The sequence below is a fragment of the Streptomyces sp. NPDC030814 genome (genome assembly GCF_055572155.1).
Genome location: NZ_JBVIDX010000024.1, coordinates 57,334 through 114,035 on the forward strand (window position 1 = coordinate 57,334; position 56,702 = coordinate 114,035).

At 71.7% G+C, this 56,702-nt stretch carries 50 protein-coding genes and 1 riboswitch (1 of these 51 running past the window's edge); of the genes, 10 read left to right on the forward strand and 40 right to left on the reverse strand.

Annotated features, from left to right (window positions below):
• The first annotated feature begins 130 nt into the window (after positions 1–130).
• The gene (locus tag ACZ43N_RS34090) at positions 131–367 is read left to right on the forward strand and encodes a hypothetical protein (protein ID WP_468102925.1); all 237 of its coding nucleotides are present in this window, start codon (positions 131–133) and stop codon (positions 365–367) included.
• On the opposite strand, the gene ACZ43N_RS34095 is transcribed toward ACZ43N_RS34090, so the two are convergent.
• Positions 330–1,538 carry an acyl-CoA dehydrogenase family protein gene (locus tag ACZ43N_RS34095; protein WP_468102926.1) on the reverse strand — a complete coding sequence of 403 codons (1,209 nt, stop codon included), beginning with the start codon at positions 1,536–1,538 and terminating at the stop codon, positions 330–332. The genes ACZ43N_RS34090 and ACZ43N_RS34095 overlap by 38 nt on opposite strands.
• A 390-nt stretch (positions 1,539–1,928) precedes the next feature.
• Between ACZ43N_RS34095 and ACZ43N_RS34100 the strand changes: the two genes are divergently transcribed.
• Entirely contained in the window at positions 1,929–3,173 is a 1,245-nt protein-coding gene (locus tag ACZ43N_RS34100; RefSeq protein ID WP_468102927.1) for a glycoside hydrolase family 18 protein, read from the forward strand.
• Between the two features lie 72 nt (positions 3,174–3,245).
• On the opposite strand, the gene ACZ43N_RS34105 is transcribed toward ACZ43N_RS34100, so the two are convergent.
• From ACZ43N_RS34105 to ACZ43N_RS34115, 3 genes are all read right to left on the reverse strand, one after another.
• Positions 3,246–3,905: a TetR/AcrR family transcriptional regulator gene (locus ACZ43N_RS34105; protein WP_468102928.1), complete on the reverse strand. Its 660-nt coding sequence runs from the start codon at positions 3,903–3,905 to the stop codon at positions 3,246–3,248.
• A 126-nt stretch (positions 3,906–4,031) separates the two neighbouring features.
• Positions 4,032–4,175: an SCO1431 family membrane protein gene (locus ACZ43N_RS34110; protein ID WP_468102929.1), complete on the reverse strand. Its 144-nt coding sequence runs from the start codon at positions 4,173–4,175 to the stop codon at positions 4,032–4,034.
• Between the two features lie 94 nt (positions 4,176–4,269).
• Positions 4,270–5,652 carry a peptidase C39 family protein gene (locus ACZ43N_RS34115; protein WP_468102930.1) on the reverse strand — a complete coding sequence of 461 codons (1,383 nt, stop codon included), beginning with the start codon at positions 5,650–5,652 and terminating at the stop codon, positions 4,270–4,272.
• Positions 5,653–5,825: 173 nt separating this feature from the next.
• On the opposite strand from ACZ43N_RS34115, the gene ACZ43N_RS34120 reads away from it, so the two are divergent.
• Both ACZ43N_RS34120 and ACZ43N_RS34125 read left to right on the forward strand, forming a co-directional pair.
• Entirely contained in the window at positions 5,826–6,479 is a 654-nt protein-coding gene (locus ACZ43N_RS34120; protein WP_468102931.1) for a uridine kinase family protein, read from the forward strand.
• 434 nt (positions 6,480–6,913) lie between these two features.
• A complete protein-coding gene (locus ACZ43N_RS34125; protein WP_468102932.1) occupies positions 6,914–8,782 on the forward strand; it encodes an AAA family ATPase in 1,869 nt (622 codons plus the stop codon).
• Positions 8,783–9,025: 243 nt separating this feature from the next.
• Here ACZ43N_RS34125 and ACZ43N_RS34130 read toward each other — a convergent pair whose 3' ends face one another.
• From ACZ43N_RS34130 to ACZ43N_RS34170, 9 genes are all read right to left on the reverse strand, one after another.
• The gene (locus ACZ43N_RS34130) at positions 9,026–10,114 is read right to left on the reverse strand and encodes a hemolysin family protein (protein WP_468102933.1); all 1,089 of its coding nucleotides are present in this window, start codon (positions 10,112–10,114) and stop codon (positions 9,026–9,028) included.
• Positions 10,111–11,454, reverse strand: a complete 1,344-nt coding sequence (locus ACZ43N_RS34135) for a hemolysin family protein (protein WP_468102934.1) — start codon at positions 11,452–11,454, stop codon at positions 10,111–10,113. The genes ACZ43N_RS34130 and ACZ43N_RS34135 overlap by 4 nt, the downstream gene beginning before the upstream one ends.
• Before the next feature lie 265 nt (positions 11,455–11,719).
• Positions 11,720–12,175 (reverse strand): PH domain-containing protein, encoded by a 456-nt coding sequence (locus ACZ43N_RS34140; protein ID WP_468102935.1) that lies wholly within the window; start codon positions 12,173–12,175, stop codon positions 11,720–11,722.
• Between the two features lie 20 nt (positions 12,176–12,195).
• Positions 12,196–13,053, reverse strand: coding sequence for an ATP phosphoribosyltransferase (hisG, locus tag ACZ43N_RS34145; RefSeq protein ID WP_468080021.1), 858 nt, complete (start codon positions 13,051–13,053; stop codon positions 12,196–12,198).
• A gap of 52 nt (positions 13,054–13,105) precedes the next feature.
• The gene (locus ACZ43N_RS34150; protein ID WP_468102936.1) at positions 13,106–13,378 is read right to left on the reverse strand and encodes a phosphoribosyl-ATP diphosphatase; all 273 of its coding nucleotides are present in this window, start codon (positions 13,376–13,378) and stop codon (positions 13,106–13,108) included.
• A 34-nt stretch (positions 13,379–13,412) separates the two neighbouring features.
• Positions 13,413–13,898 carry a 6,7-dimethyl-8-ribityllumazine synthase gene (gene ribH / locus ACZ43N_RS34155; RefSeq protein WP_055537205.1) on the reverse strand — a complete coding sequence of 162 codons (486 nt, stop codon included), beginning with the start codon at positions 13,896–13,898 and terminating at the stop codon, positions 13,413–13,415.
• Between the two features lie 70 nt (positions 13,899–13,968).
• The gene (locus ACZ43N_RS34160; RefSeq protein WP_468102937.1) at positions 13,969–15,258 is read right to left on the reverse strand and encodes a bifunctional 3,4-dihydroxy-2-butanone-4-phosphate synthase/GTP cyclohydrolase II; all 1,290 of its coding nucleotides are present in this window, start codon (positions 15,256–15,258) and stop codon (positions 13,969–13,971) included.
• Positions 15,255–15,887, reverse strand: coding sequence for a nicotinamide mononucleotide transporter family protein (locus ACZ43N_RS34165; RefSeq protein ID WP_468102938.1), 633 nt, complete (start codon positions 15,885–15,887; stop codon positions 15,255–15,257). Before ACZ43N_RS34165 ends, ACZ43N_RS34160 begins: the two co-directional genes overlap by 4 nt.
• On the reverse strand, positions 15,884–16,486 hold the full coding sequence (locus ACZ43N_RS34170) for a riboflavin synthase (protein WP_468102939.1): 603 nt from the start codon (positions 16,484–16,486) through the stop codon (positions 15,884–15,886). The genes ACZ43N_RS34165 and ACZ43N_RS34170 overlap by 4 nt, the downstream gene beginning before the upstream one ends.
• Before the next feature lie 156 nt (positions 16,487–16,642).
• Positions 16,643–16,773: riboswitch (FMN riboswitch) on the reverse strand.
• A gap of 443 nt (positions 16,774–17,216) precedes the next feature.
• Here ACZ43N_RS34170 and ACZ43N_RS34175 point away from each other — a divergent pair.
• On the forward strand, positions 17,217–17,975 hold the full coding sequence (locus ACZ43N_RS34175; RefSeq protein ID WP_468102940.1) for an SDR family oxidoreductase: 759 nt from the start codon (positions 17,217–17,219) through the stop codon (positions 17,973–17,975).
• Positions 17,976–18,115: 140 nt separating this feature from the next.
• On the opposite strand, the gene ACZ43N_RS34180 is transcribed toward ACZ43N_RS34175, so the two are convergent.
• A complete protein-coding gene (locus ACZ43N_RS34180; protein ID WP_468102941.1) occupies positions 18,116–19,504 on the reverse strand; it encodes an ROK family transcriptional regulator in 1,389 nt (462 codons plus the stop codon).
• A 217-nt stretch (positions 19,505–19,721) separates the two neighbouring features.
• Between ACZ43N_RS34180 and ACZ43N_RS34185 the strand changes: the two genes are divergently transcribed.
• Complete coding sequence (locus ACZ43N_RS34185; RefSeq protein WP_468102942.1) at positions 19,722–20,933, forward strand: MFS transporter; 1,212 nt, start codon at positions 19,722–19,724, stop codon at positions 20,931–20,933.
• Positions 20,934–21,027: 94 nt separating this feature from the next.
• Here ACZ43N_RS34185 and ACZ43N_RS34190 read toward each other — a convergent pair whose 3' ends face one another.
• The gene (locus ACZ43N_RS34190; RefSeq protein ID WP_468102943.1) at positions 21,028–22,170 is read right to left on the reverse strand and encodes a glycoside hydrolase family 6 protein; all 1,143 of its coding nucleotides are present in this window, start codon (positions 22,168–22,170) and stop codon (positions 21,028–21,030) included.
• A gap of 209 nt (positions 22,171–22,379) precedes the next feature.
• Here ACZ43N_RS34190 and ACZ43N_RS34195 point away from each other — a divergent pair, with 209 nt between their 5' ends.
• Positions 22,380–23,063, forward strand: coding sequence for a DUF5995 family protein (locus ACZ43N_RS34195; RefSeq protein ID WP_468102944.1), 684 nt, complete (start codon positions 22,380–22,382; stop codon positions 23,061–23,063).
• A 12-nt stretch (positions 23,064–23,075) separates the two neighbouring features.
• Here the strand turns inward: ACZ43N_RS34195 and ACZ43N_RS34200 are convergent, their stop codons facing one another.
• The 8 genes from ACZ43N_RS34200 to ACZ43N_RS34235 form a co-directional block, all read right to left on the reverse strand.
• Positions 23,076–24,788 (reverse strand): flavin monoamine oxidase family protein, encoded by a 1,713-nt coding sequence (locus tag ACZ43N_RS34200; RefSeq protein ID WP_468102945.1) that lies wholly within the window; start codon positions 24,786–24,788, stop codon positions 23,076–23,078.
• A 50-nt stretch (positions 24,789–24,838) separates the two neighbouring features.
• Complete coding sequence (locus tag ACZ43N_RS34205; protein ID WP_468102946.1) at positions 24,839–25,627, reverse strand: carbon-nitrogen hydrolase family protein; 789 nt, start codon at positions 25,625–25,627, stop codon at positions 24,839–24,841.
• Positions 25,628–25,863: 236 nt separating this feature from the next.
• On the reverse strand, positions 25,864–27,087 hold the full coding sequence (locus tag ACZ43N_RS34210; protein WP_468102947.1) for an MFS transporter: 1,224 nt from the start codon (positions 27,085–27,087) through the stop codon (positions 25,864–25,866).
• A 145-nt stretch (positions 27,088–27,232) separates the two neighbouring features.
• Positions 27,233–28,702 carry an HAD-IA family hydrolase gene (locus ACZ43N_RS34215; RefSeq protein ID WP_468102948.1) on the reverse strand — a complete coding sequence of 490 codons (1,470 nt, stop codon included), beginning with the start codon at positions 28,700–28,702 and terminating at the stop codon, positions 27,233–27,235.
• A 142-nt stretch (positions 28,703–28,844) separates the two neighbouring features.
• Positions 28,845–29,918: an ABC transporter ATP-binding protein gene (locus ACZ43N_RS34220; RefSeq protein ID WP_468102949.1), complete on the reverse strand. Its 1,074-nt coding sequence runs from the start codon at positions 29,916–29,918 to the stop codon at positions 28,845–28,847.
• Positions 29,919–29,921: 3 nt separating this feature from the next.
• Positions 29,922–30,770, reverse strand: a complete 849-nt coding sequence (locus tag ACZ43N_RS34225) for an ABC transporter permease (protein ID WP_468102950.1) — start codon at positions 30,768–30,770, stop codon at positions 29,922–29,924.
• Positions 30,758–31,660: an ABC transporter permease gene (locus tag ACZ43N_RS34230; RefSeq protein WP_468102951.1), complete on the reverse strand. Its 903-nt coding sequence runs from the start codon at positions 31,658–31,660 to the stop codon at positions 30,758–30,760. The genes ACZ43N_RS34225 and ACZ43N_RS34230 overlap by 13 nt, the downstream gene beginning before the upstream one ends.
• Positions 31,657–32,808 (reverse strand): ABC transporter substrate-binding protein, encoded by a 1,152-nt coding sequence (locus ACZ43N_RS34235; protein ID WP_468102952.1) that lies wholly within the window; start codon positions 32,806–32,808, stop codon positions 31,657–31,659. Before ACZ43N_RS34235 ends, ACZ43N_RS34230 begins: the two co-directional genes overlap by 4 nt.
• A 226-nt stretch (positions 32,809–33,034) precedes the next feature.
• Between ACZ43N_RS34235 and ACZ43N_RS34240 the strand changes: the two genes are divergently transcribed.
• Positions 33,035–33,778, forward strand: a complete 744-nt coding sequence (locus tag ACZ43N_RS34240) for a GntR family transcriptional regulator (RefSeq protein WP_468102953.1) — start codon at positions 33,035–33,037, stop codon at positions 33,776–33,778.
• 353 nt (positions 33,779–34,131) lie between these two features.
• On the opposite strand, the gene ACZ43N_RS34245 is transcribed toward ACZ43N_RS34240, so the two are convergent.
• The 6 genes from ACZ43N_RS34245 to rpe form a co-directional block, all read right to left on the reverse strand.
• On the reverse strand, positions 34,132–34,584 hold the full coding sequence (locus ACZ43N_RS34245; protein WP_099965464.1) for an Lrp/AsnC family transcriptional regulator: 453 nt from the start codon (positions 34,582–34,584) through the stop codon (positions 34,132–34,134).
• 10 nt (positions 34,585–34,594) lie between these two features.
• A complete protein-coding gene (locus tag ACZ43N_RS34250) occupies positions 34,595–36,061 on the reverse strand; it encodes an amino acid permease (protein WP_468102954.1) in 1,467 nt (488 codons plus the stop codon).
• Positions 36,062–36,437: 376 nt separating this feature from the next.
• Positions 36,438–37,880, reverse strand: a complete 1,443-nt coding sequence (locus ACZ43N_RS34255; protein ID WP_468102955.1) for a GuaB1 family IMP dehydrogenase-related protein — start codon at positions 37,878–37,880, stop codon at positions 36,438–36,440.
• Between the two features lie 130 nt (positions 37,881–38,010).
• Positions 38,011–38,364: a barstar family protein gene (locus tag ACZ43N_RS34260; protein ID WP_468102956.1), complete on the reverse strand. Its 354-nt coding sequence runs from the start codon at positions 38,362–38,364 to the stop codon at positions 38,011–38,013.
• A 247-nt stretch (positions 38,365–38,611) separates the two neighbouring features.
• Positions 38,612–39,655 (reverse strand): sugar-binding transcriptional regulator, encoded by a 1,044-nt coding sequence (locus ACZ43N_RS34265; RefSeq protein WP_468102957.1) that lies wholly within the window; start codon positions 39,653–39,655, stop codon positions 38,612–38,614.
• A 138-nt stretch (positions 39,656–39,793) separates the two neighbouring features.
• Positions 39,794–40,480 carry a ribulose-phosphate 3-epimerase gene (rpe, locus tag ACZ43N_RS34270; RefSeq protein ID WP_468102958.1) on the reverse strand — a complete coding sequence of 229 codons (687 nt, stop codon included), beginning with the start codon at positions 40,478–40,480 and terminating at the stop codon, positions 39,794–39,796.
• A gap of 131 nt (positions 40,481–40,611) precedes the next feature.
• Between rpe and ACZ43N_RS34275 the strand changes: the two genes are divergently transcribed.
• Positions 40,612–42,729, forward strand: coding sequence for an MMPL family transporter (locus ACZ43N_RS34275; protein WP_468102959.1), 2,118 nt, complete (start codon positions 40,612–40,614; stop codon positions 42,727–42,729).
• Between the two features lie 103 nt (positions 42,730–42,832).
• Here ACZ43N_RS34275 and ACZ43N_RS34280 read toward each other — a convergent pair whose 3' ends face one another.
• Both ACZ43N_RS34280 and fmt read right to left on the reverse strand, forming a co-directional pair.
• Complete coding sequence (locus ACZ43N_RS34280; RefSeq protein ID WP_468102960.1) at positions 42,833–44,263, reverse strand: RsmB/NOP family class I SAM-dependent RNA methyltransferase; 1,431 nt, start codon at positions 44,261–44,263, stop codon at positions 42,833–42,835.
• A gap of 88 nt (positions 44,264–44,351) precedes the next feature.
• Positions 44,352–45,296 (reverse strand): methionyl-tRNA formyltransferase, encoded by a 945-nt coding sequence (gene fmt, locus ACZ43N_RS34285; RefSeq protein WP_468102961.1) that lies wholly within the window; start codon positions 45,294–45,296, stop codon positions 44,352–44,354.
• A gap of 474 nt (positions 45,297–45,770) precedes the next feature.
• Between fmt and ACZ43N_RS34290 the strand changes: the two genes are divergently transcribed.
• Positions 45,771–46,346, forward strand: a complete 576-nt coding sequence (locus ACZ43N_RS34290) for a hypothetical protein (RefSeq protein ID WP_468102962.1) — start codon at positions 45,771–45,773, stop codon at positions 46,344–46,346.
• A gap of 129 nt (positions 46,347–46,475) precedes the next feature.
• Here ACZ43N_RS34290 and ACZ43N_RS34295 read toward each other — a convergent pair whose 3' ends face one another.
• The 9 genes from ACZ43N_RS34295 to carB all read right to left on the reverse strand — a co-directional run.
• Positions 46,476–48,626: a primosomal protein N' gene (locus ACZ43N_RS34295; protein WP_468102963.1), complete on the reverse strand. Its 2,151-nt coding sequence runs from the start codon at positions 48,624–48,626 to the stop codon at positions 46,476–46,478.
• A 149-nt stretch (positions 48,627–48,775) separates the two neighbouring features.
• The gene (gene metK, locus ACZ43N_RS34300; RefSeq protein ID WP_468102964.1) at positions 48,776–49,984 is read right to left on the reverse strand and encodes a methionine adenosyltransferase; all 1,209 of its coding nucleotides are present in this window, start codon (positions 49,982–49,984) and stop codon (positions 48,776–48,778) included.
• Positions 49,985–50,224: 240 nt separating this feature from the next.
• On the reverse strand, positions 50,225–51,427 hold the full coding sequence (coaBC, locus tag ACZ43N_RS34305) for a bifunctional phosphopantothenoylcysteine decarboxylase/phosphopantothenate--cysteine ligase CoaBC (protein WP_468102965.1): 1,203 nt from the start codon (positions 51,425–51,427) through the stop codon (positions 50,225–50,227).
• A 163-nt stretch (positions 51,428–51,590) separates the two neighbouring features.
• The gene (gene rpoZ, locus ACZ43N_RS34310; protein WP_055541593.1) at positions 51,591–51,860 is read right to left on the reverse strand and encodes a DNA-directed RNA polymerase subunit omega; all 270 of its coding nucleotides are present in this window, start codon (positions 51,858–51,860) and stop codon (positions 51,591–51,593) included.
• A gap of 51 nt (positions 51,861–51,911) precedes the next feature.
• On the reverse strand, positions 51,912–52,505 hold the full coding sequence (gene gmk, locus ACZ43N_RS34315; protein WP_468102966.1) for a guanylate kinase: 594 nt from the start codon (positions 52,503–52,505) through the stop codon (positions 51,912–51,914).
• Positions 52,506–52,563: 58 nt separating this feature from the next.
• Positions 52,564–52,887 (reverse strand): integration host factor, encoded by a 324-nt coding sequence (locus ACZ43N_RS34320; protein ID WP_003977346.1) that lies wholly within the window; start codon positions 52,885–52,887, stop codon positions 52,564–52,566.
• 300 nt (positions 52,888–53,187) lie between these two features.
• On the reverse strand, positions 53,188–54,036 hold the full coding sequence (pyrF, locus tag ACZ43N_RS34325; protein WP_468102967.1) for an orotidine-5'-phosphate decarboxylase: 849 nt from the start codon (positions 54,034–54,036) through the stop codon (positions 53,188–53,190).
• Entirely contained in the window at positions 54,033–55,142 is a 1,110-nt protein-coding gene (locus ACZ43N_RS34330) for a quinone-dependent dihydroorotate dehydrogenase (RefSeq protein ID WP_468102968.1), read from the reverse strand. Before ACZ43N_RS34330 ends, pyrF begins: the two co-directional genes overlap by 4 nt.
• A 95-nt stretch (positions 55,143–55,237) precedes the next feature.
• Positions 55,238–56,702 carry the 3' portion of a carbamoyl-phosphate synthase large subunit gene (carB, locus tag ACZ43N_RS34335; RefSeq protein WP_468102969.1) on the reverse strand. Its footprint extends 1,844 nt past the window's final position, so only the last 1,465 of its 3,309 coding nucleotides appear in the window; its start codon lies off the right edge, out of view; the stop codon is at positions 55,238–55,240.

Here is a 56,702-nt window from a genome sequence, read left to right on the forward strand (position 1 = left end):
GCGTTGAGCCGGTATGACCCCTACGTATTCGGTGGCCGGACGTCGCCACCACATCTTCGTCCCGGCGCCGGCAGAATCGGTTCCCCAGGGGGCGGCGTCGCATCAGGATCCGCCCATCTACCGGGCCCTGATGCGCACGTGGGCCGACGGGGGCCGCACCCTGCCGGGGTGTCACGACCCGGAGTGGGTGCAGCTGGCGAAGCTCCCGAGCGGCCTCGGTCAGTTCGGTGCCACCGGGGATCCGTTCGCCACGAGCAACTCCTTCGGCGGCTCGGCCCTCGGCTTCCACGGCCCCTTCGACGGCTCCCCCGCCGACTTCGTCAATTCCTTCAGCGTGACTCGGGGCCCGCGAGGTGCCGGGCAATGACCATGCGCTGGATCTGATTGGTGCCCTCGACGATCTGGAGCACCTTGGCCTCGCGCATGTACCGCTCGGCCGGGAAGTCCGCCGTGTAGCCGTAACCGCCCAGGATCTGGACGGCGTCCGTGGTCACCTTCATCGCGTTGTCGGTGCACAGCAGCTTCGCCATGGCCGCCTGCTTGGAGAACGGCCGGCCCGCGTCCCGCAGCCGGGCCGCGGAGAGGTACAGCGCCCGGCCCGCCTCCACCCGGGTGGCCATGTCGGCGAGCATGAAGCGCAGCCCCTGGAAGTCCGCTATCGGGCGCCCGAACTGCCGGCGCGACGTCGCGTAGGCGACCGCCTCATCCAGTGCGGCCTGGGCCACGCCGACCGCGCACGCCGCGATGCCGAGCCGTCCGGAGTCGAGCGCGGACAGGGCGATCGCGAAGCCCTGCCCCTCCTCGCCGATGCGCCGGCTGTCGGGGACGCGCACCCCGTCGAAGTGGACCTGAGCGGTGGGCGAGCCCTTCATGCCCATCTTCTTCTCGGGCACCGCCCCGCTCAGCCCGTCGGCGTCCCCCGGCACCAGGAAGGCCGTGATGCCGCGCGGGCCCTCGCCGCCCGTGCGGGCCATGACCGTGTAGAAGTCGGCGATCCCGCCGTGCGTGATCCAGGCCTTGGTGCCGGTGATCGTCCAGTCTCCCCCGCTCCCGGCCTCGTCCGAGCGGGCAGGGGCCCCGTCGTCGCGTACGGCCTTCGTCCGCAGGGAGGCGGCGTCCGAACCGGATGAGGGCTCGGAGAGGCAGTAGGCGCCGAGCAGGCCGCCGCCGAGCATCGCCGGCAGGTACTCGACCTGCTGCTCCTTGGTGCCGTAGGTGGCGAGCGCGTGGCAGGCGAGGGTGTGGACGCTCACGCCGAGACCGACGGTGAGACGGGCCGCGGCCAGCTCCTCCAGGACCTGCAGGTAGACCTCGTACGGCTGATCACCGCCGCCGTACTCGGAGTCGTACGGCAGGCCGAGCAGTCCCGCCTCCGAGAGCAGGCCGAAGAGGTCGCGCGGGAAGCGACCGGCGTCCTCCTCCTCGGCCGCGTACGGGGCGATCTCCCGCTGCGCGATCTCACGGACGAGCGAGATCAGATCCCGGGCCTCTTCCGTGGGCAGTTGACGGTCCACCGGCTGCGGGGCGCGGTCGGGCATGGCGACGCTCTCCTCCCTGTCGGGCACTGCGGCGGCGCACACCAGGGATGGGGTGGCCCCGCCGGGTCTTACGGGCCGCGGCCGATGCTGCCCCTCCGGATCTCGGAAGTGTGCTGGTCAGCGGCTGTGGCGCTTGGAGTATGCCCGATCGGCGGCATCGAGTCACCAGTTAACGACCGCTAATTAGAAGAAGGGCCCCCGGGCGACTCGCCGAAGTCAATTGGTCCAAACCATTGACCAATTGGTCTAGTCCTTCTACTGTTCCGGCAACGCGCCTCCGCGTCCATGCCAAGCGGCGGCCCCGTCGGCCGCGCGAGGCGGCGCCCCGCGCGGCATCAGCAGGTCGGCATCCCTCCCCGCTCACTCCCCGCTCCCTCACGAGGAGACCCCATGCTCGGACCGTCCCACCCCCGCACCCGCTCCCGGGCGCTCATCTCCACCGCGTGTTGCGCCGCCCTCGGCGCGGGACTCCTGGCCGGCGCGGGCCCCGCGTCCGCCGGCGGGACGACGGCCGGTGCGGCCGCGCACCAGGCCGCCCCCGGCTCCAAGGTCGTCGGTTACTTCATCGACTGGGGCATCTACGGCCGCCAGTACTACGTCAAGAACATCGAGACGTCCGGTTCCGCGGACCGGCTCACCCACATCAACTACGCCTTCGGCAACGTCGTCGACGGCAAGTGCGCGCTCGGCGACCCCTGGGCGGACGCCGACAGGCCGTTCACCGCGGAGGAGTCCGTGGACGGCGTCGCCGACTCCGCCGACCAGCCCCTGAGCGGCAGCTTCAACCAACTCCGCAAGCTCAAGAAGCTGCACCCGAACCTCAAGGTCATCTGGTCGTTCGGCGGCTGGACCTGGTCCGGCGGCTTCGGCGAGGCCGCGAAGAACCCCGCGGCCTTCGCGGACTCCTGCTACGACCTCGTGGAGAACTCCAGGTGGAAGGACGTCTTTGACGGCATCGACATCGACTGGGAGTACCCGAACGCCTGCGGCCTCACCTGTGACACCAGCGGCAGGGAGTCCTTCGAGGACCTGATGTCGGCGCTGCGCAAGCGATTCGGCCGGAAGGAGCTGGTCACCGCAGCGATCACGGCCGACGCCTCCAAGGGCGGCAAGATCGACGCGGCCGACTACGCGGGCGCCGCGAAGTACGTCGACTGGTACAACCCGATGACCTACGACTACTTCGGCGCCTGGGACGCGACCACCGCCCCGCACTCGCCGCTGTACCCCTACCCCGGCATCGCGAACCCCGTCTTCAACACCGCGTCGACCATCGCGAAGCTCAAGAGCCTCGGCATCCCGTCCTCCAAGCTGCTGCTCGGCCTGGGCTTCTACGGGCGGGGCTGGACGGGGGTCACCCAGTCGGCGCCGGGCGGCACCGCCACCGGCCCCGCCCCGGGCACGTACGAGGCGGGCTACGAGGACTACAAGGTGCTCAAGGCCAAGTGCCCGGCGAACGGCACGGTGGGCGGCACCGCCTACGCCAAGTGCGGGGACCAGTGGTGGAGCTACGACACCCCGGCGACGGTCAAGGGGAAGATGAAGTACAGGAAGGCGCAGGGCCTCGGTGGCACCTTCTTCTGGGAGCTCAGCGGTGACACCCCGGACGGCGAGCTGATCAGGGCGATCAACTGACCCCGGACGTGCGGCACGTGGGGCGGAGGGCCGACAGCGGGCCTCCGCCCCGCCCCCGGTGGGGCCGGGCGGTCAGCCGTCGCGGCGGGCGGACGCCGGGGCGGCGTACGACGGGACGATCTCCTCGATGGCGCGCAGCGCCCCGCCCAGCATCCTGACCAGCAGCTCGCCCATCGTCTCGCGGTCCAGCCCCGGGCGGTCGATCCAGTCGAGGGTGGCGCCCTCGACCCCGCAGACCCAGCCGAACAGGCCCATGCGGACCACCGGGGGTATGTCGCTCCTGCCGTAGGCCCCCTCGGCGATGGTGGCGACTATGGCCTCGCGCACGCCGTCCCGGATGGCGTGCACCTGGGCGTCGAAGCCGACACCGCCGCTGACGATCGTGCGGTAGGCGGCCTGGTTGTCCTGGGCGTAGCGCAGATAGCAGTCAATGGTGCGCTGCACCCGCTCCACCGGCGGGAGTTGGACACCACTGGCCGCATGCGTGATCAGATCGGCCACCGAGTCCTCGACGATCGCGAGGTAGTATCCGCGCTTGGACTTGAAGTAGTAGTAGATCAGTCCCTTGGCCACATGGGCCTGCCGCGCGATGTCGTCCATCGACAGCGTGTCGTACGAGGTGTCGGCGAACAACTTGCGCCCGATGGAGATGAGTTCGGCGCGGCGTGCTAGGGATCGGCCGGTGCCCCGGGCCCGCGGACGTTCGATCCCACACTGTTGACTGCTATTCAATTTCGGTCCTGGTCTCCGACTGCCAGCGGGACAACCGCAGTATGGCAGACCCGCACCACCAGCTTGTTCGACTCCGATCGACAGATCCAGCGGTGGATCAGGCTTCGGAATCAGCGGGAGGGCGGGTCACAGCAGGCCCAGCTGAACCAGCAGCATCGCGACGACCACGACGAGGGTCCAGCCCATGACGTGTTCGACGATCTTCGGACCGTCGTCCTTGGGGCCGCCCGTGCGGGTACGGACGCCGGCGGTGGCAGAGGTCGCGGTCATGGCAGCTCGCTGGTGTGATCGATGAGCGGTGGACTTCCCCCCTGCGGTCCGTCCACCTTGCCACCGGTCGGCGTGATCGCGGCCGAGAGCTTGGTCACACGCGTACCCCGACCGCCGCGAGCGCCGCGCGCTGGCGGGAGGTGGGCCGCGCCGGGAAGTAGAGGTAGCAGACGCCGCCGGTGCCGGAGACGACCTTCCCTGAGGCGTTGTACCGCTTGGTCCGCAGCCAGATGTTCTCCCACTCGCGCCGCAGGTAGACGCGGCGCACCGCCTCGTTGGTCGGGGAGTTCGGGTCGTTGGCGATGACGTCTCCGCCGGCGGTGAAGCCGATCACGGTCATCAGGTGACCGGCCGTGCCGTAGCCCGCCCCCGTCAGCTCGGCCGCGAGGAAGGACTGGGAGGTGATCACCGGGATCCCCGCCGCGATCAGCTTCTCCAGGTCGGTGAGGGAGCCCAGCCGGGTCACCACGCCCTGGAGGTCCCGGTAGGTCGCGGCGTACGCAGCGTTGAAGGGCCAGTTGCCACAGCCCTCGTACGCGTAGTCGTAGGTGAACCGGGCGGCATGGCACACCTGTGGGTCCGCGTACTCGGGATTGACCCAGGCAAGGTCTTCGGGGCTGGGCGTCCGCCCCCAGTACTCGATGATCATCTGCGAGGAGGTGGGACTGCACCAGGCCTCGCCGCCGTTGTCGTACTCCGGGTACTGACCCTTGTGGGTCTCCTGCGAGTAGCGCGGGACGACCAGCTCGCGCGCGAGTCCGGGGGTGGAGGCCGGGACGGTGAAGCGGTCGGGGATGTCGGAGCCCATTGCTCCGACCCGCCAGACCGTGGGGGTGCGGCGGGTGCCGGGCGTGCGGTACAGGGTCAGACGCAGCCGGTACGAGACGAGGCGCAGGCCCGTGGCCGGGTCGTCGATCGCGAAGGTGTCCGTCCAGACGCTGCTCCTGCCGTCCTTCTGGCCGTCGAGGGAGGTCCGCCGGATGTCACGGTCGCCGGCCGCCCAGCGGCCCATGACGTACCAGGGCGTGTCCGTGCCGTCGGAGTAGGCACCCTTCAGTTCGATCTGGAGCCATGTGCCGTCCGGGGTACGCGCGTTCCAGGAGGGGATGACCTCGGTGGCGGGCACGGCGAGCCGGTGCTCGGGAGACGTCCAGGTCGCGTACTCCCAGGTGGCCGTACGGCCGGTGTGCGGGTCGGTGTAGTCGGTGGTGCCGACCGGGGAGCCGATCACCAGCCCCGGCCGCTCCCCCGCCTTCGCCCGGGTGCCGTCGGCGCTGCCGCGACTCCAGTCGGCGTACGACGTCCAGCCGTGATGGTCGACGAGGCGTTCCGGGGCACGCTCCGGGCGCGCGGGGGCTTCGGTGCGGACCGCCGGTGCGGCGGCGGCCGGGACGGCGGCTGAGCCGGCCGCCGCGGCGGCGGTGGCGACGGCTGCGGTCAGGACGGTCCTGCGGGACGGCTCGGAAAGGCTCGACATGTGCGGGTGACCCCCAGTGGTCCGGAAAAGACAGTTCAGACGCACGGCTGTTCGCCAACTATGGACGCCGAACGCGGACTTCTGCCAGCACCTCGGGCCTCGCCACGCCCTCCAATATTGGTCGATACCACTGGCGCGTTCCGGCATCGCCCGTCCCGGTGTTCAATCGCCTCATGCGTACCTTCCCCGCCTCCGAGGACCCCGCCGTCAGCGACCTGGCCGAGCGGCTGCGGCTGCTGCCGCCGTCCTGCGGGCCGGTCCGGCTGATCGGGGTCGACGGGCACGCGGGCTCCGGGAAGACCACGTTCGCCGGGCGGCTGGCCCAGGCACTGGGGGGCGCCCCCGTGCTCCATCTGGACGACATCGCCACCCACGAGGAACTGTTCGCGTGGACCGGGCGGCTGCTGGGCCAGGTCGTCGAACCACTGCGGCTCGGCGGGACGGCGCGCTACGCCCCCTACGACTGGCGGGAGCGCGCCTTCGGCCCCCGTCGCACCCTGCCGCCGGAGCCCGTGATCGTCGTCGAGGGAGTCGGTGCGGGCCGCCGGGCGCTGCGCCCGTATCTGGCGCGGCTGGTGTGGATGGAACTGCCGGACGAGGAGGCCTGGGCCCGGGGGCGGGCGCGGGACGGCGCGGAGCAGAGCGACTTCTGGGCCGGATGGGTCCGCGCGGAACGTCAGCACTTCGCCGAGGACCCGTCCCGGCCGTTCGCCGACCTTCTGATTCGCCTGGGAACTGCGGGGTACGAGGTGCTGGCGGGACCAGGTATGACTCCGCGATCGAGTGCCCATCTCACGCAGGGTGACGACCCATCGGCAATGTGCTGAAGTTGTGAAGTACCACCTCCGTGAAGTTCCCCGAGTGCTACAACTCGGCTTGACCGGGGGGCCGTACAGGACTTACGTTCTCAATGAGCGGACTATCGGATCCGCCTCTCTACGCGAAGCCCCCGGTTGTTCCCCCGTGATCGGGGGCTTCGTCCTGTCGTCAGCCGGCAGGTCGGCCGCTCACACAGCACGATTCCTTCACCCTCGGTCACCGTGCGCAATGCGCCCCGTCTCCTCCCACCTCGCAATTCGAGCCCTGCTGCACCCTTCGATGGGCGCCCGACCCGCAGGTACGATGCCCTCGGTGCGACCTTCGGACGGTTGCGGCAACGTGACCACGCAACTCCCGTCCGCGGCACAGCGGTTCGAGAAGGCTGCCGACGGGCACCGGCCCGTTCGGTTTCCAGACGGGGGCACGGTTTGTGGGGGACGTGATGGACTTCGGCTCGCGGGGCCCCGAGGCCCCGGCCGACCTCGCCTGGCTACGAGGCGTGGACGCCTACACCATGGGCGCGTATCCGCAGGCGGAGGACGAGTTCCGCGCCGCGGTGCGGATGGATCCGGGCATGGCCGACGGCTGGCTCGGGCTGCACGCGCTGCGGGTGGACACGACGACCGCCCTCCTGCGGATGTTCCGGCACCGGGAGCGCTTCGGGGAGCAGCGCGCCCGCCATCGGCGCACGCTCAATTCCTGGTACTGGCTCGGCTGGTGGGTACAGCCGGTCCTGGAGACCCCCCGCGACCTGCTCCTCGCCCACGCCTCGCACTGGCTGGACGGGCGCCACGTCCCGGAACTGGACCGGGCGCTCGCGGGACTGCCGCCGGTGGACGCCGACCCCCAGGTGCGCTTTCTGCATGCCTGCCGCGCCTACCTCGTCAAGGACTGGGAACAGCTGGTCCGGCACACCGATCCCCTCCTCGACGATCCCCTGCTCGGTATAGAGGCGGGCCTCTTCGGCGGGATGGCCCGGGTCCGCCTGGAGACGTACGGCCAGGCCGAACCGCTGCTGTCCGCCGCGCTGATGCGCTGTCGCAGCGAGCAGCCGCAGCGCAAGGAGCTGCGGTACTGGCTGGCCCGCGCCCACGAGGGAACCGGACGCAGCGCCGCCGCGCTGCCGCTCTACCGGGCCGTGCACCGGGTCGACCCGGCCTTCATGGACACCTCCGCGCGGCTCGCGGCCATCGCCGAGGGGGACGGGTACGACGAAGCGGCCGACCTCGCGGCGATCGCGCTCGCCGGGATCGGGCAGGACACGCTCGACGGGAGCGACGGCCTCGATCCGCTCTTCGACGCCGAGGGCCGGGATCTGAAGGTCTCCGGTCCGGACCCCGTGCCGCCGGGCGCGCTGCCGCCCGAGGCGGGCGACACCTTCGTACGGGCGAAGTCCCTGGTGCGGGTGGACCCGCTGCCGGCCGGGCCGACCGATCCCGAACTGCTGGAGGAAGCGCTCGCCGAGCTGGAGCGGATGGTCGGCCTCGAGCCGGTGAAACGGCAGGTCAAGGCGTTGTCGGCGCAGCTGAACATGGCGCGGCTGCGGGCCGGGCAGGGGCTGCCCGTTCAGCCTCCGAAGCGTCACTTCGTCTTCTCCGGGCCGTCCGGGACGGGGAAGACGACCGTCGCCCGAATACTGGGCCGGGTCTTCTACGCACTCGGGCTGCTGGGCGGTGACCATCTGGTGGAGGCCCAGCGGGCGGATCTCGTCGGCGAGTACCTCGGCCAGACCGCCGTGAAGGCGAACGAGCTGATCGACTCGGCGATCGGTGGGGTGCTGTTCGTGGACGAGGCGTACTCGCTGTCCAACTCCGGGTACGGCAAGGGGGACGCGTACGGCGACGAGGCGCTCCAGGTCCTGCTGAAGCGGGCCGAGGACAACCGGGACCATCTGGTGGTGATCCTCGCGGGGTACCCGGAGGGCATGGACCGGCTGCTCGCCGCGAACCCAGGGCTGTCGTCGCGGTTCACGACACGGGTCGACTTCCCTTCCTACCGGCCGCTGGAGCTCACCGCGATCGGTGAGGTGCTCGCCGCGGAGAACGGGGACGTGTGGGACGAGGAGGCGCTGGAGGAGCTGCGGTCCATCGCGGGGCATGTCGTCGAGCAGGGGTGGATCGACGAGCTGGGCAACGGGCGGTTCCTGCGGACGCTGTACGAGAAGAGCTGTGCTTACCGGGATCTGCGACTGTCGGGGTATCCGAGCGTGCCGACGCGGGACGACCTGTCGACGCTGCGGCTGCCGGATCTGATGCAGGCGTACGGGGAGGTGTTGTCGGGGCGGGGGCCGCAGGATCCCTCGGCGCGGTGACCTCCGGTGAGGGCTGGGGCGCCCAGTAGCTCGGGGGTGCACGTGTACGGGCGGGTACGGGTGGCGTGTGGTTTCTCGCGCAGTTCCCCGCGCCCCTGAAGGGAACGGGCCTGCGGCCCGCCCTTCACACTGAAAAGCACGGGGCGCAGCCCCGGGCGCTTTTCAGGGGCGCGGGGCGGTGACATATGCGGCACCGCCGCGTGGGCGCGACCAGCCCCCACGCACCCGCACTCGCGCCCTACCTCAGCTCGCCAGGACGTTCTCCGGTGATTCCGTCGACCTCGGTTCCGCCAGGCGAACCGGCGGAGCCTGACGGTGGGCCGGGTCCCGGACCTCGCCCACCAGGAGTTCCAGGACGTCCTCCAGGGCGACCAGGCCCAGGACCTTGCCGGAGGCGTCCACGACCTGGGCGAGGTGGGTGGCCGCTCGCCGCATGACAGTGAGCGCGTCGTCGAGGGGGAGTTCCGAGCGGAGGGTGGTCATGGGGCGCCACACCTGCTGCGGGACGGCCCGGTCGGAGTCCTCCAGGTCGAGGACGTCCTTGACGTGGAGATAGCGGCCCATGAACGCGCCGTTCTCCGCGACCACCGGGAAGCGGGAGTAGCCGGTGCGGGCGGTCAGGGCCACCACCTGCGCGGGGGTGACCGAAGGGCCCACCGTCACCAGGGAGTCGCGTCCGAGCAGCACGTCGGTGACTGGGCGGGAGCCCAGCTCCAGCGCGTCCTCCAGGCGCTCCTGCTCCTCGGGCGCCAGCAGTCCCGCCTGGCCGGAGTCCTCGACCAGCCGGCCGAGCTGGACGCTGGTGAACACCGCCTCCACCTCGTCCTTGGGCTCGACGCGGAAGAGTTTGAGGACCACGCGGGCACAGGCGCCGAGGCCCACCGTGACCGGTCCGCAGACGCGCGCGAAGGCGACGAGCCCGGGGCTCAGCCACAGCGCCGTCTTCTCGGGCGCCGCCATCGCCAGGTTCTTCGGCAGCATCTCGCCGATCACGAGGTGCAGGAAGACCACCACGGCCAGCGCGATGAGATACCCCAGGGGGTGGATCATGCCGTGCGGCAGGTGAATCGCCTCGAACACCGGCTCCAGCAGCTTCGCCACCGTCGGCTCCGCCACGGCGCCGAGCGTCAGTGAGCAGACCGTGATGCCGAACTGGGCCGCCGCCATCATCCGCGGCAGGTTCTCCAGGCCGTGGAGGACCTGTCGGGCCCGTGCCGTGCCCAGTGGTTCGATCTGGCTGCGGCGGACCGAGACCAGGGCGAACTCGGCGCCGACGAAGAAACCGTTGGCGAGCACGAGGAGCAGGGCGAACAGGAGTTGGAGCACGCTCATCGGGCCGCCTCCACCACGGTGAGGGGTTCGGTGGCGGGGGCGGTGCGCACGAGGCGCACCCGCTCGGCGCGGTAGTGCCCCACCTGGCGCACCGCCAGCCGCCAGCCGGGCAGCTCCGCCTTGTCGCCCGGCGCCGGGATCCGGCCGAGCAGGTCGGCGACGAGTCCCGCGACCGTCTCGTAGGGGCCCTCGGGTACGTCGAGACCGATGCGCTGGAGCACGTCGATCCGGCAGCTGCCGTCGACGTCCCAGGCGGGGCGGCCGTCCTCGGGCGGGGCGACGGCGAGTTCGGGCAGGTCCTGCCCGTCGTGCTCGTCGCGCACCTCGCCGACCAGTTCCTCGACGATGTCCTCCAGGGTCACCACACCGGCCGTACCGCCGTACTCGTCGACGACGACGGCGATGGGCTGTTCGCTGCGCAGCCGGGCCAGGAGCGGTTGCACGGGCAGCGTCTCCGGCACGAGCAGCGGGGCCTTGGCGATATGGCCGACCGGGGTGTGCAGCCGCTCCTGGGCCGGGATCGCGAGGGCGTCCTTGAGGTGGACCATGCCGACGATCTCGTCGATCCGCTCCCGGTAGACGGGGAAGCGGGACAGTCCGGTGGCGCGGGTCAGGTTGACCACGTCCTCGGCGGTGGCCGAGGACTGCAGGGCGCTGACCTTCACCCGGGGTGTCATCACGTTCTCCGCGGTGAGCTCGCCCAGGGACAGCGTCCGCACGAAGAGGTCGGCCGTGTCCTGTTCCAGGGCGCCGGCCTGCGCGGAGTGGCGGGCCAGGGAGACCAGTTCGTCGGGGGTGCGAGCGGAGGCCAGTTCCTCGGCCGGTTCGACACCCAGGGCGCGGACCAGCCGGTTCGCGACCGCGTTGAGGCCGGCGATGACCGGGCGGAACAGGCGGGAGAAGACGTACTGGGGGCCCGCGACGAAGCGGGCGACCTGCATCGGCCTCGACACCGCCCAGTTCTTGGGCACCAGTTCGCCGATCACCATCTGCACGGCGGACGCCAGCAGCATGCCGACGACCACCGAGACACCGGAGACCGCGCCTTCGGGTATGCCGATCGCGGTGAACGGGCCGTGGAGCAGCTCGGCGAGCGCCGGTTCGGCGAGCATGCCGACGACGAGGGAGGTGATGGTGATGCCGAGCTGGGTGCCGGAGAGCTGGAAGGACAGCTCCTTGAGCGCGCCCACCACCTTGTGGGCCCGGCGGTCGCCCTCGGCGGCGGCCTTCTCGGCGTCCGGTCGTTCGACCGTCACGAGGCCGAACTCGGCGGCGACGAAGAAGCCGTTGGCGAGGATCAGGAGGAAAGCGGCTGCGAGCAGCAGCAGAGGGATGGTCATGCCGCCGCCTCGGTATCTCGGGAGGGGGCGGCGCAGGTACTACAGGACGATCCGTCCATCGCTGGAAGGAGTCACTCCTCGAAGTAGCAGGGGGCCACTGGTGTACCCGGTGGCACAACAGTGGCGGAGGCGCAACGAAAACGCCTCCGCCAACAGATTAATCAAGACATGGGCCGGTACGGCAGGGGCGGCGGCCCTGAGTCGGCCCTGATCTTGCTCGGGGTCGCCCCGGATGCGCTCGCTGTCAGTCCGGGGTCACTCGGCGTCAGCCCCGGGGCCGCTCGGGCTCGGTGACGGAACGGGCCTCCACCAGCGCCCGGAGCGTGCGGGCGTCCTCGATCGCGCGCTGCTTGGCGATGCCGGGCTGGATGCCGAGCGCGGGCAGGCTGGTGCCGTCGGTGAGGTCGAGGAAGACCCAGGGGTCGCCGACCCTCAGGTTCACCTGGACGATCTCCGCCCAGCCGAGCTGCCGCTTCCCGGCGATGTTGACGACGGTCACACCGGACTCGTCGGCGACCACCTTGGGCCGGGAGAGCAGACACAGCACCCCGGCGAGCAGGGCCGCTGTGAAGACGAAGCTGAGCCGCTCCCCCGGGCCGAGCGTCGGCAGCAGCAGCGCGACCACCGTGATGACCACGAAGATCGCGGTGGCGGCGGAGAGCAGGACCGCCCGGGTGCGCCCCGGCCGGAAGGTGACCGGCAGGGCGGGTAGATCCGACATCGCGTACGACTCCTCGGAACTCAGAGGCGGCAGGCGTGGATGGCGGTGGTCAGGATGGCCCGGGCACCGATGTCGTACAGGTCGTCCATGATCCGCTGGGCCTCCTTGGCCGGGACCATGGCGCGTACGGCGACCCAGCCCTCGTTGTGCAGCGGCGAGACGGTCGGGGACTCCAGTCCCGGGGTGAGGGCGACGGCCTTCTCCAACTGCTCGACGCGGCAGTCGTAGTCCATCATCACGTAGGTGCGGGCCACGAGGACGCCCTGGAGGCGGCGCAGGAACTGCTGCACCTTGGGTTCGTTCTCCGAGGAGGTGTCGGCGTCGACGCGGCGGATGACGACGGCCTCGGACTTCATGATCGGCTCGCCGAAGACCTCCAGGCCCGCGTTGCGCAGGGAGGTCCCGGTCTCGACGACGTCGGCGATGACCTCGGCGACACCCAGTTCGATGGCGGTCTCGACGGCGCCGTCGAGGTGGACGACGGAGGCGTCGATGCCGTGGTCGGCGAGGTGTCCCGCGACGATCCCCTCGTACGAGGTGGCGACGGTCTTGCCCTTGAGGTCCGCGATGCCGCCCGCCGTGCCGGGCTTGGCTGCGAAGCGGAAGGTGGAGCGGGCGAAGCCGAGCGGGAGGATCTCCTCGGCGTTGGCGCCGGAGTCGATCAGCAGGTCGCGTCCGGTGATGCCGATGTCGAGACGGCCGGAGGAGACGTAGATCGCGATGTCCCGGGGGCGGAGGTAGAAGAACTCGACCTCGTTCTCCGGGTCGACGATCCGCAGTTCCTTGGACTCCCGGCGCTGGAGGTAGCCGGCCTCATGCAGCATCTCCCCCGCAGGGCCGGACAGGGAACCCTTGTTGGGGACGGCGATGCGCAGCATGAGGCAGGCTTCCTTCGTTCTCGTGGGTGCTCAGGTGGGTGCGGGGGACGGCTCAGAGGTGGGCGTACACGTCGTCCAGGGAGATGCCACGGGCGACCATCATCACCTGGACGTGGTACAGCAGCTGCGAGATCTCCTCGGCAGCCGCTTCCTTGCCCTCGTACTCGGCGGCCATCCAGACCTCGGCGGCCTCTTCGACGACCTTCTTGCCGATGGCATGGACGCCCCTCCCGACCAGTTCGGCGGTGCGGGAGGTGGCGGGGTCGCCGTTGGCGGCCTTGTGCTGGAGCTCGGTGAAGAGCTCCTCGAACGTCTTCTTGGACATGGTGGGCCCCACACTACGCCGTCACGGGCATGCCTCAGCGCCAGGGTTCGGATACTGAGCGGAGCGTGGCCGCGGTCGCCACGGCCGCGGTCACCGCCTCGTGCCCCTTGTCCTCGTTGGAGCCCTCGATACCGGCGCGGTCCAGGGCCTGCTCCTCGGTGTCGCAGGTCAGTACGCCGAAGCCGACGGGGACTCCGGTGTCGACGGAGACCTGGGTGAGGCCCTGGGTGACGCCCTGGCACACGTACTCGAAGTGGGGGGTGCCGCCGCGGATGACGACGCCGAGGGCGACGATGGCGTCGTAGCCGCGGCCCGCGAGGACCTTGGCGACGACCGGGAGCTCCCAGCTGCCGGGGACCCGCAGCAGGGTCGGCTCGTCGATGCCCAGGTCGTGCAGGGCGCGCAGCGCGCCGTCGACGAGGCCGTCCATCACCTTTTCGTGCCACTGGGCCGCGATGACCGCGACGCGCAGGTCGCCGACGTTGCTGACGGACAGTTCGGGTGCGCCCTTGCCGCTCACGTTGCTCCTTGGTTCCTGAATCTCGGTACGAGACGGTCGTGCTGTGGTTCTGGTGAGTCTGTCTGCTGGTTCACTGCTCGCCGCAGGTGGACACGGTGGTCGTGTCCAGCCACGGCAGGTCGTGGCCCATCCGGTCCCGCTTGGTGCGCAGGTAGCGGAGGTTGTGCTCGCCCACGCGGACGGGCATCGGTTCGCGGCCGGTGACCGTGAGGCCGTGCCGGACGAGGGCGTCGGTCTTCTCGGGGTTGTTGGTCAGCAGCCGGAGGCCGCGGACGCCGAGGTCCTGGAGGATCTGGGCGCCGGCGCCGTAGTCCCGGGCGTCGGCGGGCAGGCCCAGTTCGAGGTTGGCGTCGAGGGTGTCGCGGCCGCGTTCCTGGAGTTCGTAGGCGCGCAGCTTCGACAGCAGGCCGATGCCGCGCCCCTCGTGGCCGCGCAGGTAGACGACGACGCCCCGGCCCTCGGCGGCGATGCGTTCGAGGGAGGTCTCCAGCTGGGGGCCGCAGTCGCAGCGCAGGGAGTGGAAGACGTCGCCGGTGAGGCATTCGGAGTGGATGCGGACGAGGACGTCCTCGCCGTCGCCGATCTCACCGTGGACGAGGGCGACGTGCTCGACGCCGTCGACGGTGGAGCGGTAGCCGTATGCGGTGAAGTCGCCGAAGGCGGTGGGCAGCTGGGTCTTCGCCTCGCGCTTGACGGTGGGCTCGGAGGAGCGGCGGTAGGCGATCAGGTCCTCGATGGAGATGATCGTCAGGCCGTGCTTGCGGGCGAAGGGGATCAGCTCGGGCAGGCGCAGCATGCGGCCGTCCTCGCCGGCGATCTCGACGATGGCGCCGGCCGGGCGGAGCCCCGCGAGGCGGGCCAGGTCGACGGCGGCCTCGGTGTGGCCGTCGCGCACGAGGACGCCGCCGCTGCGGGCGCGCAGCGGGAAGATGTGGCCGGGGCGGACGAAGTCGGTCGGCTGGGCCGTGCCGCTCGCCAGGAGTTGGAGCGTGGTGGCGCGGTCGGAGGCGGAGATGCCGGTGGTCACGCCGTGCTCGGGGGCGGCGTCGACGGTGACGGTGAAGGCGGTGCGCATCGACTCGGTGTTCTGCTGCACCATTTGCGGCAGTTCGAGCCGGTCCAGTTCATCGCCCTCCATGGGGGCGCAGATCATGCCCCGGCATTCGCTCATCATGAAGGCGACGATCTCGGGTGTGGCCTTCTCGGCGGCGATGACGAGGTCGCCCTCGTTCTCCCGGTCCTCGTCGTCGACGACCACGACGGGGCGGCCGGCCGCGATGTCGGCGATGGCCTGCTCCACGGGGTCGAGCCCGAAGTTCTCGATGCCGTCGGTGCTGTACAGAATCGGCGCCATGGTCATGCCGGGGCTCCTTCCAGGGCGGGCTTGCGGGACCGCAGCCACCAGTCGCGCATGCCCCACAGGACGAGCGCGCCGTAGATGATGTAGACGAAACCGGAGAAGGCGTAGCCGTTGGCGAAGTTGAGCGGTACGCCCACGAGGTCGACCAGCAGCCAGGCGAACCAGAACTCGACCATGCCGCGTGCCTGGGCGTACATGGCGACGATGGTGCCGGTGAAGATGTACGCGTCCGGCCAGGGGTCCCAGGACAGGGTGGGGAACGCGGTGAAGAGGCCGCCGACGGCGAGGGTGCCGAGGGCGGCGCCGGCGACGAGGTACCCGCGCTCGCGCCAGGTGGCGAAGCGCGGGGCGATGGCGCCGTCCGCGGTCTGCCCCTTGGTGCGGTTCCACCGCCACCAGCCGTACGCGGCGACGGCCATGACGATGACCTGCTTGCCGGCGCTGCCGGTGAGGTGGCCGACGAAGGCACCGAAGAGGATGAGCCCGGAGAGGAACTGCACGGGCCAGTTCCACAGGGAGCGCACGGCGCCGAGCGCGAGGGCGATCAGGCCGAAGATGTTCCCGATCATGTCCGACCAGCGGATCTGCTGGTCGAACACGGTGAAGGCGACCGAGTTCAGCGAGTTCACCGGGTGGCCCCTTGCGATCCGAGGAGCCGCTCGACGTACTTGGCGATGACGTCGACCTCGAGGTTGACCGGGTCGCCGGGCTGCTGGCGGCCGAGGGTGGTCAGGTCGAGGGTGGTGGGGATGAGGCTCACGGTGAAGTAGTCGGGGCCGGCCTCGACGACGGTGAGGCTGATCCCGTCGACGGTGATGGAGCCCTTCTCCACGACGTACCGGCTGAGGTCGGCGGGGAGCGAGATCTTGACGATCTCCCAGTTGTCGGACGGTTTGCGCTCGATGACGTGACCGGTGCCGTCGACGTGCCCCTGCACGATGTGCCCGCCGAGGCGTTCGCCGACGGCCATGGGGCGTTCGAGGTTGACGCGGGAGCCGACGGTGAGGGCGCCGAGGCTGGAGCGGTCGAGGGTCTCCGCCATGACGTCGGCGGTGAACCAGTCGTCCTCGTGCTCCACGACCGTGAGACAGACGCCGTTGACGGCGATGGAGTCGCCGTGCTTCGCGCCCTGGGTGACGACGGGGCCACGCAGTCGGAAGCGGGACGAGTCGCCGAGGTTCTCGACGGCGGTGACCTCACCCAGCTCTTCGACGATTCCGGTGAACACTTCCCGGGTCCTCCTGCCTCATAGGGCTCGGACTCCGGGGCTGTCGAAGACGACAGAGATGAGCGGACCACGGCACAGGGGGCGACGCCGTGTGGAAGACCCACTCCTGCTGGAGCAGGCCGACAACAGTCGGCGGCGCGCACGAATGCCCGCCCGCCGCGCACTGCCTCCCATCCGGACTTTAACCGTCGGTCCAGGAATTTCACCTGGTCAACCGGCCGCTGGAAGCGACCGGGTCGCGGACTGTAACCGCCGGTTCGGACTTTCACCGACCCCGGAGTGCGCTGCTTCTGGTACATGGCCAGTGTGCCACGCCTGATCGGCACCCATGCGGGTGATGGCTGTGGGGTGGCTCACAGGTCATGCCACTGGACTTCCACGACGAGTGGCGCGCAGGGCCGTTTCCGGCTGACCACGAGTCAACTGCCGCCCCGGTGGCCCCAGTCGAATCGTGCCGAACGACCTCCGACCCGTTGACCAGTTTGGTCTAGTCCTTTTAAGGTCTGCGATCGCGGTTACTCGTCCCGAAGGCGCACTGGCCGCCCCTGGTCGGCCCGGCGGCGGTGACGACGGCCCTTGCCCCGCCGCCGGGTCTCTTCCGCCCTCTCCGACCGATGACTCGCTCGCCGAGCGAACCTCGCCCCGGTGTCACATTCAACGGGTGCTGTCCGGTCATAGGTACCGAAAGGCGTTCCGGCGGGGAGCGTCCGGCGTCGAAGGGTTGGACAGTATGACCACGATCCTGGTGACCGGTGGGACCGGTGTCCTCGGTCGGCTCGTAGCCGAACGGCTGCGGGCGGACGGGCACGAGGTGCGTGTTCTCAGCCGGCACGCGCAGCCGTACGCCGTCGACCTGGTCGCGGGTGGCGGCGGGCTGGACTCGGCGGTGGCGGGGGTGGACACGATCGTGCACTGCGCGTCCTCGCCGCGCGGGGGCGACGAGAAGGCGGCGGCGAACCTGATCGCCGCGGCGCGGCGGGCGGGTGTGGGGCACCTCGTGTACATCTCGATCGTCGGCGTCGACCGGGTGCCGTTCGGCTACTACCGGAGCAAGCTGGCGGTCGAGCGGATGATCGAGGAGTCGGGGCTGGCCTGGACGACGCTGCGGGCGACCCAGTTCCACGACCTGCTCGTGACCCTCTTCGAGGGCCTGTCGAAGTCGCCGGTCATGCTGTTGCCCGCCGGGGTGAGCGACCAGCCGGTCGCCGTCGCCGAGGTCGCCGACCGTCTGGCCGAGCTCGCCGTGTCCGCCCCCACCGGCCGGGTCCCCGACATGGGCGGACCCGAGATCCGCACGCTCCCCGCACTGGCCCGCGCCTACCTGAGCGCCGTCGGCCGCCGTCGTCCGCTCCTGACCGTGCCGCTCTTCGGCAAGGCGTACGCCGGGTTCCGGGCCGGGGGTCATCTGGCACCGGAGCGGGCGGTGGGCAGGGGGACATTCGGGGAGCATGTGGCCGGGCGGTTCGGTGGGGGCCGCGAGTCGGAGTGAGCGGCGGGCCGAGTCGGCGGCGGGAGGAGCGATGGGCGGCACGGGGCTCGGGCCGCCCGGCGCCGGGGCCTGACGTGGTAGCGGGTTCTCCCGCGGTGCCAGGGCCTACCGCGGTGCCCAGGGCCTCCGCGTGGCGGGCGCTACCGCGGTGGCGGTGTGAACAGCTCGTCCTGGGCCGCGTCCCTCGCCATGAGCAGCGCCCCGCGCAGTACGGCGGTGCCGCCGAGGGCGCTCGACCGCACCTCGGTGGGCAGCGGCGACAGCGCCGCCAGCCGCGCTTCGACCCGGGCTGCGAGCGCGTCCCCACCGGCCTGTCCGACCTCACCCCCGAGCACCACGCAGCCGGGATCGAGGACCGCGACGACCGAGGCGACCCCAACGGCGAGACGGTCGGCCAGTGCGTCGAGGAAGCGGGCGCGAGGGTCGACCGCCCGGCGCCGGGTCCCTGCCGAAGCGCCCGGCACGCCCGCAGAGGTGCCCTTGACGCCCCCGGGAGCACCCATCACTCCCGCCGACCCGCCCGACCCGCCCGCCGCGGGACGCCGTCCGGTCTCCTGCGCGGGCACGTCGGCCGGTGCGGTCCCGCCCGCGCCCGACGAGGCATCGCCTCCACCCGCCCAGGGGCGGCTCGTCACCGCATCCGCGGCTGCCCGCACCAGCGTGGCGGCGTGTGGCTCGTTTCCGGTGGGGTCGGTCGTCACCCCGTGCTCCGCCGCCAGGGACGCGATCGCCGCCGCGCCGCCCAGGGAGTGGAAGCCGCCCTCGCAGTCCGTGGCCGAGGGCAGGGTCGCCGTGCCCGGGACCGGGAGGAAGCCGATCTCGCCGGTGCCGCCGGAGGCACCGCGGCGGAGGGTGCCGTCGAGGACGACGGCGGCCCCGGTGCCGAGGCCGAGCCAGAGGAGGACGAAGGTGTCGCGGTCGCGGGCGGCGCCGTCGCGCTGTTCGGCGAGCGCGGCGAGGTTGGTCTCGTTCTCGACGAGGACCCGGGCCGGGAGGCGTTCACCGAGGCCGGCGGCCAGCCGCCGGTGCCATTCGGGCAGCCCGGTGCTGTTGCGCAGTTCGCCGGTGGCCGGGTCGATGAGCCCGGGGGCACCGATCCCCACGGTGTGCAGCCGGTCGGCGCCCGCCTCCTTCGCGGCGCGCTCCACGAGGCCGACCGCCTGCTCGACGGCGGGCCCCGTGCCCGTGTCGTCCGTGATCGGCACGGACGCCCGCGCCAGCTCCGTACCGAGCAGATCGGCGACGACGACCGTGACGCCCTCGGTGCGCACGTCGAGCGCCGCGAGGTGCGCGCGGTCGGCGACGATGCCGTAGAGGCGGGCGTTCGGCCCGCGCCGCTGCTCGCCCGACTCCCCCACGACCGAGATCAGTCCGGCCTCGGTGAGGCGGTCCACGAGATCGGCGACGGTGGGCCGGGACAGACCGGTGAGCTGTTTCAACTGCCCCGCCGTCAGCGTCCCTTCCTCCTGCAGCAGCCGCAGGGCGAGCCGGTCGTTGATGGCCCGGGCGGTGCTGGGTGATGCGGGCATGCCGGGATCCTCCCAGATCGACGACGCGTACGGTTGCCGGCCCCGCGCCCGGAGGGCGGCTGCCGGCTCCCCTACGCAGGCAAGACAGCGCTCTCTATCTATCAGGCAGGGTTCCTGATAGTTTACGGCGGCGCGAGCGCTGGTCGGGAAGGTCGGGTGGTCCGGGAGCGACTGAGGTCGCGCCCGAGAGGACGCCGGAAGCCAGGGAGGACGGAGAATGAGCGCAGTGGTCTACGAGCAGCGCGATGTGCGGCGGGCCCGGTACGCCGTGGCCGCCGTCTTCGCCGTGCACGGAGCGGTGACCGGCTCGTTCGCGACCCGGGTGCCCTGGGTCCAGGAGCACGCCCAGCTCGGCGCGGGCCAACTGGGACTGGCCCTCGCGTTCCCCGCGATCGGCGCGTCCGTGGCGATGCCGCTCGCGGGCTGGGTCAGCCACCGGCTCGGCGCCCGCAAGGCGATGCGTGCGCTGATCGCGCTGTGGACCCTCGCGCTGACCCTGCCGTCCCTCGCGCCGAACCTGTGGACGCTGTGCGTGGCTCTGTTCGTGTACGGCGCGACCGCCGGCATGGCGGACGTGGCGATGAACGCGCTCGGCGTCGAGGTCGAGAACCGCCTCGGCAAGTCGATCATGTCGGGTCTGCACGGCATGTGGAGCGCGGGCGCCCTGATCGGCTCGGCGGCCGGCACGCTCGCCGCACACCTCGGCTCGGACGCCCGGCTGCACCACGCGCTGGCGGCGGCCGTCCTCACCGTGCTCGGCCTGGCCGCCTGCCAGTGGGTGCTCGACATCCGGGCCACCGAGGACGAGGAGCCGCCGCCCCGGTTCGCCTTGCCGCCCAGGTCCGCGCTGCTCATCGGCGCGGTCGGGTTCTGCGCGGTGTTCGCGGAGGGGGCGGCCCTGGACTGGTCGGCGGTCTATCTGCGGGACGAGTTGGCGACCTCGGCGGGCCTCGCGGCGGCCTGTACCACCGGGTTCATGCTCACCATGGCGGCGGCCCGGCTGATGGGCGACGCGGTGGTGAACCGCTTCGGCGCGGTGCGCACCGTGCGGACGAGCGGTGTCCTCGCGGCGCTCGGCGGTCTGCTGATCGTCGTCGCGAACCATCCGGCGGTCGCCATGGCCGGGTTCGCGCTGATGGGACTCGGCATCGCCGTGGTCGTCCCGCTCTGTTTCGCCGCCGCCGGCCGCAGCGGCCCGAACCCGAGCCAGGCCATCGCGGGTGTCGCGACCATCACCTACACCTCGGGGCTGGTCGCGCCGAGCGCGATCGGCGGTCTGGCGCAGCTGACCAGCCTGGTCATGTCGTTCGGGCTGGTGACAGTGCTGGCGTGCGGGCTCGCCGTGTTCGCGGGGGTGCTGCGTGCCGGGGAGGGCGACCGGTCGCGGATCAGTCGGCCGGACGCGGCAGTTCCCGACCCGAAGCCCTGAGCCGTCGGTCCTCACGGTGGGCCGCAGAGTGCCCGCGTCCTTGAGGGCCGTGGGACGGTCGTGACGTTCGACCGCCGCGGACGGGAACCCTCACTCAGCCACGCGCCAGCTCGTACGCGTACCCCGGAGAGAACGCGCCGGCCTTCCCCCGGCATCCGTCGGACTCCCCCGGCAGCTTCACCCACAGATAGGCGTCGATGCGGGACTCGCCGGTGGTGAGCGTCGGAGGGCGGCCGAGACCCCGGCCCGAGGGGTCGCACCATGTGCCGTCGGACGGGGCTCCGTTGCCGTTGCGGCTGGTGTCGATGACGGCGCCGAGGTCCGCCGGGCCGCCGAGGGCGTCCAGCACCTTCCGGGTGTAGGCGATTTCGGCGTCGGTGCGATTGAAGTTGGACACGTTGCTGAAGACGCCGTCGGAGGAGTCCGGTGCGGCGGCGCCCGCCAGGCGGAGCAGGGTGGCCTGCTTGTCCGGCGTGTTCCACTCCGAGTGCCCGGCGTCGTAGTAGACACGGGCCTCGGGGTTGGCGTCCTTCAGGACGCGGCCGGCCCGGACGAGCGAGGTGAACCGGTCGGCCCGCGCGTCGGCCGAGAGGCAGTCGGACTGGGCGATCGCGTCGGGTTCCAGGATGACGATGACCTCGTCCGAGCCCAGCCCGGCGGCGAACGCGTCGATCCAGGTGTCGTACGCCTCCAGGCTCCGGGCCCCGCCCTGGGAGGCCCCGCCGCAGTCGCGGTCCGGGATCGCGTACGCCACGAGGACCGGCACCCGGTCGCGCTCGGCACCTCCGGAGGCGACCGCGGCGACCTCCGCGGTGACGGTGGCCGGGTCCGGGTCGGTGAACCAGACGGCGGCCGGACGGTCGGCGATGCGGGACTCGATGACGGCGCTGCGCGGGTCGTCGGGGTGGTCCCGCACCCAGTCGCGGACCTGGGAGTCGGGGTGCCGGTAGAGCTTGACGGGACCGTCCGGCCGGGGTCCGGTGTCTGGGTCGCTCTCCTCCGCCGAGGGTCGTGCGTCGGCCGCCCCGGACGGTTCGGGCGGCTTCGAGGGCGAGGGCGAGATCCGCGACGGCGAGGGCGGGGCCGGGGCCGGAGTCGGCTCGGCCCGGTGGGACGCGTGGGACGGGGAGCGGCCGGACAGGGTCCGGGCCTCGGCGGCGCCTCCGTCGCCGTTCAGCCCGGCCATCGCACCGGTGACGGTTCCGACGACGGCCACGACCGACGCGACGGCGATCATGGCGCCGCGTCGCACCTTCCGCCTGTGCGCGGCTCGGCGTGCGGCCAGTCGCTGGGCGCGTAAGCCTGACACGTGGTGCTCCCCCCTGCTCCCGGACCCGAGGCTCACCGGCTTCCCGGCACTCCCCGCCGCGCCCGCGTTCCCCCGTTCCGGGGACGCGCCGGGCACGGCGGCATCGGCGTCAGCGTAGGCCTGGGACCCTGCCCCCTATGGCGCAGTTGGAACATTTCACCAATTCGGTGGACTCAGTGGACACCGTCGTCTCCCGTATGCGAGCCCTCGACGCCACCCTGCCCGCACGGGACGGGATCGCGGTCTTCAACCGCGTCTACCTCACCGTCACGGAGGCCGTCGGCCGGCGCATCGACGCCGGCCGCTTCCCGGATCCCGAGGCCGCGACCACCCTCGACGTGCGCTTCGCGGAACGGTACCTACGGGTCGCGGAGGGCTGCCGCGCCCCCGCCTGCTGGCGGCCGCTGCTGCAACTCCGGCGCCATCCGGGCGTACGCCCGCTGCAGTTCGCCCTCTCGGGCATCAACGCGCACATCGGGCACGATCTGGCGCTCGCCGTCGTGGACGCCTGCCGTACGCTCGGCTGCGAACCCGCGGACCTGGAGGACGAGTTCGATCACGTGGGTGACCTCCTCGTATCGCTGGAGGAGCGCATCCGCGAAGAGCTGATGCCGGGCCCCGATCTCCTCCAGGTCGCCGATCCGCTCACGCATCTGCTCGGGTGCTGGAGCCTGGAGCGGGCCCGCGAGGCCACCTGGGCGGCGGCCCGGGCGCTCTGGGCGCTGCGCGGACTCCCCGATCTCGCCGGGGAGTTGGCCCACCGCCTGGACGCGGCGGTGGGGTTCGCGGGACGGATGCTCCTGACACCGCTGCCGGACTGATCCGGGGAGAGGTCAGTCCTCCGGGAGTTCCACCGGCGCGATCTCGTCGTACACGTCGCCGGGGCCGGGGTTGGTCGCGTCGGTCGTGCCGCCGAGGTGGTGCATGACGCCCCAGACGGCGTTGAGCGCGGTCTGGATCGCGCCCTCGGCCCAGCCGGCCGTCCAGGAGATGTCGTCGCCGGCGAGGAAGATGCCCCGCTTGTCCTCGGGCAGCCGGTCCTGCATGAAGTGGGTGAACAGGCGCCGCTGGTAGCGGTAGTGGCCGGGCAGGTTGGCCTTGAACGCGCCCATGAAGTAGGGCTCGTTCTCCCAGGAGACGGTGACGGGGCTGCCGATGATGTGCTTGCGGATGTCGACCTTCGGGTAGATCTCGCCGAGCGACTTCAGCATGACCTCCATCCGCTCGTTCGCGGACAGCGGCAGCCACTTCAGGCTGTCGTCGCACCATGTGTAGGAGAGGCAGATGACGGCGGGCTTGTCCGGGCCGTCGTCGAGGAGGTAGGTCCCGCGGGTCATCCGGTCGGTGAGCGTCATCGACATGACGTCACGCCCCGTCGGATTTCCCCTGTCGTCGACGGCCTTGTCCAGCCAGAACGGCCGGTCGACAGGGACGAAGAGCTTGCTGGACTCCATGTAGTGGGTCCGCTCGATCGCCGTCCAGTGGTCGATCGGGAAGAGCGAGTCGTCACAGTCGATCTTCGACAGCAGCATCCAGGACTGGGCGGTGAAGACGGCCGCCTTATAGGTGCGGATCTCGCCGTTCGCGTCCGTCACTGTGATGCGGTTGCCGGCGGTGCGGTGCAGCCGGGTCACGGCGGGGCGGGGCTCACCGTCCTCGTGCAGCGTGGCGAGGGAGGTGCCGTACGCCCAGTGCACGATCTTCTCGGGCTCGCGCTCCCAGAGGCGGAGCGGGAGCTGCTGGCTGCCGCCGACGATGCCGCGGTGGTGGTCGTCGGCCTCGGTGTAGACGACGCGCAGGATCTCCAGGATGGAGTTCGGGAAGTCGGTGTCCCAGCCGCCGGTGCCGAAGCCGACCTGGCCGAAGATCTCGCGGTGCCGGAAGGACTTGAAGGCCTCGGAGTCGCAGAGGAAGCCGTAGAAGGTCTGGTTGTCGAGCTTCTCCACGAGCCGCGCCCAGATCTCGCGGATGCGCGGGACGTCACGCTCGCGCATGGCCCGGTTCATGTCGGAGAAGTCCGCGCCCTCCTCCAGGCACCTGTTCCAGGCGTCGGCGACATCACGGTAGACCTGCGGGAGGTCCGCGATCGTCTCGGCGTAGTGCGACTCGCCCTTGAGGTCGACGACGGTCGAGGGCGTCGCCTCCGCGAGGGGGTTGGGGAAGGGCCGCGTCTCCAGGCCGACCAGGTCGATGTAGTGCTGCAGTGCGGTGGAGGACGGCGGGAAGCGCATGGCGCCCATCTCGGCGGTGAGCGAGGGGTCACAGCCCTCGAAGCCCACCGTCCGCAGCCGTCCGCCGATCCGGTCGGCCTCGTACACGACCGGCTTGAGGCCCATCTTCATCAGCTCGTACGCCGTCACGATGCCGGACAGGCCGCCGCCGATGACCGCGACCTCGGTGCCGTGCTCGGTCGCCGGTATCTGGCCGAGGCCCGCCGGGTGGGCCAGGAAGTCGTCGTACGCGTACGGGAAGTCCGGGCCGAACATGGTGATCGGCGGCTGCTGCTCGTCTGCGTGCTCGATGGCGTTGGGCACGGTGGACGTCATGGGGTACGGACTCCTTGCGGGAAAGCGGCGGGGCGGGGCTGGGGGGAGGGTCAGACGAGGGATCCGTAGAGACCGGGGCGGCGGTCCCGCAGATAGGGGTTCGCCTCGCGGGAGGCCGCGACGAACGCGGGGTCGACGTCGGCGAGGACGAGGTCCTCGCCGCGTCCGGCGCGGGTGCGCGCGACCCCGTCGGGACCGGCCAGGGTGGAGAGCCCGACGAACTCGAACTCCCCTTCCCGGCCCACCCGGTTGACGTACGCGACGTACATCTGGTTCTCGAAGGCCCGCACCGGGATCATCGACTCGGCGACGAACTGGAACGGATGCATCTGGGCCGTGGGCACCACGAGAAGGTCGGTGCCGGCGAGGGCGTGGGCGCGGACGTTCTCCGGGAACTCCACGTCGTAGCAGATCATGATCCCGACGCGGACGCCGTCCAGTTCGGCCTGGACGACGGGCTGCTCGCCCGGGGTGAAGTGGTCCCGCTCGAAGCAGCCGAAGAGGTGCGTCTTGCGGTAGTTGGCGAGCCGGGTGCCGTCGGCTGAGACGAGCTGGGCGGAGTTGAAGACGACCTCGCCGGACCGCTCCGGGTATCCGTACGCGACGGCGAGCCCGTGGCGGCCCGCGATCTCCGCGACCGCGTCGGCCGAGTCGCCGTCGGCAGGCTCGGCGAGCCGGGTGATGTCGTCACCGATCGCGTACCCCGTCAGGAACATCTCGGGGGCGACCAGCAGCCCCGCCCCCGCAGCGCCGGCACGGGCCGCGGCCTCGTCGAGCACCTTGAGGTTCTCGACGACCGAGCCGGGGCGGCCGGAGCTCTGGAGCAGGGCGATGCGCATGCGCGTTCCTCACCGGAAGGAGGGGGTCTGGGGTCATGTAGACGGTACGGGCGGCTGACCAGGCCGGACAAGGAGGAGCCGTTGCGCGCCGAGGCGCGGTTCGTTGCGTCCTGGGCCGGTACTCCGGCGATTCGTTGCGCGCCCGGCGGGTGCGTTCCCGCCGTCCCCGGGGCCCTCGCGGGGGTGCCCTCGCCCGGACGGACGAGGGCACCCCCGTGAGGCGGTGGGGCAGAGGCTCATGCGCGTGCCGTGGACCTCCCCGTGCGTGCCACCAGCACCAGCGCCGTGACCAGATAGGGCACCGCGAACACCGCGAAGACGGTGCTGTGCGGGTGGTGCGCGGCGAGCAGGGCGTAACCGGCGAAGACGGCGACCGTGGCGACCTCGGTGCCCATGCCGGCCACCGAGGTGAGGGTCGCCCGGCGCTCCCCCTCGATACGGTCCTGGAGCCGGGCGTCGACGAGCACGTTGACCAGCTGGAATCCGCCGAAGGCGACCCCCACGAGTGCGACACCGGCCGGAGTCGCCGTCAGGGATCCGGTGGCGAGGGCGAGCGCCGAGACGGCGAGCACCACCCCGAGTCCGGTGGTGCCCAGGCGCTCGCCCACGCCGGTCAGCAGGCTGCCGATCGTGGGCCCGGCCCAGATCAACAGCAGCAGGAAGGGCACCGTCTGCTCGGCCACGCCGGTGTCGCGGGCCAGCAGCGGGGTGTACTCGTCGAGGGCGCCCCAGACCGCGCCGACCGCCGGGACGAGCAGCAGGGCTCCGCGGACGGAGTGGTTCCGGCGGGCCTCGGCGAGTCCGGTCCGCAGGGTGGTGAGGGTGGAGGCCGGGTCACCGCCGCCGGCGGCCGCCTGTCGGTGCTCGGGGAACCGGGTCGCCAGCACCGAGGTCAGCACGCAGACCAGTACGCTCGCCGCGCCGACGGCCGGGTAGCCGCCGAGGTCGAGCACCGGTCCGGCCAGTCCCATCGCCGCCATCACGGCGATCATCCCGGCCGCCTGGGCCCGGCCGATCACCCGCGCGTAGCGGTCGGTGGCGCCGAGCCGGTCCAGCTCGTCGTAGACCAGGGCCTCCAGCGCGCCGGAGCCGAGGGCTCCACGCACCCCCCACAGCACGAAGCCGAGGGCGAACGCCCAGTACGAGGGCGCGATCACCCACAGGGCGAAGCCGACGGCGGTGAGCAGCGGGCCGAGCCACAGCAGCAGCCGTCGGGAGACGGCGTCGGCCCAGGCGCCGGAGGGGACCTCCAGCAGGATCCCGGTGATCGACCACAGGGCGAAGAGCGAGGAGATCTGCCAGATCGACAGGCCGGTGTCGCTGAACAGCAGCGCGTACACCGGGTAGAGCAGCACGAAGTCGTCGAGGAACGCGTAGCCGTACAGCGTGGCCGTCAGCCGCCGGACATCGGTGGTACGGATGTCCGCGGCGCGGGGCGCGCGCGCAGGTGAGAGTGTCATGGGGCCTTCCCGCGGGGGCGATTCGGACGTCGGGGGTACGGCGTCCGAGGCGGCCCTCGGGAGGCACGGCTGGTGGATCAATGTCGCCAGGTCATGGCACCGATGCTAGCCGTGCGGCCCCGCCCGGCCCAGTGGATATCGGCCGTCACCGCGCGGCGGGCGTGTCCAGCGCGAACGTCGTGATGACCGCCGCGTGGTCCGACGGCCAGTCGTTGTCCTCGACGTCCGGCCAGGGGCACGGGGTGCCGCTGACGTAGGTGCGGGAGTCGAGCACCGCCAGGCCCCGGTGCAGGACGAAGTCGATGCGGTCCTGCGGCTCCGGGCGGCCGCTGCCGTCCTCGTGCTCGACGTGGATCGGCGACCAGGTGTGACCGGGCTCCCGGACGGGGTCGGGATGGGCCTCCCGGTAGGAGTCGCGCAGGCCGGCCGCCTCGGCGGCCCTGGTCACCGGCCAGTCGACCTCGGGCCGGTCCAGGTGCGAGGGGCTGTTGAAGTCGCCCACCAGGACCACCGGCACGGTGTTGTCGATCCGGCTCAGGCAGTCCCGCAGCTGGGCGAGCCGCACCTCCTCGTGGGCGATCAGCTCGGCGGCCCCCAGCCCGTCGAAGGCGGCCTCGTAGGGCCCGTACGGCTTGTAGTCCAGGTGGACGGTCCACACATCCACCTCGGTGCCGGTGCCGGTCCTGATGCGGACGCCCGCCCCGCCGTAGAAGCCGACGTCCGGGTCGCCGAAGCGGGCGGTGATCGGGTGGCGGCTGATGATGCCGAGGTTGTCGCCGGCCCGGTGGTGGTGCCAGCCGAGCGCCTCGGCGAGTTCCTCTGCGGCGGTGCCGTACGTCTCCTGGAGGCCCACCACGTCGGCGCCGGTCTCGGCGATCACCGCGAGCTGTTTGGCGCGGTGATCGCGGACCCGGGTGCCGCCGTGCCAGAGGTTCCAGGTCATCACGCGCAGGGCGGGTCCGTCTGGGGCGACCAGACGGCGCAGGCTCTCCGGGTTCACGGATCGCAGGCTCTCCCGTACGGTCCGCCCCGGCGCCTCGTCGATCGGCGCGAGCGAGGGCACCGCGAGGACCACGCAGCCCGCCGCCTCGGCCGAGGTGACTCCGGTCTCGGTGTCCTCGACGGCCACACAGGCGGCGGGGTCGACGCCGAGCGCGCGGCAGGCGGCGAGGTAGGGGTCGGGGGCGGGCTTGGTGTGCTCGGTGTCGTCGGCGGTGACGGAGACGGCGAACAGTTCGCGGCCGAGGACGTCGAGGACGGTGTCGGCGACGTCGCGCGGCGACGCGGTGACCAGGGCGGTGGGGACGCCCTCGCGGGCCAGGGCCCGCAGCAGCTCCAGCGCGCCCGGCCGGGGCACGATCCCGGTGCGGACCCGGTCGGTGAACTCCCGGTGGAGCGCGGTGGCGAGTGCACCGACAGGCGCGTCCGTGAGGCCGGCGAGCCAGGCGGCGGTGTGCTCGACCGGGCGGCCGAGGACGTCCGGCTGGTCGGCCCCGGTCAGTGTGCGCCCGAGGCCGGCGGCCACGTCTTCCACCGCCTCCCACCAGAGCCGCTCGGTGTCGACGAGCGTGCCGTCCATGTCGAACAGAACGGCCTGGAGCGGGAGTCGAGACAAGGGGTTCCCTTTCCGTGGGGGTGTCGGGGCGGTACCCGGCCACGCGGGCCGGGCGGGGTGGTCAGGGGGTGGCACGCGGGCGGGGTGGTCAGGGGGTGGCACGCGGGCGGGGTGGTCAGCGGGTGGCACGCGGGCGGGGTGGTCAGCGGGTGACACGCGGGGCTACCAGCACCGGCCGCTCCGGCAGGCTCACGGCCACGGCTGTTCCGGCGCCGAGGGTCGCCGCGTCATGGGTGGGCAGGTCGGCCTTGACCTCGGTGCCGTCGGCGAGCCGTACGGTGAGGCGGGTGGCTGCGCCGAGGAACGCGGAGGCCACCACGCGGGCGTCCCCGGTGTCGTCGGGCCGTACCCCGACCGCCTCCGGCCGCACGAGGACGTCCACCTCGTCGGTGGCCGGCGCCGACCCGTCCACGGGCAGCCGGCGGCCCAGCACCTCGACCGTCGTGCCGGCCAGTCGTCCGGGGATCCGGCTCATCGTGCCGACGAACTCGGCGACGAAGGCCGTGGCGGGACGGCCGTACAACTCGGCGGGTGCCGCGCACTGTTCGAGCCGCCCGGCGTGCATCACGGCGACCCGGTCGGCCAGGGACAGGGCCTCCTCCTGGTCGTGGGTCACGAACAGGGTGGTGATGCCCAGCTCCTGCTGGAGCCTGCGGATCTCCTCGCGGAGCGTGAGCCGCACCTTGGCGTCGAGGGCGGACAGCGGTTCGTCGAGCAGCAGGACGCGGGGGCGCAGGGCGAGCGCCCGGGCGAGGGCGACGCGCTGCTGCTGGCCGCCGGAGAGCTGGTGCGGGTACCGGTCGCCCTTGTCGGCGAGGCCCACGAGGTCCAGCAACTCGGCGGCCCGGGATCGACGTTCGGCCGTGCGCACCTTACGCATGCGCAGCCCGAAGGCGACGTTGTCGAGGGCGCTGAGGTGCGGGAAGAGGCTGTACGACTGGAAGACCATCCCGGCGTCGCGCCGGTGGGCCGGGACGCGGGTGACGTCCTCCCCGTCGACCAGCACCTCGCCGGCGTCGGGGTGTTCGAAGCCGGCGAGCATCCGCAGCGCCGTGGTCTTGCCGCAGCCGGAGGGGCCGAGCAGGGCGAGCAGTTCGCCGGGCCGGACGGTGAGGTCCAGTCCGTCGAGGGCCACGGTCGTCCCGAACTCCCGGCGCAGGCCTCGGAACTCGACGGTGGCGGCGGTGTCGGTGGCTGTTGTCTCAAGCACGGTCATGGTTCATCCCCGTGAGGCGGAAGCGGTTCGGGTGCGTCCGCCGAAGGAGGCGAGCGCGAGGAGCATGGCCCAGGTGACGAGCAGGCTGAGCACCGAGACGGCGACGGAGAGCTGCGCCTGCGAGCCGCTGACGTTGACGATCCACACGGCGAACGGCCGGAATCCCAGCAGCTGGGCGACGGTGAACTCGCCGAGCACCAGCGCCAGGGTGAGGAACGCGGAGTTCAGCAGCGCCCCGCGCAGATTGGGCAGCACGGCCTGCACCAGCGCCTGCGGCCAGCTCGCCCCGCAGCTGCGGGCGGCCTCGACGAGGGTGCGTACGTCCATGGCGCGCAGACCGGCGTCGAGGGCCCGGTACACGAAGGGCAGCGCCATCACCACGTAGGCGAGGACCAGCACCACGGGGAAGTCGGGGTTCTGGATCGCGACGAAGGTCTGGAACAGCGGGGTGCGGGAGAGGTGTTCGGGTCCCCACTTGAGCACGGTGCCGAGTCCGGCGACGAACGCGATGGGCGGCACCACCAGCGGCAGGGAGCACACCACCTCCACGACGGGCCGCAGCCGGGGCGCGCCGAGCCGCAGCGCGACCATGGCGGGCACCATCAGCAACAGCACGACGGCGATGGTCGCGGCGGCCAGCTCCAGCGACAGCAGCAGGCTGGAGACGAAGCCGTCGGTGCCGAGGATCTGCGTGTACGCGTCGAAGGTGATGCCCTCGCCCGGCACATCGACCGTGAAGATCACGGAGGCGGCGAGCGGGACGAGGAAGTACAGCCCGGCGCAGGCGAGGACGAGCGGGCGCCACGGGGCGGGGCGCCGCGCCGCCGGGCGCCCGGGGTTCAGGCCAGCCATCGGGCGCTCCGTCGTTGCAGGGGCAGGTACACGGCCATGACCAGCCCGGCGATCAGGACCATGTCGAGGCTGAGGGCGAGCGCCACGTTCTCCTGGCCCACGAGGACGTTGCCGGAGATGGCGTCGGCGATCTGCAAGGTGACCAGCGGGATCGAGCTGCCCACCATGGCCGCGGCGGTGGCGTACGCGGCGAAGGCGCTGCCGAAGAGCAGCACGAGCCCGCCGAGCAGTGAGGGCGCGAGCACGGGCAGGGCGACGTGGAGCCAGTACTGCAGGCCGGTGGCGCCGTTGTTCTGGGCGGCCTCCCGCCACTGGACGCGCAGTCCGTCGAGGGCGGGGGTGATGGTGAGGACCATCAGCGGGATCAGGAAGTACAGGTAGACGATGACCAGGCCCCAGAAGCTGTAGAGGTCCCAGCCCTTGTCCGTGAGGCCCAGCTGCCGGGTCAGCACACCGGAGTTGCCGAGGGTGGCGACGAACGCGAAGGCGAGCGGGACCCCGCCGAAGTTGGCGAGCACCCCGGAGGCGGTGAGCACGGCTTCGCGCAGCGCCGGGAAGCGGGAGGTCACCACGGCCTGGGCGAGCGGCAGCCCCAGGACGGCGGCGAGGCCCGCCGAGACGGCGGAGAGCTTCACGCTGCCGAGCATCGCCGTGAGGTAGGCCCCCTGCACGGAGGCCGTCATGTTCGCCGTGGTGTACGACGTGGCCCCGCTGCTCTGGTCCTTGACGGTGAACGCGCCGTTCAGCATGGCGAGGGCGGGCAGCCCGAAGGCGACGGCGACGAAGGCCAGCAGCGGGAGGACGGCGAGCCAGCCGCCGGCGCGGGGCCGCCGCTTGACGGAAGCGGCGGCCACCAGCGGTGTGTCGGCCTCGGTGACGACGGCGGTCACCCGGATACCGCCTTGGCCCAGCCCTGTCCGAGCACGTCCTTGGCCTTGGTCTGCTGGTCCTCGGTCGGGAACTCGGGGGTGCCCTCGACCTTGGGCAGCTTGGCCGCGGCGGTCTTGTCGAGCGTGCCGGCCTTCTCCATGGCGGGCATCAGGGCCGGGCGGGCGTATCCGGCGAGCCACAGGTTCTGGCCCTCGGCGCTGTAGAGGTACTCCTGCCACAGCCGGGCGGCGGCCGGGTGCGGGGCGTCCTTGTTGATGGCCTGGGAGTAGTACTGGGAGAACTTGCCGTCCTGCGGGACGACGACCTTCCAGTCGACGCCCTTGGACTTGAACTCGTCGGCGTACCCGGCGTTCAGGTAGTCCCAGTCGATGCTGATGGGCGTCTCGCCCTTCTCGACGGTGGCCGGGGTGGACTCGACGGGCGTGTAGTTGCCGTTCTTCTTCAGCTTGGCGAAGAAGTCCAGGCCGGGCTGGATGTCGTCGAACGAACCGCCGCTCGCCAGGGACGCCGCCCACACACCGCCGAAGGCCGAACCGGACTTGGTGGGGTTGCCGTTGAGGGCGACCTGGCCCTTGTACTTGGGCTTCAGCAGGTCGGCGAAGGTCTCCGGGCACTCCTTGACGCGCTTGGCGTCGCACCCGATGGATATGTAACCGCCGTAGTCGTTGTACCACCGGGCCTTGGGGTCCTTCTGGCCCTCGGGGATGTCGGCGAACGCGGCGACCTTGTAGGGCGCCAGGAGCCCCTGCTGGGCGGCGCTGAGCGCGAAGGAGCTGCCGAGGTCGAGCACGTCGGGAGCCCGGTCCTGTCCCTTGCGGGAGGTGACGGCGTTGATCTCGTCCTGGCTGGCCCCGTCCGGGTTCTCGACCTCGATCTTGATCCCGTACTTCTTCTCGAAGCCGTCGATCAGCGCGCCGTAGTTGGCCCAGTCGCGGGGAAGGGCGATCGCGTTGAGCTTGCCCTCCTGCTTGGCTGCCGCGATCAGCGCGTCCATGCCGCCGAAGTCCTTCGCCGAGGTGGCGGTGGCCGCGTTGACGCCGTCGTCGGTGGTCGTGGTCTCGGGTGCCGCGCCACAGGCGCTGAGGGTGAGTACTGCGGCGGCGAGGGCGCCGCCGATGAGGGCGGTTCTCGGCGGGAAGAGGTTCACTGGCTCTCCAGGGGTACGCGCAGGGGACGGTCTGGGTGGAGCACTTGTCTGAACAAGTTGGCCTCATTAGGTCCGCGCTTCATATCACGCACGTAAACTCCGGCGAAATACTCGTGCACGTTTTCCCGCACAATCACCGGCGGACTGCATTGTTCAGCGACCTCTTCCCCGTCTCGTTAGTCTGGTCTCGCTGTACACAGCAGCGACCGGATGACGGAGGGGGACCATGGCGGCGCGACACGAGGAGATCGCCGAGGCGCTGCGGCGGGCGATCGACCGTGAGGACTACACGGTGGGGAGTCTGCTGCCCCCGGAGACCGAACTCGCGGCCCGCTACGGCGTCTCGCGCGGCACCGTCCGCCAGGCGGTGGCGACGCTGACCGCCGAGGGACTCATCGGCTCACGTCAGGGCGCCCGCCGCGTGGTGCTGGCCGGCCGGCGCAGCCAGAGTTTCGCGGAGCTGCGCAGTTTCGCGCAGTGGGCGCGGGCGATGGGCCGGCAGGCGACGGGCCAGGTGATCGCCCAGGAGTGGCGGACCGCCACCGCCGAGGACCGTGTACGTCTCCAGCTCGACCCGGGCGCCCGTGTCCTGCACGTCCTGCGGCTGCGCGGTCTCGACGGCCGGCCCGTCCTGCTGGAGCGGACGGTCTACGCGGACTGGATCTCCCCCGCCGTCGAGTCGATCGAGGAGGACTGTCCGTCGGTCACCCAGCGCCTCCTCGACGACACCGGACTGGTCTTCGCCTACGGCGAGCACATCATCGACGCGGTGGCCGCCGGCGCCCGGGACGCCGAGCTTCTCGCGGTGCGCCGGACCAGCCCTCTGCTGCGCGTCCGGCGCGTCACCACCACCCGCGAGGGCCGCCCCGTGGAGTGGTCCGACGACCGCTACCGCCCGGACGCGGTGAGCTTCAGCGTGCACAACTCGATCGGGAACAACGCGCTGGCCAGGAAGACCGCGGACCAGTAGCGCGGGCTCCCCCTGCGGGGACCTCCGGGCGCCTCCCGGGCCGGGTGCGGGGCTTGCTCACGGCGGCACACACCGCAGGAGACCACGCCGAGGGCCTCCTGCTCGCCGGGCCACCGCAGGAGACCGCCGGCCGAGGGCCTCCTGCTCGCCGACACACCGCACGCAGACCCATCCACCTGGGGCTCCGCGCGCACCGACCCCGATCGGGCCTTGCTCGCGCGCATCCGCGGCGGGCCGGCGCGGCGGCTCGGCCACCCCGGCGGCTCAGTCACGGCGGCTCAGTCACGGCGAAGCGGCGGACCGGTCGGCGGCCCTCCCGCGGCCGCCGGCCGGCCCGACGGCGGCTCGGCTCCTCAGGTCGGCGACCCCGAGGAGAACCTCCGCAGCAGGGGCGACAGGACAAGCACCGACTTGGTCCGCTCGACGAACGGCTCCCCGGCGATCCGCTCCAGGACCCGCTCGAAGTGCCGCATGTCCGACGCGAAGACCTGCACCACGGCGTCGGCCTCCCCCGTGACGGTCGACGCGGCGACGACCTCCTGATAGCGCTCCAGCCCCCGCTGGATGGTCTCCGGCGACGTGTTGCGCCGGCAGTAGATCTCGACGAACCCCTCGGTCTCCCAGCCGAGCGCGGCCGGGTCCACCCGGACCGTGAACCCGGTGATGGCCCCGGTCGCCCGCAGCCGGTCCACCCGCCGCTTGACCGCGGGGGCGGACAGACCGACGAGTTGGCCGATGTCGGCAAAGGAGCGGCGGGCGTCCTCGGCGAGGGCGTGCACGATGCGTTCGTCGAGATCGTTCAGCACTGCGGGTGGATCACTTCTCTGGAGTCGCGAGACGGGAACGGCGGTAGCCGTAACTGAAGTAGAACACGAGCCCGACGGCCATCCAGACCCCGAAGACGACCCAGGTGATGGTGTCGAGGCTGCCCATCATCCACACGCAGAACGCGAACCCGAGGGCCGGCAGCACCGGCGACAGCGGGACCCGGAAGGTCCGCGGCATGTCGGGGCGCGTCCGCCGCAGCACCACGACCGCCACGTTGACCAGCGCGAACGCGAACAGTGTGCCGATGCTGGTGGCGTCGGCGAGCTGCCCGAGCGGAATGGCGGCGGCGAGCACACCGCAGAACAGCGAGACGATGACGGTGTTCACCCGAGGCGTGCCCGTCTTCGGGTGGACCCGCGAGAACACCCTGGGCACGAGCCCGTCCCGCGACATGGCGAAGAGGATGCGCGTCTGGCCGTAGAGCACGGTCAGCACGACGCTGGCGATGGCGATGACCGCACCGGCCGCCAGCAGCGTCCCCCAGAACGCGTCGCCGGTGACGTCCTTCATGATCCCGGCGAGCGCGGCCTCCGAGCCGTCGAAGCCCTCCCACGGCCGGGCCCCGATGGCGACGGCGGCGACCAGCACGTACAGCGCGGTGACGATGACCAGCGACAGCATGATGGCCCGAGGCAGGTCCCGCTGCGCGTTCTTCGCCTCCTCACCGGCGGTGGAGGCGGCGTCGAACCCGATGTACGAGAAGAACAGGGTGGCCCCGGCGGCGCTGACGCCGGCCATGCCGAGCGGCATGAAGTTCTCGTAGTTGCCGGAGCGGAAGCCCTGGATGCCGATCAGGCAGAACAGCAGCAGCGCGGCGATCTTCACGGCCACCATGATCGTGTTGGCCAGGGCCGACTCGCGGGCGCCGCCGAGCAGGAACGCCATGGCGAGCAGGACCACGATGAGCGCGGGCAGGTTGAATATCCCGCCGTCACCGGGCGGCGCGGACAGCGCGGCCGGGATGGTGACGCCGATGGTCCCGTCGAGCAGTTCGTTCAGGTACTCGCCCCAGCCGACGGCCACGGCCGACACCGAGACCCCGTACTCCAGGACCAGACACCAGCCGCAGACCCAGGCGACCAGCTCGCCCATCGTTGCGTACGCATACGAGTAGGAGGACCCGGAGACGGGGATGCTGCCGGCCAGCTCCGCGTAGGAGAGGGCCGAGAACAGCGCGGTGAGGCCGGCGATCACGAAGGACAGGGTGACGGCGGGGCCGGCCTTGGGGACGGCTTCGCCGAGGACGACGAAGATGCCGGTGCCGAGGGTGGCGCCGATGCTGATCATCGTCAGCTGCCACATGCCGAGGGAACGCCGCAGTGAGCCTCCCTCGCCCTGCCCACCCTCCGCGACCAGGCGTTCCACGGGCTTACGGCGCATCAGCCGTCCGGCGACGCCGCCGGGTGGCGGGACGGGGTGACTCTGCTGCTGCGGGGGTGCGCCTTGGTCGAGCACGCGCCGGCTCCTTCATCGAATGAACTCAGGGCGAGTCAGGAACCGACAGCACCGGCGAACCGAGGGCCACCGAGCAGGAGGTCCCCGCCACGCCACGTACAGCGCACGACCCTATGAGCCAGAGCTTCACGAGCGTAATGCGGCAACCTTGCGCAGCCACGCAAGATCGTTGCGTTCCTCCGGGAGGGACGTACGTTCGTTGCAGACCTGGTTCAGACCGTTGCACACAGCGCCCTTCCAGGCGGGCGCACGCGCAACGAAGTCACCCCGCACGAGGGGCACCCGCAGCAGGGGCAGGGCCGCGGGGAACCGCGCCGGAGGCCACCACGGACCCGCGGCGACCGAACCACGGGTCCCGAGCCCCCGGGCGCGCCCGTCAACTCCAGCTGGCGTGCAGCGGCTTGCCCTCCGCGTACCCGGCCGCGCTCTGGATGCCGACAACGGCCCGCTCCGCGAACTCCTCCAGCGACCCCGCGCCGGCGTACGTGCACGACGACCGCACGCCCGCGATGATCGAGTCGATCAGGTCCTCGACGCCCGGCCGCACCGGGTCCAGGAACATCCGCGACGTGGAGATGCCCTCCTCGAACAACGCCTTCCGGGCCCGGTCGTAGGCCGACTCCTCGCTCGTGCGGTTGCGCACCGCCCGCGCCGAGGCCATGCCGAACGACTCCTTGTACGGCCGCCCGCTCGCGTCGTGCTGGAGGTCGCCCGGCGACTCGTACGTCCCCGCGAACCACGATCCGATCATCACGTTGGACGCGCCCGCGGCCAGCGCCATGGCGACGTCCCGCGGATGCCGGACGCCCCCGTCGGCCCAGACGTGCTTGCCGTACTTCCTGGCCTCGGCCGCGCACTCCAGGACCGCGGAGAACTGGGGGCGTCCGACGCCGGTCATCATCCGGGTCGTGCACATGGCGCCCGGCCCGACACCGACCTTGACGATGTCCGCGCCCGCCTCGATGAGATCGCGGACGCCTTCCGCCGCGACGATGTTGCCCGCGGCGATCGGCACCCGCGGATCGAGGCCCCGCACCAGCTTGATCGCGTTGATCATCGACTCCTGGTGCCCGTGCGCGGTGTCGATGACGAGCGTGTCGACGCCGGCGTCGAGCAGCTGCTTGGCCTTGCCCGCGAAGTCGCCGTTGATGCCGACGGCGGCGGCGACGCGCAGCCTGCCGTTCGCGTCGACGGCCGGGGTGTAGAGCGTGGCGCGCAGGGCGCCCTTGCGGGTCAGGATGCCGGCGAGACGGCCGTCCTTGTCGACGGCGGGCGCGTAGCGGCGGTTGGCGTGGTCGAGGCGGTTGAAGGCCTCACGGGGGTCGATGTCCGCGTCGAGGAGCAACAGGTCCTTGGACATGACGACTTCGAGCTGGGTGAAGCGGTCGACCCCGGTCAGGTCCCGGTCGGTGACGACACCGACGGGCCGCAGCTGCTCGTCGACGACGACGCCCGCGTTGTGGGCGCGCTTCGGCAGCAGGGCGAGCGCGTCGGCGACGGTCTGGTGCGGGTTGAGCACGATCGGCGTGTCCAGGACGAGATGGCGGCTCTTCACCCAGGAGATGACGTCGGTGACGACCTCGATCGGGATGTCCTGCGGGATGACCACGAGGCCGCCGCGCCGGGCGACCGTCTCTGCCATGCGGCGGCCGGCGATGGCGGTCATGTTGGCCACGACGAGCGGGATGGTGGTGCCCGTGCCGTCCGGTGAGGCCAGGTCGACGCCCTGCCGCGATCCGACGGCGCTACGGCTCGGGACCATGAAGACGTCGTCGTAGGTCAGGTCGTACGCGGGCTGGATGTCATTGAGGAAACGCACGTGCCGCACATCCCAGTCGTTCAGAGGTGACCCCCTGACAGGACCGCCAGGGGGAAGAGCACGTACTTCATTGTCCCATGTCGGCAGGTACGGGCGGCCCCGGCGGATCGTCCAGAGCACCGGGCTCGCCCTAGGAGGATCCTCCGAGGTCCAGTACGACGCGCAGCTCGGTCCCGGCGCCCGTCCAGCGGTGCGTGGCCTCGGCGAAGACCTCCTGGGCGATGCTCCAGTCGTTCGGCTCGGCCAGCGCGTACTCCTGCCAGCCTGTGATCATGACGAGCCGTCCCCGTACGGGCGGTGCCCAGGGCAGGTCCGTGAGGCAGTCGGCGAGGGCGTCCCAGTTGCGGCCGAAGTGGTCGGGCAGGTCGAGGGCGCGGGCGCAGCGGTCCATGAACGCGGGCTTGTCGGTGGCCCCGGTGAGGTCCAGCTCCACATGGAGCCAGCCGCCGGCGCCCAGCGCCTCCGCGAGTGTGCTGCCGCTCATCTCCGTACCGCCTTCGTCTCGGGAACCGCCGTGACCGACGACGGGTGGTCATCGGCTTCCTGCATCCCCCGCCCGTGTGCCGACCCCGTCGGCAGGCGCCCGCGCAGAGCCGGCAGGATCCCGCGCAGAGCCGGCGGGCGCCCGCGCAGAGCACGAGGGGCGGGCCCGCCGCGTCACCGTCCCCGTGCCACCGCGCCCGCCCCTGCCCGGCTCGCGGCCGGGACCGTCCGGTCCTCCCGGTGGCCGCTCAGTGCCCGTCCGGGTCCGCGCGGTTGAGCGCGGGGCGGGGGGGTTGTCCGGCCGTCAGCAGCGCGTCCGCAGCGGAGGTGTCGGTGACGAGGCTGGTGACCAGACCGGACCGCAGGACCGCGTCGATCGCCGCCGCCTTGCGCTGCCCGCCCGCGATCGCGACGACCTCCGGGATACGGCGGAGCTGGTCGGCCTTGACGGTGATGCACCGTTCGCCGAGATCCCGCCCGACCCGGCGGCCCTCGGCGTCGAAGAGGTGCGCGGACATCTCGGCGGCGACGCCGAGGGAGGCGTAGTGGGCCCGCTCCTCGTCGCTGAGCATGTCGTGCACCGTGGAGATGCCCGCCTCCCAGGAGCCGATGGAGACGCAGGCGACCGTGACCTTGTCGAAGTACTCGAAGGCCCGCGCGATCCCCGTCTGGTGGCGCAGGGCGGCCGCGGTCGCCGCGTCCGGCAGCAGCATCGGCGCGTAGATGGGGTGGGCGTCGCCGCCCGACACCTGAGCGGCCCGCCGTACCGCCTCCACCGAGCCGCGCTCGGCGGTTCCCGCGTCGTAGACCCCGGTCAGCTGCACCACCGTGCACGGCGGCAGCCGGTCGAGGGCGGCCGCCATGTGGATGGTCGAGCGCCCCCACGCCAGCCCGAGGACATCGCCCTCGTTGACCAGTTCGCCGAGCAGGTCCGCGGCCACCTCGCCGAGGTTCTCGGGGTCGGGCGACTCCTCGGCCTCGGCCGGGGACTCGACGACCACGGCGTGCCGGAGGCCGTAGCGGGCGCGCAGGGCGTCGGAACGCTCGGCGTCCAGCTCCGCGGGGACTCGGATCTCGATGCGTACGAGATCCCGCTCGAGGGCGGTCTCCAGGACACGGGCCACCTTGAAGCGGCTCACGCCGAACTCCTCGGCGATCTGGATCTTGGACTTGCCCTCGAGGTAGAAGCGGCGCGCCATGGCTGCCGCCTGAACCAGCTCAGCGGGTCCCATCCGCATGGCTGACCGGCCCGCCGACATACCCGACACGGCCATCTCCTCACTGCTCTTCACACATGGATACGCCGTTCATCCTTGCAGATCCGGCGTTTTCGATCAGCCCGAAGGAACGCCGTTCACGTTTCCTTGGCCCGGTGGTCGCTTGACCTGCCCCGCTCGTCCGGCGGTCGCACGGCCGTACGACAGGGTGCCTCAGTGCCCGCAGGCCCACGCCGCGGTGGCCGTGGTGGCGTCGGCCTGGGCGCGCAACGCGCGGACCGCCTCGGCCGGGTCGTCGGCCCCGTACACCGCTGAACCGGCGACGAAGACGTCGGCGCCCGCCTCGGCGCAGCGCTCGATGGTGGCCGCGGCGACGCCGCCGTCGACCTGGAGCCACAGGTCGAGGCCGTGCTTGCTGATCAACTCGCGGGTCCGGCGGATCTTGGGGAGCATGATGTCGAGAAAGGCCTGGCCTCCGAAGCCCGGTTCGACCGTCATGATCAGCACCATGTCGAGCTCGGGCAGCAGGTCCTCGAACGGTTCGATCGGCGTCGCGGGCTTGAGCGCCATGGAGGCCCGGGCACCCTTGGCCCGAATCTCACGGGCGAGCCGCACCGGTGCGGCGGCCGCCTCGGCATGGAAGGTGACGGAACCGGCACCCGCTTCCACGTACTGGGGCGCCCACCGATCGGGGGCCTCGATCATCAGATGGCAGTCCAGCGGCGTCTGCGTCGCACGGGCCAGGGACTCTACGACCGGCACACCGAGCGTGAGGTTCGGGACGAAATGGTTGTCCATCACGTCTACATGGAGCCAGTCGGCCCCTTCGACCGCTTTCGCCTCGTCGGCGAGACGGGCGAAGTCGGCGGACAGGATGCTTGGGTTGATCTGCGCGGCCATGGACCAAGACTGCCATGCCCCGAGCGGGTAGCGGGGCCGGGGTGGTCACCGCTCTACGTCGGCTGCGAGCTGTCCCTGCGCGCTCGCGCGGTGTTCGGCGCCCCTGAGGCGGCGAGGTCGCGAGGGTGGTCATGACCGGGGGCCGGGGTATCGCCCACCTGGTGTGCGGGCGGCGCGCGAAGTGGGTCGTGCTGGGGCTGTGGCTGGTCGTGCTCTTCGTGGTGGCGCCGCTCGCCTCCAAGCTGACCGACGCACAGGACAACGACGCCGCGTCATGGCTTCCGGGGTCCGCCGAGTCCACCCAGGTCCTGGAGGCGTCCGAGGAGTTCCGGCCGGAGCAGATCCCCGCGGTCGTCGTCTACGCCAGGGCGAGCGGGCTCACCGCCGAGGACCGGGCGCAGATCCAGGAGGACGCGCGGGAGCTCAAGGGGCTGACAGATCACGGCATCATCGGCGCCCAGACCCGGGGGCCGGTGTACGACCGGGCAACCGACCCGAGGGCCGCCCAGATCTATGTGCCGATCACCATGGACGAGAAGGGCTGGGAGCGCATCGCCCCCGCGGTCGACTCGATCAGGGACGACGTGGGTGAGGGCGGCGACGGACTCGCCGTGCACATCACGGGTCCGGGCGGTACGAGCGCCGACTTCTCCGAGGCCTTCGAGGGCATCGACTCGACGCTGCTGTTCTCGGCGATGGCCGTCGTCATCGTGATGCTGCTGTTCACCTACCGCAGTCCGACGCTCCTTCTGGTCCCGCTGCTCGCGGTGGTCGCTGCCCTGTTCACGGCGCAGGCCCTGATCTATCTGCTGGCGGAGCACGGGGGGCTCACGGTCAACGGCCAGAGCGCCGGCATCCTCACCGTGCTGGTCTTCGGCGCGGGAACCGACTACGCCCTGCTGCTGGTCGCCCGCTACCGAGAGGAGCTGCGCCGCCACGAGGACCGCCACGAGGCGATGGCGCTCGCCCTGCACCGGGCGGGTCCGGCGGTGATCGCCTCGGGCGCGACGGTCGTGCTGAGCATGCTGGTGCTGCTGGCCGCCGAGATGAACTCGACGAGGGGTCTGGGCCCGGTGGCGGCCATCGGTGTCGCGGTCGCGCTGATCGCGATGATGACGCTCTTCCCCGCGCTGCTGGTGATCGTCGGCCGCTGGATCTTCTGGCCGGCCATCCCGCACTTCGGCTCGGCCGACCCGACGGAGCGCGGGATGTGGGCCCGTATGGGCCGGCGGATCTCGGGCCGCCCACGCGCGACCTGGGTCGCCACGGCGGCCGCCCTGGCCCTTTGCTCGCTGGGCCTGATCCAGTTGCGCGCGGAGGGCATCAGCAACGCGGACGCCTTCACCGGAAAACCGGACTCGATCGTCGGTCAGGAGGTCTCCGCACGCTACTTCCCGGCGGGCAGCGGCGATCCTTTGGTGATCATCAGCAACCAGGCGCAGGCCCGCGAGGTGGGCCGCACGGTCGCGGACACCTCAGGGGTCGTACCGGACTCGCTCGGGCTGCCGCCGGGCACGAAACCCTTCCACGAGGGCAAGGTCCTCTTCGAGGCGACCATGTCCGACCCGGCCGACAGCGAGGCGGCGAAGGACACCGTCGAGCGGGTCCGGGACGCCGTCCACGCCGTCCCGGACGCCGACGCGCAGGTCGGCGGCGGCACGGCGGCCCTACTGGACATGGACAGGGCGACCACGCACGACAACCTGCTGATCATCCCGCTGGTCCTGCTGGTCGTGCTGCTGATCCTCTGTGTCCTGCTCCGCGCCCTGCTCGCCCCCCTGCTGCTGATCGGCACGGTGATCCTTTCCTTCACCGCTGCCCTCGGCATCAGCGCGCTCGCGTTCCGCCACCTTTTCGACTACGCGGGCGAGACGACGGACTTCCCGCTCTTCGTCTTCGTGTTCCTGGTCGCCCTGGGCATCGACTACAACATCTTCCTGACCACCCGTATCCGTGAGGAGGCCACCCACCAGGGCACCCGCAGGGGCGTGGTGACGGGCCTCGCGGCGACGGGCGCGGTGATCACCTCGGCGGGTCTGGTCCTGGCCGGCACCTTCGCGGCGCTCGCCACCCTGCCCATGGTCGCCTTCGCCGAGATCGGATTCGCGGTCGCCCTGGGCGTCCTCCTGGACACCTTCATCGTCCGGTCCGTCCTCGTCACGGCCCTCTTCCTGGACATCGGCCGGAAGGTGTGGTGGCCGCACCGGCTGGCCCGGGAGGACGCCCCGCGGACCGGCGCCTCGGTCTGAGCCGTCGTCCGGCGGCGGCGTAACGGGGTCGGGTCCCCGGAGAGCCGGTTCGACTTGCCGCCGACGATTCTCCAGGGACCCGACCGGGGCGCCGTGCCGGCGCTCAGGCGGTGCGGCGGATCAGCGCCAGGTACATCGCGTCCGTGCCGTGCAGATGCGGCCACAGCTGTACATCGGGTCCCTCACCGAGCGCCGGTACGCCGTCCAACAGCGGCCGGGCGTCGATGAGATCGGCTCCGTCGCCGTACTGCTTGAGGACGTCCGCGACGACCGCGCGGGTCTCGGCGAGGTGCGGCGAACAGGTCGCGTACCCCACGACGCCCCCGATCCGCACCGACTCCAACGCGGTGTGCAGCAGGGCCCGTTGCAGCGGGGCGAAGTTCTCCAGGTCCTCGGGGCGGCGCCGCCAGCGCGCCTCGGGCCTCCGCCGCAACGCGCCCAGCCCCGTGCAGGGCACGTCCATCAGCACCCGGTCGAAGGAACCGGGCCGCCACGGCGGACGCGTACCGTCGGCAGCGATCACCTGATACGGCCCGGGGTTGCCGTCGAGCGCCTTGGCGACGAGGCCCGCGCGATGCGGCTGCTTCTCGGAGGCGAGCAGAACGGCACCGCGCTCGGCGGCGAGGGCGGCCAGCAGCGCGGCCTTGCCGCCGGGCCCGGCGCACCCGTCCAGCCATGCCCGGTCGGGCCCGTCGAGCGGCGCGTTCGCGAGGGCCAGCGCCACGAGCTGGCTGCCCTCGTCCTGCACACCCGCACGGCCCTCCCGTACGGCGTCGACGGCCCCCGGCTCCCCGCCCTCGGTGAGCCGCACGGCGTAGGGCGACCAGCGCCCCGGCATCGCGGAGTCCTCCCGGAGGAGTTCCTCGGTGGTGGCCCGCCCCGGCCGGGCGACCAGCGTGACCTCGGGACGCTCGTTGTCCGCCTCCAGCAGGTCCTCGATCCCGGCCCGACCGCCGCCGAGCGAGTCCCACAGCGCGGAGACGACCCACCGGGGGTGCGAGTGCACGACGGCCAGGTGGTCCTCGGGGTCCTCGTCGTACGGCGGCGCGACCCGCTCCAGCCAGCCGTCGAGGTCGTGCTGGGCGATCTTCCGCAGTACGGCGTTCACGAACTTGGCGCGCCCGTCGCCGAGCACGACCCGCGCGAGGTCCACGGAGGCGGAGACGGCCGCGTGCGTCGGGATACGCGTACCGAGCAGCTGATGCGCGCCCAGGCTCAGTACGTCCAGCACCGGGGGGTCGACCTCCCGCAGCGGCCGGTCCACGCACGCGGCGATCACCGCGTCATAGGTCCCCTGCCGGCGCAGCGTCCCGTACACCAGCTCGGTCGCCAGCGCCGCGTCCCGCGCGTCGAACGAGTCGGGACCCTCCTTCTCCCGTGCCTTCCGCAGCAGCGGCGGCAGGACGAGATTCGCGTACGCGTCCCTCTCGTCCACGGCCCGCAACGCCTCGAAGGCGAGGAGGCGGACGGGGTCCTTCTGGGGTCGACGGTACGGCTTGCCCGGCTTACGGGGGCGGCGGGACTGCTCACTCACGAAAAAGGTGCTCCGGATAAGGGAAGAGGTGCCACGCCCAGCGTACGACGCGGGATCGAGCCGCCGGGCGGCGCCCGGGTCGATACTCCTAGGCCGTGCCCTCGGCGCCGAGGGACTCGCCGGAGGCGATGCGCACACCCCGCGCCCAGTCGGCGGCCCGCATCGGCTTCTTGCCCTGGGCCTGCACCCAGAGCAGCTCCACCGCATACGAGCCGGTCCCGGCGTACACGTTGTTCTTGCCGACCTCCAGGGCGCCCGGCGCCAGCTCGGTCCGCTCGGGCACCGGCGCGACCTGGATGAGCTTCAGCCGCTCACCCCGGAACGTCGTCCACGCGCCAGGCGCTGGTGTGCACCCGCGCACCACCCGGTCCACCCGCAGCGCGGGCGCCGCCCAGTCGATCCGCGCGTCCTCGACAGTGATCTTCGGTGCGAGGGTGATCCCCTCGGCGGGCTGCGGCACCGCCTTCAGCGTGCCGTCCTCGATCCCGTCCATCGTGGCGGCGAGCAGCCCGGCCCCCGCGAAGGCGAGCCGCGTCAGCAGGTCGCCGCTGGTGTCGGTGGGGCGGACCTCCTCGGTGACCGTGCCGTACACCGGCCCGGAGTCGAGCCCCTCCTCGATGAGGAACGTGGACGCACCGGTGATCTCGTCCCCCGCCATGATCGAGTGCTGCACGGGTGCGGCGCCGCGCCAGGCGGGCAGCAGCGAGAAGTGCAGGTTGACCCAGCCGTGCGCGGGGACGTCGAGAGCGACGCGCGGCAGCAGGGCGCCGTAGGCCACCACCGGGCAGCAGTCCGGCCCGATCTCCCGCAGCCGGGCGAGGAAGTCCTCGTCCCGCGGCCGGTGGGGCTTCAGCACCTCGATGCCGGCCTCCTCGGCCCGCTGCGCCACCGGGCTCGCGACCAGCCGCCGTCCCCGTCCGGCCGGCGCGTCGGGCCGCGTCACCACCGCGACCACCTCGTGCCGCCCCGACGCGATCAGCGCGTCCAGGGCGGGAACCGCGACCTCGGGGGTACCAGCGAAGACAAGCCTCATGGGTGACTGTCGGCCTCTCGGACGGAAGTTCAACAACCCCTGCACACAAGGCACAGGACAACGCACCAGTCTATGCCCCCCGTACGCCCCGGCAGGCCACGACACCAGCCCCACCGACAGCAAGCACGCACTCGGCCCCCACGCTCGACCCCTCGCACTCGGCACCTCACACTCGGCACCTCGCGGGTGCCGGACAAGCCGCCCACCGCTGACCGTTCGCACCCACACCACTCACCGCCCGCCGCCGCCAGGCCCCGCGCCCCACGGAAACCCGCACGTGTCAGCCGGCCCGCACGAACGGTGCGCGGGTCGGAGACAACGTCGCACACCCGTCCCCACGCGCCCCACGCATATGCCCCACGCCCCCCACCCCGTTACCAGCGGAGCGGATCCGCGTTGGTCAAGAAAGAGTTGACCACTACCGGCCGCAATCGCGGCACATCCCTTTTCAACGCCGGTTCGAGAGGCTTGTTCATGGCCGACCACGCAACCCACGACGCCCAGGCTCGGGCCAGCCTGCACTTGCTGGTGCGGGACATCGAGCGGGTCCGCCGGCAGGTGGACGCACTACGCACCCTCACCGCCCAACTGGGCAACGTCTACCGCCCGCGCCGCTCCGGCCCCTCCACGGGCTTCGTCGTCTACGGACGCGCCCCCGCCCCGACCGTCCGCCTCGCCCAGGAACTGCGGGACAGTGTCGAGACCCTGGTCACGGCCGCCGTGGACTTCGACCGCTCACTCGGTTTCTCATGGGACGCGGTGGGCTCGGCCCTCGGGGTGACCAAACAAGCGGTGCACCGCCGTTACGGCGCCCGCCGCGCGGCCGCCCAGGCGGCGGCCGAGGCGGAGCGCACGGGAGAGCCCCAGGGCTCCCGCACCGTGGGCTCCGGCCTGCCGACGGTCCCCGCGGCCCGCTCCATGCCGGGTCAGTTGCCCGGCCAGATGACGGGCCCGATGCCGAGTCAGATGCCGACCCAGCCGACAGCCGGCAGCCCCACCCTTCGCGACGAGACAAGACCCACAGCCTTCCCCGGCCCGCGCAACGGCTGACGACACTCCGACTGCCTCCCGGCACCCCAACGGGAGGCAGTCGCGTACCCCGGCCAAGCACGCTCTTGCTTCGCCACTCCCCCGCGCCCCCGCTGCCCCACACAACGGCGCCGCTCGACAGCCGCCACCTCACCCGATGTCCAGCGGATCCACCCGAATCCGCACCGCCTCGCTCCCCCCGCGCGCCATCCGCGCGGCCTGCGCACTCTTCAGTGCGGCGGCCAGCGCCGCCCCGCTCCCCGGCGGCACCCGGATCAACGCACGCTCCCACACCTCTCCCGGCGGCGGCGTCCCCACCCGCCGTGCCCGCCCCACCTCCACGACGGGCAGCGGCACAGGCCCCAACACCTCGGCGTCCGGTGGCAGTTCGACGCCGCCCAGAAAGTCGGCCACGGCCGGGGCCGTACCGGAAACGGCCGCCATCCGGGACACCGGCGGAAACCCCAACTCGGCGCGGTCCGCGAGCTCCCGCACGGCGTGCCCCACCGGATCCCATCGCACGAGCGCCTGCACGGGCCGTAGCGTCGGCTCGGCGACCACGACGACCGTGCCGCCCGCCCCCTGGTCCCGCACGAGCGCGGCAGCCCCGATCCACCGGCGCAGCGCCTCCTCCGCGGCCCGCAGGTCGGGACGCCCGAGCAAGGCCCAGCCGTCGAGCAGCAGAGCTGCCGCGTACCCGCCCTCGGCCACCGGCTCGGCCCCGGGTGTACTCACGACCAGCGCCGGTGTCCCCGGCACAGTGTCGAGCACATGTTCCCGTCCGGAGGTCCGCACCGGCACTGCGGGAAAGGCCCGCCCGAGCTCCTCGGCGGTCCGCCGTGCCCCCACGACCTGGGCCCGCAGCCGATGACTCCCGCACTCCGGGCAGCGCCAGCCCGCCTCCTCACGCCCGCACCACCCGCACACCAGCGCTCCGGCGCCTTCCCTCGCCTCCAGCGGCCCCGCGCAGTGCCGGCACCGCGCGGACTCCCGACACCGCGCACAGGCCATCCTCGGCACATAACCCCGCCGGGGCACCTGGACGAGGACGGGGCCGTCCCGAAGCCCGTCCCTGGCGACCTGCCAGGCCAGGCTGGGCAGACGCGCGGCGCGGGCCGCCTCGTCGCGCGCCAGCTCCCCGTCACCGACGGTCCGCACCAGCGGCGCGACGGCCCGTACCTGGTCCCTCGCAGCGGCGATCGGCGCGGCCCACCCGCTCTCGACGAGCTGGGCCGCCTCGACGGTGCAACTCCAACTCCCCAACAGGAAAGCGCCTTTGTCACGAGTGGCCCGGAGCTCCAGCACCTCCCGCACATGCGGGAAGGGGGCGTTGTCATCGCTGTGATTGGCGTCGCCGTCGTCCCAGACGACGACCAGCCCCAGATTCCTCACGGGGGCGAACATGGCGGCCCGGGTGCCGACCACAGCCCGTACGGCCCCCCGCCGCACGGCCAGCCACTCCCGATACCGCCGCTCCTGCCCCACGTCGGCGGTCAGCAGCGCGTGCTGACCCTCCCCCAGCAGTTCCCGCAGGGCCTCGTCGACCCTCGCGGCAGGCCGCCCCGCCGGTACGACGACGAGCGCACCCCGCCCGGAGGCCAGGGTCGCCTGCACGGCCCGCCCGATCTCCTCCGCCCACTCGGGCCCCGGCAGAGCGGTCCACACGGCTCGCGGCGAACGGCCGGCGGCCAGCGCCCGCAGGAATTCCGGGCCCCGCGCGTATCTTCCCCAGGACCCCGGTTCCGGCGCGGCCGGAGCGGGCGGCGGCCCGCCCAGCTCGGCCGACTCGGCCCGACCGTGTCGCGGCGGAACGGCCAGCTGCAGCACATCGGCGAGGCTCCCGGCATACCGGTCCGCCACCGCCCGAGCGAGCCCCAGCAGCTCCGGGCTCAGCACCGGCTCGGGCGACACGACCTGCGCCAGCGCGGCCAACGGCCCCGCGTAGTCCGACTCGGCGACACGCTCGACGAGGAACCCGTCGATCAGCGAGCCGCCCTCCCGCCGCCCCTCCCTGACATTGCGCCCCCCGGCCCCGAACCGCACCCGCACCCGCACCCCGGGCTGCGCCACGGCGTCCAGCTCCTCGGGCACCGCGTAGTCGAAGTACCGGTCGAGATGCAGCACCCCTTTGTCGACGAGCACCCGGGCGACCGGCAACTCCTTCGCCAAGGCGGCCCCCCGCCACGTCCGCGGCTTGGCCCGCGGCGCTTTGGCCTTCTTCACGGCCTCCCGAATGAGCGCGAGCTGCTCCGGCCCGGCACCCCCCGCGCCACCACCGCTCGTCCCGTCCTCGCTGCTCACGCCTGCATTCTCCCAAACCCCACTGACAACCGGGGGCGCCCGCCCGTCCGGGATCGGCGCCCGGCACGCGGGGAGCACCGCGAGAACGCCGAGGCCCGGCGCCCCCTCGGGGACACCGGGCCTCGTGAAGGACCGGAGGGTTCCGGGCGTTACAGACCCGCCGCCTCGCGGAGGGCGTCCACGCGGTCCGTGCGCTCCCAGGTGAAGTCGGGGAGCTCGCGGCCGAAGTGGCCGTACGCGGCGGTCTGGCCGTAGATCGGGCGGAGCAGGTCGAGGTCGCGGATGATCGCGGCGGGGCGGAGGTCGAAGACCTCGTCGATCGCCTTCTCGATCCTGTCCGTGCCGATCTTGGCGGTGCCGAAGGTCTCGACGAAGAGGCCGACGGGCTCGGCCTTGCCGATGGCGTAGGCGACCTGGACCTCGCAGCGGGAGGCGAGGCCCGCGGCGACCACGTTCTTGGCGACCCAGCGCATCGCGTACGCGGCGGAACGGTCGACCTTGGACGGGTCCTTGCCGGAGAAGGCGCCGCCGCCGTGGCGGGCCATGCCGCCGTAGGTGTCGATGATGATCTTGCGGCCGGTGAGGCCGGCGTCGCCCATGGGGCCACCGATCTCGAAGCGGCCGGTCGGGTTGACCAGGAGGCGGTAGCCCTCGGTGTCCAGCTTGATGCCGTCGTCGAGGAGGGCCTTCAGCTCCGGCTCGACCACGAACTCGCGGATGTCGGGGGCGAGCAGGGACTCCAGGTCGATGTCGCTGGCGTGCTGGGAGGAGACGACGACCGTGTCGAGGCGGACCGCCTTGTCGCCGTCGTACTCGATGGTGACCTGGGTCTTGCCGTCGGGACGCAGGTAGGGGATGGTGCCGTTCTTGCGGACCTCGGACAGGCGCTTGGACAGACGGTGCGCCAGGAAGATCGGCAGCGGCATCAGCGTCGGCGTCTCGTCCGTCGCGTAGCCGAACATCAGGCCCTGGTCACCGGCGCCCTGGCGGTCCAGCTCGTCCTCGTCGCCCTCGACCCGGGACTCGTAGGCCGTGTCGACGCCCTGCGCGATGTCCGGGGACTGCGAACCGATCGACACCGACACACCACAGGACGCTCCGTCGAAGCCCTTCTTCGACGAGTCGTAACCGATGTCCAGGATCGTGTCGCGGACGAGCTGGGCGATCGGCGCGTAGGCCTTGGTCGTGACCTCGCCGGCCACATGCACCAGGCCGGTCGTGATGAGCGTCTCCACCGCGACTCGGGACGTGGGGTCCTCGCGCAGCAGGGCATCGAGAATGGCATCGCTGATCTGGTCAGCGATCTTGTCGGGGTGACCCTCGGTCACGGACTCGGAGGTGAACAGGCGACGGGACACAACGCTCCCTGTGGTTGCAGCGGCTGCTGGCTGATCATTGGCGGACGGGACGGGGGCTGCGCCCGGCGTCGTCCAAGAACAGTTTATCGGTCGGTCTCGACCACCGGCCCACCTGTCTCGCCTCTCGGGAGCTCTGTGACCTGCGGCACGTGCATTCTGCCCAATGGCCGTCGGTGTCCGCCAGGGTCGCCACGCCCTTGAGTTGTCCACTTCTGACTGCGCGTGGCGCGAATGGAGCAGTCAGTCCAGGCGGTTGACGACGAGGTCCCATACCGTGTCGGCCAGTGTTTCCTTCGGGCCGTACGGCACGGCGGTCTCACTCCCGTCCGCTCCCAGCACGACGGCCTCGTTCTCCTCGGAACCGAAGGTCTTGCGCTCCCCCACCTCGTTCACCACGAGGAGGTCGCATCCCTTGCGCGCCAGCTTGGCACGGCCGTTCGCGAGGACGTCGTCGGTCTCCGCGGCGAAGCCGACGATCAGCTGGTTCGGGCGGGGGCGGTCGGCCGCTATCTCCGCGAGGATGTCCGGATTGCGGACCAGGACGACCGGCTCGGGGTCCTGGCCGTCCTTCTTCTTGATCTTGCCGGTGGCGTAGGTCCCGGGGCGGAAGTCCGCGACGGCGGCCGCCATCACCACCACGTCCGCGTCCGGCGCCGCCTTGAGCACCGCCTCGCGCAGCTGGACCGCCGTACCGACGCGGACGATGTCCACGCCCGCCGGGTCCGGCAGCCCGGTGTTCGCCTCGATCAGGGTGACCCGGGCGCCCCGGGCGGCGGCCGTACGGGCGAGGGCGTACCCCTGCTTGCCCGAGGAGCGGTTGCCGAGAAAGCGGACAGGGTCGAGGGGCTCGCGGGTGCCTCCCGCGCTCACCACGACGTGCCGTCCGGCGAGGTCCGGTCCGGCGACACCGCGGGCCAGCACCCGACGGCAGACCTCGAAGATCTCGGCGGGGTCCGGCAGCCGGCCCTTGCCGGTGTCGACGCCGGTCAGCCGGCCCACGGCAGGGTCGATGACGAGGGCTCCGCGGCGGCGCAGCGTCGCCACGTTCTCCTGGGTGGCCGGGTGTTCCCACATCTCGGTGTGCATCGCCGGGGCGAAGACGACGGGACAGCGAGCGGTGAGCAGGGTGTTCGTCAGCAGGTCGTCCGCAAGGCCGTGGGCGGCCTTGGCGAGCATGTCGGCCGTCGCCGGGGCCACGACCACCAGGTCGGCCTCCTGGCCGATGCGGACGTGGGGCACCTCGTGGACGCCGTCCCAGACCTCGGTGGAGACCGGGTTGCCGGAGAGCGCGGACCAGGTGGCGGCGCCGACGAAGTTCAGCGCGGAGTCGGTCGGCACGACCCGCACGTCATGCCCGGACTCGGTCAGCCGGCGCAGCAGCTCACACGCCTTGTAGGCGGCGATGCCACCGCTGACCCCCAGAACGACCTTCGGCTTGCCCACCGGGCCTCCCCGCACTCGAACCCGAACCTGACCGACGCACACCGCGGCTCGTCGGCGTACGCATCCATCACACACCACAGGCCCGACAGTCGCGCTGCCGGGCCTGTGGAAAAACCTACTGCGGTCCGCAGATATGACCAGCTGCGGAAACCTCCTGTGCTGCTTACGCGGGGCCGTCGACGGCCTCGGACGTCAGCAGACCCGCGTTGATCTCGCGCAGGGCGATCGAGAGCGGCTTCTCGTGGACGTGCGTGTCGACGAGGGGACCGACGTACTCGAGGAGGCCCTCGCCGAGCTGCGAGTAGTACGCGTTGATCTGGCGGGCACGCTTGGCCGCGTAGATCACGAGGCTGTACTTCGAGTCGGTGGCCTCGAGGAGCTCGTCGATCGGCGGGTTGATGATGCCCTCGGGCGCGGAGATGGAAGAGGACACGCTCTACCTTCCGATGGATGGGAAAGATTCAGTGTGCATGGTCAGTGACGATCACACAACGTCCATCAAGGCTAGCAGCTCGCGGGCCACGTCCTCGACGGAGGTGTTGACCAGGGTGACGTCGAACTCCGGCTCGGCCGCGAGTTCGACCTTCGCCGCGTCCAGGCGGCGTTCGATCACCTCGGGCGGTTCGGTGCCCCGCCCGGTGAGTCGGCGCACCAGCTCGTCCCAGGAGGGCGGAGCCAGGAACACCAGCTGTGCGTCGGGCATGGTCTCGCGGACCTGGCGGGCGCCCTGGAGGTCGATCTCCAGCAGGACCGGCTCGCCGCGCTCCAGGCGTTCGAGCACGGCGCCCCGGGGGGTGCCGTAGCGGTTGCCCGCGAACTCGGCCCACTCCAGCAGCTCGCCGTTGGCGATCAGCTTGTCCATCTCGTCGTCGGTGACGAAGAAATAGTGGACGCCGTCCTTCTCGCCGGGACGGGGCTTGCGGGTCGTCGCCGACACCGAGAGCCAGACATCGGGGTGCGCCTTGCGCATATGGGCGACGACCGTGCTCTTGCCGACCCCGGAGGGGCCGGAGAGCACGGTCAGCCGCGGACGTACGTCCGGGGGCTCGGGGGTCGTCCCCCGGAATGTTGCAGCCATGCAGCGATTATTCCAGCAATCCCGGAGTGCCCGGGACTCCCTGCCCGCGGTGCCCGGGTCAGGAACCGGTGCTGCCGAACTCACGCTCCAGGGATGCGATCTGGTTGGAGCCGAGGCCGCGCACACGACGGCTCTCGGAGATGCCGAGTCGCTCCATGATCTGCTTGGCGCGGACCTTGCCCACGCCGGGCAGCGACTCAAGGAGGGCGGAGACCTTCATCTTGCCGATGACGTCGTTCTCCTGGCCCTGCTTGATGACCTCGTGCAGGGAGGCGCCGGAGTGCTTGAGTCGATTCTTGACCTCGGCCCGCTCCCGGCGAGCCGCGGCGGCCTTTTCGAGCGCGGCTGCGCGCTGTTCAGGGGTAAGGGGCGGAAGAGCCACGCCTACGTCACCTCGGATGTCGAACTGTCGGATACGGACCGGTGAGGAACCTAGTCGCCCCACACCTGGGGAGGCACGAGCAACACGCTTGCCCGTTCTCCCCCTACTGCCTGGAGGGCGTGGGAGGTGCCCTCACTCGTCGGAGACTAGCGGCCAACTCCGTCAGAGTCAGCGAGAACAGCGGAAAAGTCCTGGTCAGCCTCCCTGGAGTCGGACATAAGCCGCATACTGCCCCGGATTTGAGAATGTATTCAGACTCAAGCCGTCCGGTAAGCGCTGCCCGAGCACTCATCGGAGGTCTCAGCAGGCCTCCACGGCGGCCCTGATCTCGTCCGCGAAACGATCCGAGGCGTCACGCAGCGCGACGACGTCGGGACCGTGACGAAGAACACCCCGGCTGACATTGGGGACCACATGGCGCACGGCCGCCCCGAAGACCGCGGGGAGATCGGACGGGGTGGCCCCCTGCGCCCCGATGCCGGGCGCGAGAAGAGGTCCGTTGATCTCCAGGTCGTACGACGAGAGGTCGCCCAGCGTGGCGCCGACGACGGCGCCGAAGGAACCCAGGGGCTCCTCCCCCGCATTCTCGGCCGCCAGGTGCGCCAGCATCGTCGCCCCGACGTCGCGCCCGGCGGCGTCCTCGGTGCGCACGGCGTGCTGCACCTCGCCGCCCTCCGGGTTGGAGGTCAGCGCCAGTACGAACAGCCCGGCACCGCTCTCCCGCGCCAGGTCCACGGCCGGCTTCAGGGATCCGTAGCCGAGGTACGGCGAGACCGTCAGGGCGTCCGAGAACAGGGGCGCGTCCTTGTGCAGAAAGGTCTCGGCGTACGCGGCCATGGTGGAGCCGATGTCGCCGCGCTTGGCGTCCATGACGACCAGCGCACCGGCCGCCCGCGCCTCCTCGACCGACTTCTCCAGGACGGCGATACCGCGCGAGCCGAACCGCTCGAAGAACGCGCTCTGCGGCTTGAGGACCGCCACCCGGCCCGCCAGCGCCTCGACGACCGTACGGCTGAAGCGCTCCAGGCCCGCGATGTCGTCGTTCAGACCCCAGGCGGTGAGCAGGGCGGAGTGCGGGTCGATCCCCACGCAGAGCGGGCCTCGATCGTCCATGGCGCGGCGCAGTCGCGCGCCGAAGGGCTCGGTCATGCCGTCTTCTTCCTCACGTCGGCGCCGACAGCGTCGGCGAGAGTGGCGTACGGGCTGGTGCGCAGGCGGGCGGCGAGGCCCTTGTGGACGGCGCGCGCCCAGAAAGGACCTTCGTAGACGAAGGCGCTGTAGCCCTGGACGAGGGTGGCGCCCGCGAGGATGCGCTGCCAGGCGTCCTCGGCGTTCTCGATGCCGCCGACGCCCACCAGGGTGATCCGGTCGCCCACGCGCGCGTAGAGGCGGCGCAGGACCGCCAGGGAACGCGCCTTCAGGGGCCCACCGGAGAGTCCGCCGGTCTCCTTCACGAGGGAGGGTTCGGAGGTCAGACCGAGTCCTTCGCGGGCGATGGTGGTGTTCGTGGCGATGATCCCGTCCAGGCCCAGCTCCACGGCGAGATCGGCGACGGCGTCGATGTCCTCGTCGGCGAGGTCCGGGGCGATCTTCACCAGCAGCGGCACACGGCGGTTGCGCACCGTGCGGTCGGCGGCCTCGCGGACGGCGGTCAGCAGGGGCCGCAGCGCCTCGGTGGCCTGGAGGTTGCGCAGACCGGGCGTGTTGGGCGAGGACACGTTCACGACCAGGTAGTCGGCGTACGGGGCGAGGCGCTCGGTGGACTTCACGTAGTCCGCGGCGGCCTCCTCCTCGGGGACGACCTTGGTCTTGCCGATGTTGACGCCCACGACCGTCCTGAAGACGGGGTTGCGGGAGGCCAGACGGGCGGCGACCGCCAGGGAGCCCTCGTTGTTGAAGCCCATGCGGTTGATCAGCGCCCGGTCGGCGACCAGGCGGAAGAGCCGCTTCTTGGGGTTGCCGGGCTGCGCCTCGCCCGTGACCGTGCCGATCTCGACGTGGTCGAAGCCCAGCATCGACATCCCGTCGACGGCGACGGCGTTCTTGTCGAAGCCGGCGGCCAGCCCGAACGGGCCGTGCATGCGCAGTCCGAACGCCTCCGTGCGCAGTTCCTCGTAACGGGGCGCCAGGGCGGCCGCGAGGTACGTGCGGAGCACGGGGATCCGGGCGGCCAGGCGGATCCAGCGGAAGGCCAGGTAGTGGGCCTCCTCCGGGTCCATCCGTGTGAAAACCAGACGGAAGAACAGCTTGTACATCTCGAAGTCCTCAGGTCCTCATGGGGGCGGACGTCCTCATGACGGGTGTCCTCATGAAGAGGGGGACACCGTTTCCGGTGTCCCCCTCAGGGCTGCTAGTCGCGGGCCGCCATCAGGTGTTCGGCGTGTTCCTGGAGCGAGCGCACCCCGACGTCGCCGTGGTTGAGCGCGTCGATGCCCTGGACGGCCGCGGCGAGCGCCTGGACCGTCGTCAGGCACGGCACCGACCGGGCCACGGCGGCCGTACGGATGTCGTAGCCGTCGAGGCGGCCGCCGGTGCCGTACGGGGTGTTGACGATGAGGTCGACCTCGCCGTCGTGGATGAGCTGGACGATGGTCTTCTCGCCGTTCGGACCGGTGCCCTCGGACTGCTTGCGGACGACGGTGGCGTTGATGCCGTTCCGCTTGAGCACCTCGGCGGTGCCGGAGGTGGCGAGCAGCTCGAAGCCGTGGGCGACCAGCTCGCGCGCCGGGAAGATCATCGAGCGCTTGTCCCGGTTGGCGACGGAGATGAACGCGCGGCCCTTGGTGGGCAGCGGGCCGTAGGCGCCGGCCTGCGACTTGGCGTACGCCGTGCCGAAGACGGAGTCGATGCCCATGACCTCGCCGGTGGAGCGCATCTCCGGGCCGAGGACCGTGTCGACGCCGCGCCCGTGGATGTCGCGGAAGCGCGACCACGGCATGACGGCCTCCTTGACGGAGATCGGCGCGTCCAGCGGCAGCTCGCCGCCGTCGCCGTTCTTCGGCAGCAGCCCCTCCTCGCGCAGCTCGGCGATGGTCGCGCCCAGCGAGATCCGGGCGGCGGCCTTGGCCAGCGGCACCGCCGTCGCCTTCGAGGTGAAGGGGACGGTGCGGGAGGCGCGCGGGTTGGCCTCCAGGACGTAGAGGATGTCGCCGGCCATCGCGAACTGGATGTTGATCAGGCCGCGCACACCGACGCCCTTGGCGATGGCCTCGGTGGAGGCCCGCAGGCGCTTGATGTCGAACCCGCCGAGGGTGATCGGGGGCAGGGCGCACGCCGAGTCGCCGGAGTGGATGCCGGCCTCCTCGATGTGCTCCATGACGCCGCCCAGGTACAGCTCCTCGCCGTCGTAGAGGGCGTCGACGTCGATCTCGATCGCGTCGTCGAGGAACCGGTCGACGAGGACGGGCCGGGAGGGGCTGATCTCGGTCGACTCGGCGATGTACGCCTCCAGGCGCGCCTCGTCGTAGACGATCTCCATGCCGCGTCCGCCGAGGACGTAGGACGGCCGGACGAGGACCGGGTAGCCGATCTCGTCGGCGATGGCCTTGGCGCCCGCGAAGGTGGTCGCCGTGCCGTGCTTCGGGGCCGGGAGGCCGGCCTCGGCGAGGACCTGGCCGAAGGCTCCGCGGTCCTCGGCGGCGTGGATGGCCTCCGGGGAGGTGCCCACGACCGGCACGCCGTTGTCCTTGAGCGCCTGCGACAGGCCCAGCGGGGTCTGGCCGCCGAGCTGGACGACGACGCCCGCGATCGGGCCGGCCAGCGACTCGGCGTGCACGATCTCCAGCACGTCCTCGAGCGTGAGCGGCTCGAAGTAC

What these genes read in the sequence shown, in the direction of transcription:
- ACZ43N_RS34120 (WP_468102931.1), top strand. Translation starts at nt 5,826, where the DNA reads ATGCGTACCTTCCCCGCCTCCGAGGACCCCGCCGTCAGCGACCTGGCC.
- ACZ43N_RS34160 (WP_468102937.1), bottom strand. Translation starts at nt 15,258, where the DNA reads ATGACCATGGCGCCGATTCTGTACAGCACCGACGGCATCGAGAACTTC.
- ACZ43N_RS34090 (WP_468102925.1), top strand. Translation starts at nt 131, where the DNA reads ATGCGCACGTGGGCCGACGGGGGCCGCACCCTGCCGGGGTGTCACGAC.
- ACZ43N_RS34210 (WP_468102947.1), bottom strand. Translation starts at nt 27,087, where the DNA reads ATGACACTCTCACCTGCGCGCGCGCCCCGCGCCGCGGACATCCGTACC.
- ACZ43N_RS34190 (WP_468102943.1), bottom strand. Translation starts at nt 22,170, where the DNA reads ATGATCGCCGTCGCGTCGGTCGTGGCCGTCGTCGGAACCGTCACCGGT.
- ACZ43N_RS34195 (WP_468102944.1), top strand. Translation starts at nt 22,380, where the DNA reads ATGGCGCAGTTGGAACATTTCACCAATTCGGTGGACTCAGTGGACACC.
- ACZ43N_RS34180 (WP_468102941.1), bottom strand. Translation starts at nt 19,504, where the DNA reads ATGCCCGCATCACCCAGCACCGCCCGGGCCATCAACGACCGGCTCGCC.
- ACZ43N_RS34330 (WP_468102968.1), bottom strand. Translation starts at nt 55,142, where the DNA reads ATGTACAAGCTGTTCTTCCGTCTGGTTTTCACACGGATGGACCCGGAG.
- ACZ43N_RS34200 (WP_468102945.1), bottom strand. Translation starts at nt 24,788, where the DNA reads ATGACGTCCACCGTGCCCAACGCCATCGAGCACGCAGACGAGCAGCAG.
- ACZ43N_RS34240 (WP_468102953.1), top strand. Translation starts at nt 33,035, where the DNA reads ATGGCGGCGCGACACGAGGAGATCGCCGAGGCGCTGCGGCGGGCGATC.
- ACZ43N_RS34205 (WP_468102946.1), bottom strand. Translation starts at nt 25,627, where the DNA reads ATGCGCATCGCCCTGCTCCAGAGCTCCGGCCGCCCCGGCTCGGTCGTC.
- ACZ43N_RS34130 (WP_468102933.1), bottom strand. Translation starts at nt 10,114, where the DNA reads ATGAGCGTGCTCCAACTCCTGTTCGCCCTGCTCCTCGTGCTCGCCAAC.
- hisG (WP_468080021.1), bottom strand. Translation starts at nt 13,053, where the DNA reads ATGCTGCGCATCGCCGTCCCCAACAAGGGTTCCCTGTCCGGCCCTGCG.
- ACZ43N_RS34185 (WP_468102942.1), top strand. Translation starts at nt 19,722, where the DNA reads ATGAGCGCAGTGGTCTACGAGCAGCGCGATGTGCGGCGGGCCCGGTAC.
- gmk (WP_468102966.1), bottom strand. Translation starts at nt 52,505, where the DNA reads ATGGCTGCAACATTCCGGGGGACGACCCCCGAGCCCCCGGACGTACGT.
- ACZ43N_RS34125 (WP_468102932.1), top strand. Translation starts at nt 6,914, where the DNA reads ATGGACTTCGGCTCGCGGGGCCCCGAGGCCCCGGCCGACCTCGCCTGG.
- ACZ43N_RS34150 (WP_468102936.1), bottom strand. Translation starts at nt 13,378, where the DNA reads ATGTCCAAGAAGACGTTCGAGGAGCTCTTCACCGAGCTCCAGCACAAG.
- ACZ43N_RS34115 (WP_468102930.1), bottom strand. Translation starts at nt 5,652, where the DNA reads ATGTCGAGCCTTTCCGAGCCGTCCCGCAGGACCGTCCTGACCGCAGCC.
- ACZ43N_RS34225 (WP_468102950.1), bottom strand. Translation starts at nt 30,770, where the DNA reads ATGGCTGGCCTGAACCCCGGGCGCCCGGCGGCGCGGCGCCCCGCCCCG.
- ACZ43N_RS34175 (WP_468102940.1), top strand. Translation starts at nt 17,217, where the DNA reads ATGACCACGATCCTGGTGACCGGTGGGACCGGTGTCCTCGGTCGGCTC.
- ACZ43N_RS34135 (WP_468102934.1), bottom strand. Translation starts at nt 11,454, where the DNA reads ATGACCATCCCTCTGCTGCTGCTCGCAGCCGCTTTCCTCCTGATCCTC.
- ACZ43N_RS34260 (WP_468102956.1), bottom strand. Translation starts at nt 38,364, where the DNA reads ATGAGCGGCAGCACACTCGCGGAGGCGCTGGGCGCCGGCGGCTGGCTC.
- rpe (WP_468102958.1), bottom strand. Translation starts at nt 40,480, where the DNA reads ATGGCCGCGCAGATCAACCCAAGCATCCTGTCCGCCGACTTCGCCCGT.
- ACZ43N_RS34110 (WP_468102929.1), bottom strand. Translation starts at nt 4,175, where the DNA reads ATGACCGCGACCTCTGCCACCGCCGGCGTCCGTACCCGCACGGGCGGC.
- ACZ43N_RS34220 (WP_468102949.1), bottom strand. Translation starts at nt 29,918, where the DNA reads ATGACCGTGCTTGAGACAACAGCCACCGACACCGCCGCCACCGTCGAG.
- ACZ43N_RS34095 (WP_468102926.1), bottom strand. Translation starts at nt 1,538, where the DNA reads ATGCCCGACCGCGCCCCGCAGCCGGTGGACCGTCAACTGCCCACGGAA.
- pyrF (WP_468102967.1), bottom strand. Translation starts at nt 54,036, where the DNA reads ATGACCGAGCCCTTCGGCGCGCGACTGCGCCGCGCCATGGACGATCGA.
- fmt (WP_468102961.1), bottom strand. Translation starts at nt 45,296, where the DNA reads ATGAGGCTTGTCTTCGCTGGTACCCCCGAGGTCGCGGTTCCCGCCCTG.
- ACZ43N_RS34290 (WP_468102962.1), top strand. Translation starts at nt 45,771, where the DNA reads ATGGCCGACCACGCAACCCACGACGCCCAGGCTCGGGCCAGCCTGCAC.
- ACZ43N_RS34100 (WP_468102927.1), top strand. Translation starts at nt 1,929, where the DNA reads ATGCTCGGACCGTCCCACCCCCGCACCCGCTCCCGGGCGCTCATCTCC.
- ACZ43N_RS34275 (WP_468102959.1), top strand. Translation starts at nt 40,612, where the DNA reads ATGACCGGGGGCCGGGGTATCGCCCACCTGGTGTGCGGGCGGCGCGCG.
- ACZ43N_RS34140 (WP_468102935.1), bottom strand. Translation starts at nt 12,175, where the DNA reads ATGTCGGATCTACCCGCCCTGCCGGTCACCTTCCGGCCGGGGCGCACC.